This is a genomic window from Streptomyces sp. NPDC058246 (assembly GCF_042881985.1).
In the GTDB taxonomy this organism is placed as follows: Bacteria; Actinomycetota; Actinomycetes; order Streptomycetales; family Streptomycetaceae; genus Streptomyces.
On sequence record NZ_JBHVWZ010000011.1, the window covers coordinates 56,729 to 114,251 of the forward strand.

The 57,523-nt window shown below is 70.8% G+C and carries 45 protein-coding genes and 1 pseudogene (1 of these 46 only partly in view); 22 read left to right on the plus strand and 24 right to left on the minus strand.

What is annotated here, in order from left to right:
* Both ACFVXA_RS18360 and ACFVXA_RS18365 read left to right on the plus strand, forming a co-directional pair.
* Window positions 1–257, plus strand: partial view of a roadblock/LC7 domain-containing protein gene (locus ACFVXA_RS18360; RefSeq protein WP_383744894.1) — the 3' portion only. The gene continues 157 nt to the left of window position 1, outside the view; 257 of the gene's 414 nt are visible here — the last part of the coding sequence; its start codon lies off the left edge, out of view; it ends in the stop codon at window positions 255–257.
* 149 nt (window positions 258–406) lie between these two features.
* Entirely contained in the window at window positions 407–1,399 is a 993-nt protein-coding gene (locus ACFVXA_RS18365) for a DUF6397 family protein (protein WP_390025610.1), read from the plus strand.
* A gap of 67 nt (window positions 1,400–1,466) precedes the next feature.
* On the opposite strand, the gene ACFVXA_RS18370 is transcribed toward ACFVXA_RS18365, so the two are convergent.
* Window positions 1,467–2,333: an acyl-CoA thioesterase II gene (locus tag ACFVXA_RS18370; protein ID WP_362015219.1), complete on the minus strand. Its 867-nt coding sequence runs from the start codon at window positions 2,331–2,333 to the stop codon at window positions 1,467–1,469.
* 40 nt (window positions 2,334–2,373) lie between these two features.
* Entirely contained in the window at window positions 2,374–4,887 is a 2,514-nt protein-coding gene (locus ACFVXA_RS18375) for a DEAD/DEAH box helicase (protein ID WP_390025612.1), read from the minus strand.
* 145 nt (window positions 4,888–5,032) lie between these two features.
* Between ACFVXA_RS18375 and ACFVXA_RS18380 the strand changes: the two genes are divergently transcribed.
* A complete protein-coding gene (locus tag ACFVXA_RS18380) occupies window positions 5,033–5,827 on the plus strand; it encodes a metal-dependent hydrolase (protein ID WP_362015225.1) in 795 nt (264 codons plus the stop codon).
* Window positions 5,828–6,038: 211 nt separating this feature from the next.
* Here the strand turns inward: ACFVXA_RS18380 and ACFVXA_RS18385 are convergent, their stop codons facing one another.
* From ACFVXA_RS18385 to ACFVXA_RS18400, 4 genes are all read right to left on the minus strand, one after another.
* The gene (locus ACFVXA_RS18385) at window positions 6,039–6,311 is read right to left on the minus strand and encodes a type B 50S ribosomal protein L31 (RefSeq protein WP_362015228.1); all 273 of its coding nucleotides are present in this window, start codon (window positions 6,309–6,311) and stop codon (window positions 6,039–6,041) included.
* Window positions 6,312–6,344: 33 nt separating this feature from the next.
* Window positions 6,345–6,815: a DUF5709 domain-containing protein gene (locus tag ACFVXA_RS18390; protein WP_362015231.1), complete on the minus strand. Its 471-nt coding sequence runs from the start codon at window positions 6,813–6,815 to the stop codon at window positions 6,345–6,347.
* A gap of 304 nt (window positions 6,816–7,119) precedes the next feature.
* Window positions 7,120–8,901 carry an ABC transporter ATP-binding protein gene (locus tag ACFVXA_RS18395; protein ID WP_362015234.1) on the minus strand — a complete coding sequence of 594 codons (1,782 nt, stop codon included), beginning with the start codon at window positions 8,899–8,901 and terminating at the stop codon, window positions 7,120–7,122.
* Window positions 8,898–10,706 (minus strand): ABC transporter ATP-binding protein, encoded by a 1,809-nt coding sequence (locus ACFVXA_RS18400; RefSeq protein WP_362015237.1) that lies wholly within the window; start codon window positions 10,704–10,706, stop codon window positions 8,898–8,900. The genes ACFVXA_RS18395 and ACFVXA_RS18400 overlap by 4 nt, the downstream gene beginning before the upstream one ends.
* A 226-nt stretch (window positions 10,707–10,932) precedes the next feature.
* Here ACFVXA_RS18400 and ACFVXA_RS18405 point away from each other — a divergent pair, with 226 nt between their 5' ends.
* The 3 genes and pseudogenes from ACFVXA_RS18405 (at window position 10,933) to ACFVXA_RS18415 (ending at window position 15,354) form a co-directional block, all read left to right on the plus strand.
* Window positions 10,933–11,691 carry a L,D-transpeptidase family protein gene (locus tag ACFVXA_RS18405; RefSeq protein ID WP_390025614.1) on the plus strand — a complete coding sequence of 253 codons (759 nt, stop codon included), beginning with the start codon at window positions 10,933–10,935 and terminating at the stop codon, window positions 11,689–11,691.
* Between the two features lie 295 nt (window positions 11,692–11,986).
* Window positions 11,987–13,648 (plus strand): peptide-N4-asparagine amidase, encoded by a 1,662-nt coding sequence (locus tag ACFVXA_RS18410; protein ID WP_390025616.1) that lies wholly within the window; start codon window positions 11,987–11,989, stop codon window positions 13,646–13,648.
* Between the two features lie 160 nt (window positions 13,649–13,808).
* Window positions 13,809–15,354, plus strand: a pseudogene (locus ACFVXA_RS18415) (cation:dicarboxylate symporter family transporter).
* Here the strand turns inward: ACFVXA_RS18415 and ACFVXA_RS18420 are convergent.
* Together ACFVXA_RS18420 and ACFVXA_RS18425 are read right to left on the minus strand one after the other, a co-directional pair.
* Window positions 15,347–18,277, minus strand: a complete 2,931-nt coding sequence (locus ACFVXA_RS18420; RefSeq protein WP_390025618.1) for an FAD-binding and (Fe-S)-binding domain-containing protein — start codon at window positions 18,275–18,277, stop codon at window positions 15,347–15,349. The pseudogene ACFVXA_RS18415 and the gene ACFVXA_RS18420 overlap by 8 nt on opposite strands.
* A 65-nt stretch (window positions 18,278–18,342) precedes the next feature.
* Entirely contained in the window at window positions 18,343–18,834 is a 492-nt protein-coding gene (locus ACFVXA_RS18425; protein ID WP_362015251.1) for a MarR family transcriptional regulator, read from the minus strand.
* A gap of 112 nt (window positions 18,835–18,946) precedes the next feature.
* Here ACFVXA_RS18425 and ACFVXA_RS18430 point away from each other — a divergent pair, with 112 nt between their 5' ends.
* Window positions 18,947–20,746, plus strand: coding sequence for an ABC transporter ATP-binding protein (locus tag ACFVXA_RS18430; RefSeq protein WP_390025620.1), 1,800 nt, complete (start codon window positions 18,947–18,949; stop codon window positions 20,744–20,746).
* Between the two features lie 43 nt (window positions 20,747–20,789).
* Window positions 20,790–21,713: an endolytic transglycosylase MltG gene (mltG, locus tag ACFVXA_RS18435; protein ID WP_362015256.1), complete on the plus strand. Its 924-nt coding sequence runs from the start codon at window positions 20,790–20,792 to the stop codon at window positions 21,711–21,713.
* Between the two features lie 16 nt (window positions 21,714–21,729).
* Here mltG and ACFVXA_RS18440 read toward each other — a convergent pair whose 3' ends face one another.
* From ACFVXA_RS18440 to ACFVXA_RS18465, 6 genes are all read right to left on the minus strand, one after another.
* Window positions 21,730–22,818 carry an NAD(P)-binding domain-containing protein gene (locus tag ACFVXA_RS18440; protein WP_362015259.1) on the minus strand — a complete coding sequence of 363 codons (1,089 nt, stop codon included), beginning with the start codon at window positions 22,816–22,818 and terminating at the stop codon, window positions 21,730–21,732.
* A gap of 197 nt (window positions 22,819–23,015) precedes the next feature.
* Complete coding sequence (locus ACFVXA_RS18445) at window positions 23,016–24,170, minus strand: LLM class flavin-dependent oxidoreductase (RefSeq protein ID WP_390025623.1); 1,155 nt, start codon at window positions 24,168–24,170, stop codon at window positions 23,016–23,018.
* Window positions 24,167–25,195: an ABC transporter substrate-binding protein gene (locus ACFVXA_RS18450; protein WP_362015265.1), complete on the minus strand. Its 1,029-nt coding sequence runs from the start codon at window positions 25,193–25,195 to the stop codon at window positions 24,167–24,169. The genes ACFVXA_RS18445 and ACFVXA_RS18450 overlap by 4 nt, the downstream gene beginning before the upstream one ends.
* 270 nt (window positions 25,196–25,465) lie before the next feature.
* Window positions 25,466–26,227 (minus strand): ABC transporter ATP-binding protein, encoded by a 762-nt coding sequence (locus ACFVXA_RS18455; protein ID WP_384023686.1) that lies wholly within the window; start codon window positions 26,225–26,227, stop codon window positions 25,466–25,468.
* On the minus strand, window positions 26,200–27,087 hold the full coding sequence (locus ACFVXA_RS18460) for an ABC transporter permease (protein ID WP_362015271.1): 888 nt from the start codon (window positions 27,085–27,087) through the stop codon (window positions 26,200–26,202). Before ACFVXA_RS18460 ends, ACFVXA_RS18455 begins: the two co-directional genes overlap by 28 nt.
* 159 nt (window positions 27,088–27,246) lie before the next feature.
* The gene (locus tag ACFVXA_RS18465; protein ID WP_353963658.1) at window positions 27,247–27,330 is read right to left on the minus strand and encodes a putative leader peptide; all 84 of its coding nucleotides are present in this window, start codon (window positions 27,328–27,330) and stop codon (window positions 27,247–27,249) included.
* A 130-nt stretch (window positions 27,331–27,460) separates the two neighbouring features.
* Between ACFVXA_RS18465 and ACFVXA_RS18470 the strand changes: the two genes are divergently transcribed.
* Window positions 27,461–27,883, plus strand: a complete 423-nt coding sequence (locus tag ACFVXA_RS18470; protein ID WP_362015274.1) for a secondary thiamine-phosphate synthase enzyme YjbQ — start codon at window positions 27,461–27,463, stop codon at window positions 27,881–27,883.
* 150 nt (window positions 27,884–28,033) lie between these two features.
* Here ACFVXA_RS18470 and ACFVXA_RS18475 read toward each other — a convergent pair whose 3' ends face one another.
* Window positions 28,034–28,828: a DUF2993 domain-containing protein gene (locus ACFVXA_RS18475; protein ID WP_362015277.1), complete on the minus strand. Its 795-nt coding sequence runs from the start codon at window positions 28,826–28,828 to the stop codon at window positions 28,034–28,036.
* 470 nt (window positions 28,829–29,298) lie between these two features.
* On the minus strand, window positions 29,299–30,015 hold the full coding sequence (locus ACFVXA_RS18480) for a TetR/AcrR family transcriptional regulator (protein WP_383744842.1): 717 nt from the start codon (window positions 30,013–30,015) through the stop codon (window positions 29,299–29,301).
* Between the two features lie 175 nt (window positions 30,016–30,190).
* Between ACFVXA_RS18480 and ACFVXA_RS18485 the strand changes: the two genes are divergently transcribed.
* The 3 genes from ACFVXA_RS18485 (at window position 30,191) to ACFVXA_RS18495 (ending at window position 36,015) form a co-directional block, all read left to right on the plus strand.
* Window positions 30,191–31,813, plus strand: a complete 1,623-nt coding sequence (locus tag ACFVXA_RS18485; RefSeq protein ID WP_390025625.1) for an MFS transporter — start codon at window positions 30,191–30,193, stop codon at window positions 31,811–31,813.
* Between the two features lie 346 nt (window positions 31,814–32,159).
* Window positions 32,160–34,526 (plus strand): SpoIIE family protein phosphatase, encoded by a 2,367-nt coding sequence (locus ACFVXA_RS18490; RefSeq protein WP_390025627.1) that lies wholly within the window; start codon window positions 32,160–32,162, stop codon window positions 34,524–34,526.
* Window positions 34,527–34,563: 37 nt separating this feature from the next.
* Complete coding sequence (locus tag ACFVXA_RS18495) at window positions 34,564–36,015, plus strand: cytosine permease (RefSeq protein ID WP_362015289.1); 1,452 nt, start codon at window positions 34,564–34,566, stop codon at window positions 36,013–36,015.
* 57 nt (window positions 36,016–36,072) lie between these two features.
* Here the strand turns inward: ACFVXA_RS18495 and ACFVXA_RS18500 are convergent, their stop codons facing one another.
* The 5 genes from ACFVXA_RS18500 to ACFVXA_RS18520 form a co-directional block, all read right to left on the minus strand.
* Window positions 36,073–37,314 carry a VWA-like domain-containing protein gene (locus tag ACFVXA_RS18500; protein WP_389753266.1) on the minus strand — a complete coding sequence of 414 codons (1,242 nt, stop codon included), beginning with the start codon at window positions 37,312–37,314 and terminating at the stop codon, window positions 36,073–36,075.
* Complete coding sequence (locus ACFVXA_RS18505) at window positions 37,311–38,585, minus strand: AAA family ATPase (RefSeq protein WP_383904845.1); 1,275 nt, start codon at window positions 38,583–38,585, stop codon at window positions 37,311–37,313. The genes ACFVXA_RS18500 and ACFVXA_RS18505 overlap by 4 nt, the downstream gene beginning before the upstream one ends.
* Window positions 38,586–38,815: 230 nt before the next feature.
* Window positions 38,816–40,252 carry a hypothetical protein gene (locus ACFVXA_RS18510; RefSeq protein ID WP_390025629.1) on the minus strand — a complete coding sequence of 479 codons (1,437 nt, stop codon included), beginning with the start codon at window positions 40,250–40,252 and terminating at the stop codon, window positions 38,816–38,818.
* Window positions 40,253–40,455: 203 nt separating this feature from the next.
* Complete coding sequence (locus ACFVXA_RS18515) at window positions 40,456–41,613, minus strand: N(5)-(carboxyethyl)ornithine synthase (protein WP_362015300.1); 1,158 nt, start codon at window positions 41,611–41,613, stop codon at window positions 40,456–40,458.
* Window positions 41,614–41,733: 120 nt separating this feature from the next.
* Window positions 41,734–42,018: a hypothetical protein gene (locus ACFVXA_RS18520; RefSeq protein ID WP_389745330.1), complete on the minus strand. Its 285-nt coding sequence runs from the start codon at window positions 42,016–42,018 to the stop codon at window positions 41,734–41,736.
* Between the two features lie 461 nt (window positions 42,019–42,479).
* On the opposite strand from ACFVXA_RS18520, the gene ACFVXA_RS18525 reads away from it, so the two are divergent.
* From ACFVXA_RS18525 to ACFVXA_RS18545, 5 genes are all read left to right on the plus strand, one after another.
* A complete protein-coding gene (locus tag ACFVXA_RS18525; protein ID WP_383744820.1) occupies window positions 42,480–43,571 on the plus strand; it encodes a fatty acid desaturase family protein in 1,092 nt (363 codons plus the stop codon).
* Between the two features lie 92 nt (window positions 43,572–43,663).
* On the plus strand, window positions 43,664–44,557 hold the full coding sequence (locus tag ACFVXA_RS18530; protein ID WP_383744817.1) for a LysR family transcriptional regulator: 894 nt from the start codon (window positions 43,664–43,666) through the stop codon (window positions 44,555–44,557).
* Between the two features lie 339 nt (window positions 44,558–44,896).
* Window positions 44,897–45,631 (plus strand): YoaK family protein, encoded by a 735-nt coding sequence (locus ACFVXA_RS18535; RefSeq protein WP_390025632.1) that lies wholly within the window; start codon window positions 44,897–44,899, stop codon window positions 45,629–45,631.
* A 224-nt stretch (window positions 45,632–45,855) separates the two neighbouring features.
* A complete protein-coding gene (locus tag ACFVXA_RS18540) occupies window positions 45,856–47,220 on the plus strand; it encodes an FAD-dependent oxidoreductase (RefSeq protein WP_384020758.1) in 1,365 nt (454 codons plus the stop codon).
* A gap of 136 nt (window positions 47,221–47,356) precedes the next feature.
* Window positions 47,357–47,986 carry a dihydrofolate reductase family protein gene (locus ACFVXA_RS18545; RefSeq protein ID WP_390025634.1) on the plus strand — a complete coding sequence of 210 codons (630 nt, stop codon included), beginning with the start codon at window positions 47,357–47,359 and terminating at the stop codon, window positions 47,984–47,986.
* 19 nt (window positions 47,987–48,005) lie between these two features.
* Here ACFVXA_RS18545 and ACFVXA_RS18550 read toward each other — a convergent pair whose 3' ends face one another.
* A complete protein-coding gene (locus tag ACFVXA_RS18550) occupies window positions 48,006–48,644 on the minus strand; it encodes a TetR/AcrR family transcriptional regulator (RefSeq protein ID WP_390025636.1) in 639 nt (212 codons plus the stop codon).
* Between the two features lie 291 nt (window positions 48,645–48,935).
* Between ACFVXA_RS18550 and ACFVXA_RS18555 the strand changes: the two genes are divergently transcribed.
* Genes ACFVXA_RS18555 through ACFVXA_RS18570 form a run of 4 tightly spaced genes read left to right on the plus strand, consistent with a single transcriptional unit; the run spans window position 48,936 to window position 53,839 of the window.
* On the plus strand, window positions 48,936–49,520 hold the full coding sequence (locus ACFVXA_RS18555) for a (2Fe-2S)-binding protein (protein ID WP_383904829.1): 585 nt from the start codon (window positions 48,936–48,938) through the stop codon (window positions 49,518–49,520).
* Entirely contained in the window at window positions 49,517–50,509 is a 993-nt protein-coding gene (locus ACFVXA_RS18560) for an FAD binding domain-containing protein (RefSeq protein WP_390025638.1), read from the plus strand. The genes ACFVXA_RS18555 and ACFVXA_RS18560 overlap by 4 nt, the downstream gene beginning before the upstream one ends.
* Window positions 50,506–52,629, plus strand: a complete 2,124-nt coding sequence (locus tag ACFVXA_RS18565; RefSeq protein ID WP_362015327.1) for a xanthine dehydrogenase family protein molybdopterin-binding subunit — start codon at window positions 50,506–50,508, stop codon at window positions 52,627–52,629. The genes ACFVXA_RS18560 and ACFVXA_RS18565 overlap by 4 nt, the downstream gene beginning before the upstream one ends.
* Window positions 52,622–53,839 (plus strand): XdhC family protein, encoded by a 1,218-nt coding sequence (locus tag ACFVXA_RS18570; RefSeq protein ID WP_390025640.1) that lies wholly within the window; start codon window positions 52,622–52,624, stop codon window positions 53,837–53,839. Before ACFVXA_RS18565 ends, ACFVXA_RS18570 begins: the two co-directional genes overlap by 8 nt.
* 137 nt (window positions 53,840–53,976) lie before the next feature.
* Here the strand turns inward: ACFVXA_RS18570 and ACFVXA_RS18575 are convergent, their stop codons facing one another.
* Window positions 53,977–54,672: an HAD family hydrolase gene (locus ACFVXA_RS18575; RefSeq protein ID WP_384020749.1), complete on the minus strand. Its 696-nt coding sequence runs from the start codon at window positions 54,670–54,672 to the stop codon at window positions 53,977–53,979.
* 151 nt (window positions 54,673–54,823) lie between these two features.
* Window positions 54,824–55,300 carry an Lrp/AsnC family transcriptional regulator gene (locus ACFVXA_RS18580; RefSeq protein WP_362015336.1) on the minus strand — a complete coding sequence of 159 codons (477 nt, stop codon included), beginning with the start codon at window positions 55,298–55,300 and terminating at the stop codon, window positions 54,824–54,826.
* Window positions 55,301–55,525: 225 nt separating this feature from the next.
* Between ACFVXA_RS18580 and ACFVXA_RS18585 the strand changes: the two genes are divergently transcribed.
* Window positions 55,526–57,013, plus strand: a complete 1,488-nt coding sequence (locus tag ACFVXA_RS18585; RefSeq protein WP_362015339.1) for an FUSC family protein — start codon at window positions 55,526–55,528, stop codon at window positions 57,011–57,013.
* Window positions 57,014–57,523: the final 510 nt, after the last annotated feature.

Here is a 57,523-nt window from a genome sequence, read left to right on the forward strand (position 1 = left end):
CCGGCCTGCACAGTCTGGCCAAGGGCTCCGGCCGCCATTTCGGTGCCGGACAAGTGCGTCAGACGATGGTCGAGTTCGATGATGCGGTGCTCTTCGTCACGGCCGCGGGCGCCGGCAGCTGTCTGTGTGTCCTCAGCGCCGCGGAGGCCGACATCGGTCAGGTCGCGTATGAGATGACGCTGCTCGTGAACCGCGTCGGCGAGCACCTGCGCGTCGACACGCGGCAGCGGGAAGGTACGCCCACGGTAGACCTCTGACCTGCGCAACTGTACTTCTCTGACCTGCACATACGTCGCCGCGGTCAGAGTTATCCACAGGCTGGCCGCGATGTCCGCCGAGCCGGATACGGTTTTTCCCGAAGCGAGCGCACCCAGCGCGAGCACCTCACTCCACGGGGAGAGCCGCCATGTCCGGCAATACGATGACACCGTCCGCCACGACGTCGCTCAGCCGCGCCGCACGCGAAATGGAGCTCAAGCGCGGCGAGTTCGACCTCGCCCTCCACCTCGGGTGCGTCCGTAGCGTTCCCGACGAGGGAGGAGGCGGACGCCGGGTCACCCGCACGGAGATCGACCGGGTGCGCTCCGAGGACGGCTTTCCCGAGACGCTGCGTGAGCGGGTCAAGGCCGTCGGGACGACGGAGGGCGCCGCCCTCATGGGGGTGACGACCGCCAGGTTCACGCGCCTCGCGCGCCTGGGGGTGGTGGTGCCCGTGAAATTCTATCTGAACCGCTACAGGGCTGTGGTGTGGCTGTATCTCGCCGAAGAGCTGAGGGAGTTCGCGGCCGACAAGGAGAACGCGGCGCTGCTGAGCGGCCGTACCCCCGAGGGGCTGCGTAGCCAGCTGGAAGCCGGCCTGGACGTGCGCCCCCGCAACTGGCGGGGACGCTACATGGGATTCTTGCTGCGACAGACCGAGGACCCCTGGGCGCGGGCGGCGGTCGTGGCATCGTTGCTCCACCCCGTCCAGGTGGCGGAGGCCGTCAGGGATCCGTACGAGCGCGCCTACCTGAACCGCTTCCGGCCCGAGCGAGCCTCCCACCACGCGCCGGACTCGCCCGCCGCCCATCTTGCCGCGCGGCTCATGACGGCCGAGGATCCTGACGAGATCAGCTGGCTCCAGGCCGACTTGGGCCAGGCGCTTGCCGAAGCCCGTGTGCTACGCCCCGCACCCCGGCCGGTGCCGAAGGGCGTCACTCTGTCCGTGGCGTCAGCGCCCGCGTCATCCCCCCGGACAGCCCCACCCCGGACTGCATCACCCGGGACAGTCTCACCCCCGACGGCCTCACTACCGCTGTCCTCGCAGCCGGGGCCGGCCGCTCCGGAAGAGCGGCGCGCGACCGGGGAGCACGAGCAGTCACGGAGGCTGTTCCGGTGGTTGCGCCGCAGAAGCCCGTGACCACCCGACGCAGCTCCGGGCCGGCCCCGAAGGGCCTTGAAGGGTACCGCCCGAGGGGGCGGTCTCCCTACAACGTCCGGAACAGCCCCTCCTGGACGACCGAGACGAGCAGGCGTCCCTCCAGGTCGTAGATGCGCCCGCGGGCCAGCCCGCGTCCGCCCGTCGCGACCGGGGACTCCTGGTCGTACAGGAACCACTCGTCCGCGCGGAACGGCCGGTGGAACCACATGGCGTGATCCAGCGATGCCATGTCGAAGCCCCGTGGACCCCACAGTGGTTCGACCGGGATGCGGACGGCGTCCAGGAGCGTCATGTCACTCGCGTACGTGAGGGCGCAGGTATGGACGAGCGGGTCGTCGCCCAGCGGCCCGACGGCACGCATCCACACCGCGCTGCGCGGCTCGGCGTCCTTGATCTCCTCGGGGGTCCAGCGCAGCCGGTCCACGTAGCGGATGTCGAACGGCTGACGCCGTGCCATGCGCTCCAAGGTCTCGGGGAGCGCGCCCAGATGCTCCTCGATCTCCTGCGTCACCGTCGGCAGCGACTCCGGGTCCGGAACCTTCCGGGCCGGCGGCAGCTGGTGCTCGAAGGTCCCTTCCTCAGGCTTGTGAAAGGAGGCGGTCAAATTGAAGATCGTGCGGCCCTGCTGCACGGCGGTGACGCGGCGGGTGGTGAACGACCGCCCGTCCCGGACCCGTTCGACCTGGTACACGATCGGCACGCCCGGCCGGCCCGGGCGCAGGAAGTACGCGTGCAGCGAGTGCACCGGCCGGTCGCCCTCGGTGGTGCGCCCGGCGGCGACCAGTGCCTGGCCCGCCACCTGGCCTCCGAAGACCCGCTGCAGCGACTCCTGCGGGCTGCGGCCACGGAAGATGTTGACCTCGATCTGCTCCAGGTCGAGCAGGTCCACAAGCCTCTCGGCTGGGTTCGTCATGTGGGGGATTCTCCTGTGCTCACAGTCGGCCGGTGTCCGCTCACAGCTGGCCTACGTCCGTGACCCGGACGATGGCACGGCCCTCCGCGTCGGAGGCCGCGAGGTCGACCTCCGCGCTGATGCCCCAGTCGTGGTCGCCGTTGGGGTCGGCGAAGGTCTGCCGGACGCGCCACAGTCCGTTCTGCGGCTCCTCCACGATCGACAGCAGCTTGGGACCACGAGCGTCCGGCCCGGTGCCGAGATCCTCGTACTCGTCCCAGTACTTGTCCATCGCCTCGCCCCAGGCATCGGCGTCCCAGCCGGCGTCGGCATCCATTTCGCCGAGCTCGTCGACGTTGTCGAGCGCGGCGAGTTCGACCCGGCGGAACATGGCGTTGCGGACGAGGACGCGGAAGGCGCGGGCGTTCGAGGTGACCGGCTTGACCTGGTCGGCCTTCTCCTGGGCCTCCTCGGCCGTCATCACCTCGGGGTTGGCGAGCTGCTCCCACTCGTCCAGGAGGCTGGAGTCGACCTGGCGCACCATCTCACCCAGCCAGGCGATCAGATCCTCCAGGTCCTCGGACTTCAGGTCGTCCGGGACGGTGTGCTCAAGGGCCTTGTAGGCACTCGCGAGGTAGCGCAGGACAATGCCCTCGGTACGCGCGAGCTCGTAGAAGGAGACGAACTCCGTGAAGGACATGGCGCGTTCGTACATGTCACGGATCACGGACTTCGGGGACAGCGGATGGTCGCCGACCCACGGATGGCTCTTGCGGTAGGTGTCGTACGCGTGGAAGAGCAGCTCTTCCAGCGGCTTGGGGTACGACACGTCCTGGAGCCGCTCCATGCGCTCCTCGTACTCGACGCCGTCCGCCTTCATCGCGGCCACGGCCTCGCCGCGCGCCTTGTTCTGCTGGGCCGCGAGGATCTGCCGCGGATCGTCCAGCGTGGACTCGACGACGGACACCATGTCGAGGGCGTACGAGGGGGATTCGGGGTCCAGCAGCTCGAAGGCGGCGAGCGCGAAGGTCGACAGCGGCTGGTTGAGCGCGAAGTCCTGCTGGAGGTCGACGGTCAGCCGCACGATGCGGCCGCTGGCGTCCGGCTCGTCGAGCTTCTCGACGATGCCCCCGTCGAGCAGCGAGCGGTAGATGGCGATCGCGCGCCGGATGTGCCGCAGCTGCTGCTTGCGCGGCTCGTGGTTGTCCTCCAGCAGATGCCGCATCGCATCGAAGGCGTTGCCGGGCCGGGCGATCACAGACAGCAGCATCGTGTGCGTCACACGGAAGCGCGAGGTCAGCGGCTCGGGATCGGAGGAGATCAGCTTCTCGAAGGTGTTATCCGTCCAGCCGACGAAGCCCTCCGGAGCCTTCTTGCGCACCACTTTGCGGCGCTTCTTCGGGTCGTCGCCCGCCTTGGCGAGCGACTTCTCGTTCTCGATGACGTGCTCGGGCGCCTGCGCCACGACGTAACCCGCCGTGTCGAAGCCCGCGCGCCCGGCGCGGCCGGCGATCTGGTGGAACTCCCGGGCGCGCAGCGTCCGCACCCGAGTGCCGTCGTACTTCGTCAGCGCTGTGAACAGCACGGTGCGGATCGGGACGTTGACGCCGACGCCGAGGGTGTCCGTGCCGCAGATGACCTTGAGGAGACCGGCCTGGGCGAGTTTCTCCACCAGGCGGCGGTACTTGGGGAGCATGCCCGCGTGGTGCACGCCGATGCCGTGGCGCACGTAACGCGAGAGGTTGCGGCCGAACTTGGTGGTAAAGCGGAAATTGCCGATCAGCTCGGCGATCTGGTCCTTCTCCTCGCGCGTGCACATGTTGATGCTCATCAGCGCCTGTGCCCGCTCCACGGCCTGGGCCTGGGTGAAGTGCACGATGTAGACCGGAGCCTGCTTGGTCGCGAGCAGCTCGGTGAGCGTCTCGGTCAGTGGAGTCAGCACGTACTCGTAGGAGAGGGGCACGGGCCGGGTCGCCGAGCGCACCACGGAGGTGGGCCGGCCGGTGCGCCGGGTGAGGTCCTTCTCGAACATCGAGACATCGCCGAGCGTCGCCGACATCAGGATGAACTGCGCCTGCGGCAGCTCAAGGATCGGGATCTGCCACGCCCAGCCGCGGTCGCCCTCCGCGTAGAAGTGGAACTCGTCCATCACGACCTGGCCCACGTCGGCGTGCTTGCCGTCGCGCAGCGCGATGGAGGCCAGCACCTCGGCGGTGCAGCAGATCACGGGGGCGTCGGCGTTCACGGAGGCGTCGCCGGTGAGCATGCCGACGTTCTCGGTGCCGAAGATCTTGCACAGCTCGAAGAACTTCTCCGAGACGAGCGCTTTGATCGGCGCCGTGTAGAAGGTGACCTCGTCGCGGGCGAGCGCCGCGAAGTGCGCACCGGCGGCGATCATGCTCTTGCCCGAGCCGGTGGGCGTCGAGACGATCACGTTCGCACCGGAGACCACCTCGATCAGCGCCTCCTCCTGATGGGGATAGAGCGTGAGACCGCGTTCCCCGGCCCACGACTCGAAGGCTTCGTAGAGGGCGTCGGGGTCTGCGGTCTGCGGCAGCTGATCGATGAGGGTCACGCCCCCATCTTGCCTGTCAACCCGCTCGATGGGGGAATCGGATGCCGACCCGAAGATCACGAACGCTACGCTGTGGCGCCGACGAAGCGTCAGCGCACTCGGGTAACTGGACAGCGGCACAAGAGGAATGGGGCGGGGAACGGCCATGATGGGACCAGCACACTCACTGTCGGGAGCCGCGGCCTGGCTCGGCGTCGGAGCGGCGGCCGCCGCGGCCGGCCACACCATGCCCTGGCCGGTCCTCCTGGTCGGCGCGCTGATCTGCGCCGGCGCCGCGCTCGCCCCCGACCTGGACCACAAGGCGGCCACCATCTCGCGTGCCTTCGGACCCCTCTCGCGGGGCCTGTGCGAGATCGTCGACAAACTCTCGTACGCCGTCTACAAGGGCACCAGGAAGCCGGGCGATCCCCGGCGCTCCGGGGGTCACCGCACGCTGACGCACACCTGGCTGTGGGCGGTGCTGATCGGTGCGGGCACCTCGGTCCTGGCGATCACCGGTGGACGCTGGGCGGTCTTGGCGATCCTCTTCGTGCACATGGTGCTCGCCATCGAAGGGCTGCTGTGGCGGGCCGCCCGCGGCTCCAGCAGCGACATACTCGTCTGGCTGCTGGCCGCGACGAGCGCGTGGATCCTCGCGGGAGTCCTGGACAAACCGGGCAACGGCTCGGACTGGCTGTTCACCGCCCCGGGACAGCAGTACCTGTGGCTCGGACTCCCGATCGTCCTGGGCGCCCTGGTGCACGACATCGGCGACGCGCTGACGGTGTCCGGCTGCCCGATCCTGTGGCCCATCCCCCTCGGACGCAAGCGCTGGTACCCGATCGGACCGCCGAAGGTGATGCGCTTCCGTGCCGGCAGCTGGGTCGAGCTCAAGGTCCTGATGCCGGTGTTCATGCTGCTGGGCGGGGTGGGCTGCGCGGCGGCGCTCAACGTCATCTGAGGCCGGACGCCCGAGGGCGAGAGGGGGCTCGGGGGCGCGCCGCGGACGAAGAGGCGGGGCAGCAGTCCGCTCGTCGTGGCCACATTGCGCAGCAGGTCGATCGGACAGTGGTGCGCGATCTTGATCCCCGCGCGGCTGGTGCACTCCCATCATCCCGCCCTTGCCGCAGCGCGGTTGGGCTCGCGTGCGGCTCCTCAGGTGGTGCTGCCGCTCAGGTGGTGCTGCCGCCTGCTGCCTGGCCGCCACCCCCGTACCGCCGCTCGAACTGAGCGATGCGGCCCTCCGTGTCCACGGTGCGGGCCTTGCCCGTGTAGAAGGGGTGGCTTTCGGAGGAGATCTCGACGTCGACGACGGGGTAGGTCTCACCGTCGTCCCATTCGATGGTCCGGTCGCTCGTCGCCGTGGAGCGGGTGAGGAAGGCGTAGCCGGCGGCGCGGTCGCGGAAGACGACGGGGTGGTAGTCGGGCTGCTTGTCCTGCTGCATGGATGCTCCTCGGGGGAGGGACGGGTGTGTCGGTCAGCCGGACAGGGACTCCTCGTCCACGATGTGCATCGCGGCCTCCTCGGCCGAGGCCGCGGCGCCGTCGATGCCCACGTCCGTGGCGATGAGGCCGCTCTCCTCGTCCTCGTGCGCGCCCTCGTCGGGGGCGACGAGACGGCCGGAGCGCAGGTCGCCCACCTCGTTGTCGAGGGGTTCGCCGTCGGTGCCCTGGCAGTCGCCGATACCGTCACCGTCAGGGGTGGCGATGTCGGGCATCTCCTCGTCGAGGCGCTGTTCCAGGGTCTCGCCCTCCCGGCGCTCCGCGGCGGTCACGCCCGAGTGCTCCACCGCCCACGGCCGCTCCGGCGGCGACCAGCCCCGGTCGAGGGGGTCATCGACACCGTCCGTGAGCAGCGTGTCCTCGGCGTCGAGCAGTCCCGCGTCGTCCTGTACCTCGGATCCGTCGGGCTGGTAGACGTCGTCTCCCCATCCGTCGGCGCTGGTCACGGCTACCTCCAGGGGGTGCGGGCGAGGTCTGGTGCCACCGCACTCGACGGCGGGCGCGCGGGCCTCTGGACACAGGCCTCGCCACGGGCGAACCGGGTGGTTGCCGGGCGTCCCCGAGCCGGTGTCCACATCCAGCCTTCCACTCCCTTTCGACCCTGCGCAACGCCACACGGTCCGACCAGCGATGCCGCACGGTGCGGCGGGTCCGGCCGCAGCACCGTGGAGGCGGTCCGCCCATGGAACCGGCCGCCCCCTGAAAGGGGCGGGCCGGATGGATCGGACCGCGCATCGCGACGGCTCGGGCTCAGCCGTGCCAGGACCGCCACAGCGCCGCGTACGCGCCCTCCGCCGCGACCAGCTGGTCGTGGCTGCCCAGCTCGCTGATCCGGCCGCTCTCGACGACGGCGATGACGTCCGCGTCGTGCGCGGTGTGCAGCCGGTGGGCGATGGCGACGACGGTGCGGCCGTCGAGGACGCGGGCCAGGGAGCGTTCCAGATGGCGGGCCGCACGCGGGTCGAGGAGCGAGGTCGCCTCGTCCAGGACCAGCGTGTGCGGATCGGCCAGTACCAGTCGGGCCAGCGCGATCTGCTGGGCCTGGGCCGGAGTGAGCGCCAGCCCGCCCGAGCCGACCTCGGTGTCCAGGCCGTCGTCCAGGGCCCGCGCCCAGCCGTCGGCGTCGACCGCGCCGAGCGCCGCCCACAGCTCGGCGTCGTCGGCGCCGGTCCGGGCGAGCAGCAGGTTGTCACGCAGGGAGCCCACGAAGACGTGGTGCTCCTGGTTGACCAGGGCCACGTGGCTGCGGATCTCCTCGGCGGGCATCCGGGACAGTTCGGCGCCGCCGAGTGTGATCCGGCCGTCCCGGGGCGCGTAGATCCCGGCGAGCAGCCTGCCCAGCGTGGACTTGCCCGCGCCCGAGGGGCCGACCAGCGCGAGCCGGGTGCCGGGCGCGACCTCCAGGGAGACCTTGCGGAGCACGTCCACGCCGGCCCGGTAGCCGAAGTGCACCCGGTCCGCGTGCACGTCACGCCCGTCCGGGGACACCGACGGGTCGCCCGCGTCCGGCTCGATCTCCCGGACGCCGACCAGCCGGGCCAGCGATACCTGGGCGACCTGTAGTTCGTCGTACCAGCGCAGGATCAGCCCCACCGGGTCGACGAGCATCTGCGCGATGAGCGCGCCCGTGGTGAGCTGACCCACTCCGATCCAGCCCTGGAGGACGAAAACCCCGCCGACCATGAGGACCGAGCACAGCACCGTCACATGCGTGGCGCTGACGACCGGGAACAGGACCGACCGCAGCCAGAGCGTGTACCGCTCCCACGACGTCCACTCCTTCACGCGGCGGTCCGACAGCTCGACGCGGCGCTCGCTCAGGCGATGTGCCTCGACGGTGTGCCCGGCGTCGACCGTCTCGGCGAGGGCGGCGGCGACGGCCGCGTACCCGGCGGCCTCCGAGCGGTACGCCGACGGAGCCCGCTTGAAGTACCAGCGGCAGCCGACCACCAGCAGCGGCACGGCGATCAGCACGGCGGGGGCGAGCGGTGGCGCGGTCACGGCGAGTCCGCCGAGCAGCAGCGCCGCCCACACCACACCGATGGCCAGCTGCGGCACGGCCTCGCGCATCGCGTTTGCGAGCCGGTCGATGTCCGTCGTGATGCGGGACAGCAGATCGCCCGTCCCGGCCCGCTCCAGGACGCCGGGCGGCAGGCCCACCGACCGGACGAGGAAGTCCTCGCGCAGATCGGCCAGCATCCGCTCGCCGAGCATGGCGCCGCGCAGTCGTACCTCGCGTACGAACACGGCCTGGACGACGAGCGCGACGACGAACAGTGCGGCGGTGAGCCCCAGATGGAGCTCGTGCGCGTGGTCCGAGACCCGCTCGACGATCGAGCCCAGCAGATAGGGCCCTGCCATCGAGGCGACGACGGCCACGGTGTTGACGGTGATCAGGAGCAGGAAGGCGCCGCGGTGCCGTCGGAACAGTTCGGCCACGTAGGCGCGTACGGTCGAGGGCGCGCCGACGGGCAGGGTGTTCGCCGTCGTCGGGGCGGCAGGGTCGTACGCCGGTGGCGCCACGCCGATCATGCGGTCTCCTCGATTTCTTCCAGTACGCCGTCCAGAGCGGCGGCGTCGTCCCGTACGCCGCTCAGCGCGGCCTCTTCGTCGGTCTCCCGGGTCACCACGGCCCGGTAGCGCGGTTCGCTGTGCACCAGTTCGCGGTGTACGCCGACCGCCGCCACCTCGCCCTCGTGGATCAGTACGACCCGGTCCGCGTGGTCCAGGAGCAGCGGCGAGGAGGTGAAGACCACGGTGGTGCGCCCGGCGCGCAGGGCGCGCACGCCGTCGGCGATCCGCGCCTCGGTGTGCGAGTCGACGGCCGATGTCGGCTCGTCCAGGACGAGCACCTCGGGGTCCGTGATCAGCGACCGGGCCAGCGCCAGACGCTGGCGCTGGCCACCCGACAGGGAGCGTCCGCGTTCGGTGATACGGGCGCTCATCGGGTCCTCGGTGTCCACAGACCCCTGGGCGAGTGCGTCCAGCACGTCGCCGCACTGCGCGGCGGACAATGCGGCCTCGGCGCTGACGAGACCGGAGGCGGGCACGTCGAGCAGCTCGTGCAGCGATCCGGACAGCAGCACCGGGTCCTTGTCCTGGACGAGGACGGCGGTCCGGGCGGAGTCCAGCGGGAGTTCGTCGAGCGGGACACCCCCGAGGAGCGCCGAGGTGCCCTCTTCGGAAGGGTGTCCGCCGAGCCGCTCGGCCAGCAGTCCCGCCGCGTCCGGGTCGCCGCACACCACTGCGGTGAGCCGCCCGGCGGGCGCGAGCAGCCCGGTCGTGGGGTCGTAGAGCTCGCCGCCCGGCACTTCCGCCGCGCGTGATCCGTCGCTGTCCATGGCTCGTTCCAGGGACAGCACCCGGGCGGCCCGCTTGGCGGACGGGCGCGAGAAGGAGTACGCCATGGCGATCTCCTCGAAGTGCCGCAGTGGATAGGTGAGCAGCATGACCGCGCTGTACACGGTGACCAGTTCACCGACCGCGATCCGGCCGTCGCGGGCCAGCCGCACGCCGTGCCAGACGACGGCGATCAGCAGCAGACCGGGCAGCAGCACCTGGATGGCCGAGATCAGCGACCACATCCGGGCATTGTGGACGGCCGCCCGGCGGACCTCCTGAGAGGCCCGGCGGTAGCGGTCGAGGAACAGTTCCTCGCCGCCGATGCCGCGCAGCACGCGCAGGCCCGCGACGGTGTCCGAGGCCAGTTCGGTGGCGCGGCCGGCCTTCTCGCGCTGGACGTCGGCGCGCCGGGTGGCGCGGGGCAGCAGCGGCAGTACGGCGAGCGCCAGCACGGGCACGCCCACGGCGACGAGCACGCCGAGCGCCGGCTGGTAGACGACGAGGCCCACGCAGACCAGCACCACGGTGAGCGCGGCGGCGAGGAACCGCGACACGGCCTCCACGAACCAGCCGATCTTCTCCACGTCGCCGGTGGAGACCGCGACGACCTCACCGGCCGCGACGCGCCGCGTCAGCGCGGAACCCAGTTGGGCGGTCTTGCGGGCCAGTAGTTGCTGGACGCGCGCGGCGGCGGTGATCCAGTTGGTGACCGCGGAGCGGTGCAGCATGGTGTCGCCCAGCGCGATGCAGGCGCCGCAGAGCACCATCAGCCCACCCGTCAGAGCGAGCCGGGTGCCGGAACGGTCGACGACGGCCTGGATGGCGAGGCCGACGCAGAACGGCAGCCCGGAGACGGCCACGAAGTGCAGCAGACCCCAGGCGAGGGCCTTGAACTGCCCGCCGAGCTGGTTCCGGAAGAGCCACCGCAGGAATCGGGGACCCGAGCGCGCGTCCGGCACACCCGGGTCGGGATACGGAAGGTCTTGAATCTGCATGACGTCCCAGTGGCTCGTGTCAGGGGGTGGAGGGAGCCGCCGATTCCGGCAGCCCACGACCGGCCGTGCGGGCCGGCAACAAACCGTGAAAGGTTCGCCTCGGAGCGTGGTCGGAGGCAAACGGTTTTTCGCCCCGGCGCAAGGAATCGGCCCCAACCGGCCGGGCGTTGCCGGTTGACAGGGGGCCGGGGCAATTCGTGCGATAAGCGGTGCGACGATGGACCGCATGCTGAAGAACGGTGCGATGCGTGCGGGGCTCGCCGCGGCGGCCTGTGGTGTCCTCGCCGTCACCCTGTCGGCCTGTGGTGACGCGGGCGGCGCGAGTGGAAGCGGGAATGGGAGTGGCACGAAGGGAAGGGCAGGAAAGGCAGGGCCCGGCGATTCCCGGGCGCGCACGGTCGACCTGAAACGCGTCCCCGACGTCGGCGACCGGCTGCGGAAGCAGATCCCGTCCGACTCCCGTCAGGTGGTTGCGGTCTACGGCGCGGGCAAGGACTCGGCGGACTCCACGGTCGTCCTGTACACGAAGTCCGGTTCCACCTGGGACGAGACCCGCAGCTGGCCGGCCCACAACGGGACCAGGGGCTGGACCACCGACCACCACGAGGGCGACAAGCGCAGCCCCGTCGGCGTGTTCACGCTCAGCGACGCGGGCGGTGTACTCCCCGACCCGGGCGCCCGCCTCCCCTACACCCGGTCGGCGTCCTTCCAGGCCCCGCACTTCTGGGGCAAGTCGTACTGGCACGACTTCGACTACGTCATCGCCATCGACTACAACCGCGTCAAGGGCACGGCGCCGAACGACCCGACCCGCCCCCAGGGGCAGTCCAAGGGCGGCGGCATCTGGCTGCACATGGACCACGGCAGCGGTACGTCGGCCTGCGTGAGCCTGTCCAAGTCGGCCATGGAGTATCTGCTGCGCACGCTCGACAGGCATCAGCACCCTGTCGTGGTGATGGGCGACAAGGCGGATCTGAACGCCTAAGGCCGGTCCGGCGGATCATGCCGCAGACGCGGGGCTTGGCACGCCCATCTGCGGCGTTGTCGTCACTCGCCGACGCTCCGCGTCGACTCCCTCCTCCGCCTTGCAGCTGCACGCACCAAGCCCCGCTCACCGGCGGCAAGGAGGCACCGCCCGTTTCCTGCGACCTGATCCGCCGGACCGGCCCTCTGGTCCTCGTGGTGGACGAGGCGGCACGAGGTGGGGTCCCCGGTGGTCGGTGTCACCGTCGGCGGTGCCCCATTGCGGGGCGGCCCAACTGCCCCGTAGAACACCGCACATGAGAAGACGGCTCATCATGTCCATGCTCGCCGGGGCAACCCTCGTGGCGAGCGCCTTCCTCGGGGTGAACCCGGTCTCGGCCGCCCAGCTCGCGGATCCGCCCGCCGAGTTCGGTACCGACTGGAACGATCCGCTGACCGCCGCTCCGCCGGTGACCAAGCCCGCCACCACGTCCTGCGAGGTGACGGTCGCCGAGGCGCAGTTCCGTGACTTCACGCCGTACAAGGGCAGGTACGCGCCCCCGAGCGGCTGCGGTGACCGCTGGAGCAAGGTCGTGCTGCGGCTCGACGGCAAGGTCAAGGGGCGGCAGTTCGACCGACTCGGCTATCTGCACATCGGCGGTGTCGAGATCTTCCGTACGTCCACTCCAGAGCCCTCGCCCGACGGCATCGCGTGGTCCGTCGAGAAGGATGTGACGCGCTACAGCGACACGTTCCGGCAGAGCCACGACGTCGAGATGCTCATCGGGAACGTCGTCGACGACACGTACACCGGAGTCCTCGATGTGCGGGCCACGCTCACCTTCTACGCCGCCGAGAAGCCGGGTGGGCAGTCGGGTTCGAAGCCGGGTGAGAAAGGGGCAGGGAAGCCTGCCGCGGGAGCCGAGGCCGCCCCCGACCGCGTCCTCACCCTTCAGAACGGCACCCTCACCACACCGCGCAACAGCGAACGCGTCGTCGCCGAGGTGTACGCGACCGGGTCCGGCGGAGGCTGCGAGGAGTACTGGTACCTGACGGTGCCCGACTCGGCGCCGTACTCCTGCAAGGCGTCCGGCGGCCCCTACCGCGAGGTGCAGATCAAGGTCGACGGCCGGCTCGCGGGCATCGCCGAACCGTTCCCGACCGTGTGGACGGGCGGCTGGTCCAACCCCTTCCTCTGGTACGTGATTCCGGGTCCGCGCGCCTTCGACATCAAGCCCATCGAGTACGACCTGACACCCTTCGCCGGTCTCCTCAACGACGGCCGCCCGCACCAGGTCGACGTCTCCGTCGTGGGCGTCCCCGAAGGGCAGACCGGCTGGAGCACTCCGGTCAACGTCCTCGTCTGGCAGGACGCGAAGCGTGCGCAGGTGCGCGGGGCGCTCACCGAGGCCGAGGCGGGCGATCTCGCCAACTCGTCGGCGTACACGCCCGGTTCGGAGAACCGCCTGGACACCGAGGGCGCGCACCGGCTGACGGTCGCCGGATACGTCGACACCTCGCACGGCCGGGTGCGGACCACCATCACGCGCACGCTCGCCAACACCTCCCTGCACCGCTGGACGGACGGCGAGAACACGGACGGACTCAAGGCCACCTGGACCGACGACCAGACGGTCACCGTCGACGGACGCGGACCCGCCAGGACGACGCGCACACAACACACGTACACGATGGACGGCACCACGACGCTCGGCGCGGACGACCGGCTGCGGGCCGTCCTGGCACTCGGCGACCGGGCGGCGGTCGTGGAGACGCGCGACGGACGACGCACCACGTGGTCACGGCTCGACGACACCTACACGGGTGACGCGACGTATACGGCGAACGTGCCGCGGGACCAGCGCCATGCGGTCGCGACGACGAGTGAGCGCTACCGGCTGTACGGCTCGGCCGGGTGCTACGACAGGACGCTGACCGCCGTACAAGGAGTGCTGACGGTGGACCGCAGGGGCTGTTGAGCCTTCTGTGAGCTCCTCGTGAGGCTCTTGAGATCAGCGTCGCTGTTCCATGATTTACGTGGACGTGACACGGAAGTATCCGGCGGCATCGGGAACTCCTCAATAGTGATCAACGCGGAAGAACTTTTCCGCATACCAGAAGTCCCTTCGGAGGAGTCCCGTGCCGCCGTCTGTACCGTCCCCGCGACGCGTCGCACGCACACTGCGTACCTCATTGTTCGCGCAGGTCGCCTGCGCGCTCGTGCTCGGAATCGTCGTCGGAAGGTTGTGGCCCGACACGGCCACGGCCTTCCAGCCGCTCGGCGACGGCTTCGTGCGGCTCATCAAGACCGTGATCGCACCGCTCGTGTTCTGCGTGGTCGTCGTCGGCATCGCCAAGGCCGGCAACCTGAAGGCCTTCGGGCGGATCGGCCTCAAGGCCCTGGTCTGGTTCGAGGTCGCGTCCACGGTCGCGCTGCTCATCGGCCTGATCGCGGCCAACGTGGTCGGCCCGGGCTCGGGCATGAACGTGGACCCGTCGAAGCTCGACGCCTCGGCGATCGACGGCAAGACCGCCGGCGGTTCGCTGCCCTCGACCACCGAGTTCATCTTGGACGCGCTGCCCCAGAGCGCAGTCGGCGCCTTCGCCGAGAACTCGCTGCTCCAAGTCCTGGTCCTGGCCTGTCTGACGGGCGCCGCGCTGCTGCACCTCGGCACCACCAAGGTGCCCAAGATCCTGCCCGCTATCGAGCAGGCCCAGGACGTCATCTTCGCCATCGTCGGGTTCGTCATGAAGCTGGCCCCGCTCGCGGTCTTCGGCGCCATGGTCCACCTGGTCGGCGAATACGGCCTCGGCGTCATGAAGACGTACGGCAAACTGATCATCCTGTGCTACGCGGTCGCGCTGGTGTTCCTCGCGCTGCTCGCCGTCGCGCTGAAGCTGGTCACCGGGCTGAGCCTGTGGAAGTTCGTCCGCTACACCCGCGAGGAACTGCTGCTCGCGCTCGGCACCGCGTCCAGCGAGACCGTCATGCCGCGCATGATGCAGAAGCTGCGCCAAGCGGGCGCCCGGGACGACGCGGTGGGGCTGGTCCTGCCCACCGGGTACTCCTTCAACCTCGACGGTGCCTCGATCTACCTCCATCGGCACGCTGTTCATCGCCCAGGCCGTCGGGGTCGACCTCTCCCTGAGCCGGCAGATCACCGTGGTCCTGGTGCTCATGCTGACCAGCAAGGGCATGGCGGGCGTGCCGGGTTCGGCCTTCCTCGCCCTGTCCGCGACCGCGTCCTCCCTCGGCGTCATCCCCGCCGGAGCCGTCGCGCTCCTCCTCGGCGTCGACCGGATCATGGACTCGATGCGCGTCGTCACCAACCTGCTCGGCAACTGCGTCGCCGTCTTCGCGGTGTCCCGCTGGGAGGGTGCGCTCGACGCGGAGCGGGCCAAGAAGGTGCTGGACGGCGAGATCACGTTTGTGGAGGAGGACGGGCCCTTCGTGGTGGAGGGCGGGCCGTCCGTTGTGGAGGCGGACGGGCCGTCCGTGGCGCAGGGCGGGCCGTCCGTGGAGCGGGACGGGCCGCTGGAATCGGCCCTCGCTGAGCCCGAGTCGGCCGAGGCCCCCGTAACGGCTCAGCCCGGGGTGACCGCTCAGGCTGCCCGGGTCGACGTACCCGCACAAGTCGACGTACCCGCACAGATGGTCAAGGAGCCTGCCTCCGAGGTCAGTTGAGAGACCCGGGACGGGTCGCGCGCTCCAACTCCAGCAGTACGGAGTGGTAGCCGCGGCCCGTCGCGTGGTCCATGCCCACCTCGCACATGCGGCTCGCCGAGAGATGCGCGTCGAAGGGGCGCGAGCCCACGAAGGCCGCCTCCTTGCGCGTGGCCGACTCGGTGAGCTCCTTGTGGAGCATGCCGCGGTCTCCCGCGAAGGCGCAGCACCCGGCGTCGTCCGGGACGACCACCTCGTCCGCGCAGGCCTCGGCCACGGCGCGCAGCCGCGCCTCGTCGCCCAAGTGGCGCATGGAGCAGGTGGGGTGGAGCACCGCGGAACCGACGGTGCGGCGCACGGTGAGGTGCGGGAGGAGCTCGTCGGCGGCCCACACCAGGGAGTCGACCACCGTCAACTCCGCGTGCAGGGCACGGTTGTCGGCGCTCAGATACGGCACGACCTCCCGCGCGAGGCCGAGCGTGCAGGACGACGCGTCCACCACCAGCGGTAGCTTGCCGCCCGCCGTCCAGCCCCAGGCGGCCTCGACGATGCGATTGGCCATGACGGCGTTCCCCGCGTCATATCCCTTGGAGTGCCAGATCGTCGCGCAGCACGTCCCCGCCACATCGTCCGGAATCCAAACTGGCTTCCCCGCGCGCGTGGAGACCGCGACGACGGCCTGGGCCAGCGACACATCGCCGGGACTGCCGAAGATGCGGTTGACGCAAGCCGGGTAGTAGACGGCGGTGGCGCCCACACGCGCGGTGTCGGGCATCTTCCTGGGGGCCGCCCCAGGGATTCCCGACAGCCACTCCGGAACCAGATCCGGTCGCACCCCCTTGCGTGCGGCGCGCGTCACGGCGGTCATCCACCGGTCACCGATCCGGTCCGCGGCGGCGACGGCCAGGCGTGCCGCCGCCTCGACCGCCCGGAAGTCACGCGCGGCCAGCGCCGCCGCCCGCTCCTCGCGCGGCGAGTGCCGGGTGTGCCGAAAGCCCTTCATCAGCGCGCCCGTGTCGATGCCGACCGGGCAGGCGAGCTTGCACGTCGAGTCCCCGGCGCAGCTGTCCACGGCGTCATAGCCGTACGCCTCCAGGAGGCCGTCCTCGACCCGGGAACCGGCGGGCTGGCGCATCATCTCCCGGCGCAGCACGATCCGTTGGCGCGGTGTGGTCGTCAGGTCCTGGCTGGGGCAGGTCGGTTCGCAGAAGCCGCACTCGATACAGGGGTCGGCGATCGCCTCCACCCGTGGGATCGTCTTCAGCCCCCGTAGATGCGCGCGCGGATCACGGTCCAGCACGATGCGCGGCGCGAGCACCCCGTCCGGGTCGATCAACCGCTTCGTCCGCCACATCAACTCCGTCGCCCTGGGGCCCCATTCGAGCTCCAGGAACGGCGCGATGTTCCGTCCCGTGGCGTGCTCGGCCTTCAGGGAGCCGTCGAAACGCTCCACCGTCAGCCGGCAGAAGTCGTCCATGAAGGCGGCGTACCGCTCGACGTCGGCCGCCCGGGACGCGTCGAAGGCGAGCAGGAAGTGCAGATTGCCGTGCGCGGCATGACCCGCGACGGCCGCGTCGAAGCCGTGCCGTGTCTGGAGCTCCAGCAGCGTCTCGCAGGCCTCGGCGAGCCGCGTCGGAGGCACCGCGAAATCCTCGGTGATCAGGGTGGTCCCGGAGGGGCGCGCACCGCCGACCGCCGTCACGAACGCCTTGCGGGCCTTCCAGTAGCCCGTGATCGTCTTGGCGTCGCGGGTGAAGGTGTTCGTCACGGAGGCGACGGGCGAGACCAGTTCGAGCCCCTCCAGGACTCCACGGGCCGCCTCCTCGTACGCCTCCTGTCCGGACTCGTCCGGTGCGCGGAACTCGACGAGCAGTGCCGTCGTCGCCTTGGGCAGTCCGGCCCAGTCCGCCGGTACGCCCTCGACGCTCACCGAGGCGCGCAGCGAGTTGCCGTCCATCAGCTCGACGGCCAGTGCGCCCGCCTCGGTGAACAGGGGCACCGCGCCGGCCGCGGCCGGCAGTGAGGGGAAGAAGAGCAGCCCTGCGGTGACACGGCGATCCAGCGGCAGCGTCTCGAAGACGACCTCCGAGATGAAGCCGAAGGTGCCCTCGGAGCCGACCATCAGGCCGCGCAGGATCTCGACGGGTGTCGCGCCGTCGAGGAACGCGTCCAGGCGGTATCCGTTCGTGTTCTTGATCGCGTACTTCGCGCGGATGCGGGCGACGAGCTCGCGGTCGGACTCGATCTCCGCCTTGATCTCCATCAGTCCGGCGCACAGGGCCGGTTCGGCGTGCGCCAGTCGGTCGTCGGCGTCCGGCTCCGCCGTGTCCACGACCGTGCCGGTCGGCAGCACGAAGGTGAGAGAGGCGAGCGTGCGGTACGCGTTGCGGGTGGTGCCCGCCGTCATACCGGAGGCGTTGTTCGCGACGACTCCGCCCACGGTGCAGGCGATCGCGCTCGCCGGGTCGGGGCCGAGCACCCGCCCGTGCCGGGCGAGTGCGGCATTGGCGCGGGCGACGGTCGTACCGGGCCCGATGCGCGCCCGCTCCCCGTCGTCGAGGACCTCGACGCCGGTCCAGTGCCTGCGGACGTCCACGAGGATGTCCTCGCCCTGGGCCTGGCCGTTGAGCGAGGTCCCGGCCGCGCGGAACACCACCTCGCGGTTCCTGCCGTGCGCGTACGACAGCACGGCCGACACGTCGTCGAGGTCCTCGGGGACCACGACGACCCGGGGGACGAAGCGATAGGGGCTGGCGTCGGAGGCGTACCGGACGAGGTCGGAGATCTTGGTGAGCACCTTGTCGGCGCCGAGCAGGGCGATCAGATCGCCGCGCAACGGCTCCGGTGTGCCGTCGGCGCGGTCTTCGGTGACCCGGTCGGGGGACGGGGTCCCGGGGCGCCCGGCGGGGCGCAGGGCGCTCGGCTCGGGTTCCAGCAAGGGCATCGCGCGCTCCTCACGTGTGGGGGCGGCCGCGTCGTCACGGGCCGCCACTGCGCGGGCGGGGCGACTCAGCAGCTGTGTACCCGTCCGGGCAGGCCGCCCAGTGCGGGCATGCCGTCCACTGCGGGCACGCCGTCCACCAGCGTGTCCAGCAGTCCGCCGAGCACGTCACGCTGCTCGTCCGTCAACGGAGCCAGGATCTCCTCCGCGGCGGACCGGCGCGCGCCGCGCAGCTCCCTGAGCGCCTTGCGCCCCTCGTCCGTGACCTCTATACGGATCACGCGCCGATTGGTGGGGTCGGGGACCCGGCGCACCTTGCCACTCGCCTCCAGGCCGTCGACCAGGGTGGTCACGGCGCGGGGGACCACTTCCAGGCGCTCGGCGAGATCGGCCATGCGAGGCGGCGCGCTGTAGTGCGCGAGGGTGCGCAGCAGCCGGGACTGGGCCGGCGTGATGCCCAGCTCGCGCTGCTCGAGATGGCGCTTCTGGATGCGGTGCACGCGGCGGGTCAGCCGCAGCAGCTGCTCAGCCAGCAGGCCGTCGGCATCGGGGGTGGTCATGGGGGAACAATATCAGGACCTCGTTCATTGTGAGTATAGGTAACTATGAGCTATGCTCCGTCAGTCTTCGTCGCCTCTCACCCGAGGGGCGCCTCATAACCCGTAGGAGCCCATGCGTCCCGACCAACCCACCTGGACCCCGCCACCGGCCGACGCCGAACAGCCACGGCAGGTGCGCCGCATCCTGAAACTCTTCCGGCCCTACCGCGGCCGCCTCGCGATCGTCGGCCTGCTGGTCGGCGCCGCCTCCCTCGTCTCCGTCGCCACGCCCTTCCTGCTCAAGGCGATCCTGGACACCGCGATCCCTCAGGGGCGTACGGGCCTGCTGAGCCTCCTCGCGCTCGGCATGATCCTCAGCGCCGTCCTGACCGGCGTCTTCGGCGTCCTGCAGACCCTGATCTCCACCACGGTCGGCCAGCGCGTCATGCACGACCTGCGCACCGCCGTCTACGGCCGGCTCCAGCGCATGTCGCTCGCCTTCTTCACCAGAACGCGCACGGGTGAGGTCCAGTCGCGCATCGCCAACGACATCGGCGGAATGCAGGCGACCGTCACCTCCACCGCCACCTCGCTGGTCTCCAACCTCACCAGCGTGGTCGCCACCATCGTCGCGATGGTGGCCCTGGACTGGCGCCTCACCGTCGTCTCGCTGCTCCTGCTGCCGGCGTTCGTGTGGATCAGCCGCCGCGTGGGCAACGAACGCAAGAAGATCACCACCCAGCGCCAGAAGCAGATGGCCGCGATGGCCGCCACGGTCACCGAGTCGCTCTCGGTCAGCGGCATCCTGCTCGGCCGCACCATGGGCCGCGCCGACTCGCTCACGAAGTCCTTCGCCGAGGAGTCCGAGAGCCTGGTCGACCTCGAGGTGAAGTCGAACATGGCGGGGCGCTGGCGGATGTCCGTCATCGGCATCGTCATGGCCGCCATGCCGGCCGTCATCTACTGGACCGCGGGCATCGCCTTCCAGTTCGACGGCTCCGCCATCTCGATCGGCACGCTCGTCGCCTTCGTTTCGCTCCAGCAGGGCCTGTTCCGGCCGACGGTGAGCCTGCTGTCCACCGGCGTACAGATACAGACCTCGCTCGCCCTCTTCCAGCGCATCTTCGAGTACCTCGACCTGCCCATCGACATCACCGAGCCCGAGCGGCCGGTCCACCTCGACCAGGTCAAGGGCGAGATCCGCTTCGAGGACGTCGAGTTCCAGTACGACGACAAGAGCGGCCCGATCCTCGACGGCATCGACATCAGCGTCCCCGCGGGCGGCAGCCTCGCCGTCGTCGGCCCGACCGGCTCCGGCAAGTCGACGCTCAGCTATCTGGTCCCGCGGCTGTACGACGTCACCGGCGGCCGCGTCACGCTGGACGGGATCGACGTACGGGACCTGGACTTCGACACCCTCGCGCGCGCGGTCGGCGTCGTCTCCCAGGAGACGTACCTCTTCCACGCCTCGGTCGCCGAGAATCTGCGCTTCGCCAAGCCCGACGCCACCGACGAGGAGCTGTACGCGGCGGCGCGGGCGGCCCAGATCCACGACCACATCGCGTCCCTGCCCGACGGGTACGACACGATCGTCGGCGAGCGCGGCCACCGCTTCTCCGGCGGCGAGAAGCAGCGCCTGGCCATCGCCCGCACCGTCCTGCGCGACCCGCCGGTGCTCATTCTCGACGAGGCGACGAGCGCTCTGGACACCCGCACGGAGCACGCCGTCCAGCAGGCCATCGACGCTCTGTCGGCGAACCGCACCACCCTCACCATCGCGCACCGGCTGTCCACCATTCGCGGTGCCGACCAGATCGTGGTCCTCGACTCCGGCCGCACGGTCGAACGCGGCACCCACGAGGAGCTCTTGGAGCAGGACGGCCGCTACGCCGCGCTCGTCCGCCGGGACGCCCAACTGGAGCCGACAAGATGATGATATGCCGGGTTTATAGGCATTGACGGGTTACCGTGCCCGCATGCAGATGAACACTCCGCCACGGAGCACGATTCGACTGACGCGCCGGGGCCGGGGCGCCCTCATCGCGACCGGAGCCGTCGTGGCGGCCGCCGCTGTGGCGGTGCCGCTGCTGACCATGGGAGGCGGCGAGGACGCGCGGCCGAGGTCCCTCGTCATCCCGGAGGGCTGGCGCTCCGGGCAGGTCTACGAGGCCATCGACAAGGCTCTCCGGGTACCCCTGGGCACCACCAAGAAGTCCCTCGGGAAGGCCAACCTGAAGCTGCCGAACGACGCGGAGGGCAACCCCGAGGGTTACCTCTTCCCGGCGACGTATCCGATCGCCGACAAGGCGACCCCGGAGTCGCTGCTGACGTTCATGGTCAACACCGCGAACCAGAAGTTCAACGGAGCGCCGGTCGCGGCGGGGGCGCAGCACAACGCGATGAACGTCTATCAGGCGGTCACCATCGCCAGCATCATCCAGGCCGAGGCGGCGACCAAGGCGGACATGAGCAAGGTGGCCAGGGTCATCTTCAACCGCCTGGAGCGGGGCATGCCGCTGCAGATGGACTCCACCATCAACTACGTGCTGAACCGCTCCACGCTGAACACCAGCCAGAGCGACACGGAGCTCAACAGCCCCTACAACTCCTACCAGCGCATGGGCCTGCCGCCGACGCCGATCGCCAACCCCGGCGAGGAGGCCATGCGCGCCGCGATCAACCCGGCGCCGGGCGACTGGCTGTACTTCGTGACGGTCAAGCCGGGTGACACCCGCTTCACGGCCAGCTACGAGGAACACCTGAGGAACGTCACCGAGTTCAACCGGAACCGCAGCAGCGCGTCCCCCACCGCTGCCGCCACTGGTTCCTCCACGGTCCCTCCGACGATCACCGCCACCGGCTCTCCCGCCGGCACCCCCACGGTCGTCCCCACCCGCTGAGCCGTCGTACGGGGCATCAGACCGTGACCGGAACCCCGGCCAGCAGCCGCCTGATGTCCCGTACCGCCGCGCGTCCGGCCCGGTTGGCGCCGATGGTGCTGGCCGAGGGCCCGTACCCGACCAGATGGATCCGCGGATCGGCGACCGCGCGCGTCCCCTCGACACGGATGCCGCCGCCCGGCTCGCGCAGCCGCAGCGGCGCAAGATGGTCGATGGCGGCCCGGAAGCCGGTCGCCCACAGGATGACGTCGGCGTCCACGCGACGCCCGTCGGCCCACTCGACGCCGTCGGGAGTGATCCGGTCGAACATCGGCCGCCGGTCCAGCACACCGTCGGCCAGGGCCTGCCGGATCGCGTCGTTGAGCGGCAGCCCGGTCACCGAGACGACACTCTTCGGCGGCAGCCCCCGGCGGACTCGTTCCTCGACGAGCGCGACGGCGGCCCGGCCGAATTCCTCGTCGAAGGGCCCCTCGCGGAAGACCGGCGGACGTCGCGTCACCCAGGTCGTCTCCGCCGCGAACGGAGCGATCTCCATCAGATGCTGAGTGCCGGACGCGCCGCCGCCCACGACGACCACGCGCTGTCCGGCGAACTGCTCGGGACCGGGGTACTGCGCCGTGTGCAACTGCCGCCCGCGGAAGGTCTCCTGACCCGGACAGCGCGGCCAGAAGGGACGGTCCCAGGTACCCGTGGCATTGATCAGGGCGCGCGTCGACCAGTTCCCGTCCGAGGTCTCCACGAGCAGCCGCCCCTGGGAGCCCTCACGCACGGCACGCACGTCGACCGGCCGCCGTACCCGCAGGTCGAAGGTCCGCTCGTACGCGTCGAAGTACTCGGTGATGACCTCGGAGGACGGACGCGCCGGGTCCGCGTCCGTGAGTTCCATGCCGGGCAGGGAGTGCATCCCGTGCACCTTGCCGTACGTCAGCGACGGCCAGCGGAACTGCCAGGCGCCGCCGGGACGCGGCGCGTGGTCCAGGACCACGAAGTCCCGCTCCGGCTCGAATCCGGTGCGCCGCAGGTGATAGGCGCTGGACAGGCCGGCCTGTCCAGCGCCTGTCACCACGACGTCGACCTCACGCGTGCGTACCCCGGCGCTGTTCACGCATCTGCTAACCGGACCGGGGTCCGGGATCTTCCCGCGGATGTCCGTGCCGGTGCGCCACGCGACGTGACGTGAGTCACCCGAGGTGACGTGAGCCCTCGAGGTGACGTGAGCCCCCGACGGGCCGTGAGCCATCCGACTGGCCGTGGGGGCACCCTGCGCCCCCGCGTCGGCGGCCGCTCGCGGCCTCGCCTGTGTCAGCGGCCGCTCGCGACGAGGAGGGGCGTGCCACCTCCCGCCCGCGCACGCGGCAGCAGCCCCCGCGCCGCCAGGTCCGGGATCACGCCCTCCCCGAACCAGTACGCCTCCTCCAGGTGCGGATACCCGGAGAGCACGAAGTGCTCGATGCCCAGCGCGTGATACTCCTCGATCCGGTCGGCCACCTCCGCGTGGCTGCCCACGAGTGCGGTGCCCGCGCCCCCTCGTACGAGACCCACGCCCGCCCACAGGTTCGGTGAGATCTCCAGCGCGTCGCGAGACCCGCCGTGCAGCGCCAGCATGCGCTGCTGGCCCACCGACTCGCTGCGCCCGAGCGCCGACTGCGCGGCCGCGATCGTGTCGGCGTCGAGGTCGTCGAGCAGCCGGTTCGCGGTCGACCAGGCCTCGGCCGACGAGTCGCGCGAGATGGTGTGCAGCCGGATGCCGAAGCGAACCGTCCGCCCCTCGCGCTCGGCGAGCCCGCGAATCCAGTCGATCTTCTCCTTGACCTGCGCCGGAGGCTCGCCCCACGTCAGATAGACGTCCGCCTGCCGGGCCGCGACCGGCCCCGCCGCGGCCGAGGAGCCCCCGAAGAAGATCTCCGGCAGCGGATCCGGCGGCAGTGCCGTCAACCCGCCCTCGACCTGGTAGTGGACGCCGTCGAAGTCGTACGGCTGTCCGCTCCACACCCCTCGGACGACCGACAGGAACTCGTCCGTTCGGGCGTACCGCTGGTCGTGGCCGAGATGGTCGCCGAAGCGCCGCTGTTCCGCCGAGTCGCCACCGGTGACGACGTTCAGCAGCAGTCGCCCCCGGGTGATCCGCTGGTACGTCGCCGCCATCTGCGCCGCGAGCGTCGGCGAGATGACGCCCGGCCGGAACGCCACCAGGAACTTCAGCCGCTCGGTGTGCTGGGCCAGCGCCACCGTCGTCAGCCAGGCGTCCTCGCACCAGGTGCCGGTCGGAGTGAGCACCGCCTCGAAGCCCAACTGCTCTGCGGCTTTGGCGATTTGGGCCAGATATTCGATGTCGGGGGCGCGCACCCCGCTGACCGGCCGGGCGCGATCGACGGGGTTGGCCGCGTACGCGTGCCGGTCCACGAGGGTGCGGCCGTCGCCGCCGGTCGGCAGGAACCAGTGGAGATGGACGGTCATGAGGATTCCTTGAAGACGCGGGGCGCGGTCGTGGACGCCGGCAGGCTGCCGTTGAACCGGTTGTCGACGAAGTCGGCGAAGTCGACTTTGCGGGGGATGAGCTTCAGTCCGGTGAAGGTGTCCGCGATCGCCTGCTCGGAGGCGATGAGCGGCTTGTCGACCGCGACCGCGATACGACTGGCGTTCGTCCGCTTCACCGACGCCAGCGCCACCTCGTACGGCAGTCCGGTGTCCTTCGCCCACACCTTGGCCCAGGCCTCCGGGTGGTCGTAGACCCAGTCCTGGGCGCGTCGCAGCCGCTCCAGATAGTCCTTGACGGCCGCGGCCTTCTTCTTGTCCTGGAGTGCGCTCGGCGCCGCCACCTGGAAGCTGAGCCCGTTGACCACGCCGTCGCCGTCGGCCAGGATCCGTCCCTGCTTGGACTGCAACACCTGCGAGGTGTACGGGTCCCACACCGCCCATGCGTCGACCTTGCCGCTGGTGAACGCGGCCAGCGCGTCGGCGGGCTGGAGGTACTTGACCTTGACGTCGCTCGGCGTGAGCCCGGCCTCCTTGAGCGAGGCGATCAGCTGGTAGTGCGCGGACGAACCCTGCGCCACAGCGATGGACTTGCCCTTCAGCTCCTCGGGCTTCTGCAACGACGAGTTCTTCGGTACGAGGATGGCCTCGCCCTTGGACGTGCCGTGCCAGGCGGCGACGACGGAGATCTTGGAGTTGGCGCCGGCTGCGAAGACGGGCGGAGTGTTGCCGACGCCGCCGATGTCGACGGCCTTGGCGTTGACAGCCTCCAGAAGCGGTGGTCCGGACGTGAACGTCGACCACTTGATCTTGTAGTCGAGGTTCTTGAGCTCTCCGGCGGCACGCAGCACCGCTTCGGAACCACCCTTCTGGTCACCGACGTTGAGCGTGAGGGACCCCTTGCCGTCGGTGCCCGTCGAGGTGTCGGCCGCCGAGTTCCCGCCGCAGGCGGCGAGCAGCATGGCCAGCGGGAGGAGCAGGGCGGCGGGGGCGAGGCGTCGTCGCATGGTGGTTCCGTTCGTTCGGGTCGAGCTGAGGGTTGGGGAGGGGACGTGCGGTCTGCGGTCTGCGGTCTGCGGTCTGCGGTCTGCGGTCCGCGGTGCGCGGTGCGCGGTCCGCGGTCCGCGGTCCGCGGTCTTCAGGTCTCGGGCTTCAGGTCTCGGTCTTCAGGGCTCAGGTCACCGCTTCAGGTCTCAGTCCTTCGGCCTCAGAGTTCCGGCCTCAGACTTCTGGTCTCGGACTTCCGGCTCGAGATGTCAGGCTCGAGATGTCAGGCTTCACGCGGCTTCGGCGGCGGTGTCGACGCCGAGCCGTTCCAGCAGTCCGGCGCGCAGCACGGCGAACCGGGGGTCGGTGATGTCGCGCGGGCGACCCAGCTCGACCTTCGTCTCGTACGCGATGGCACCGTCGTCCATCACCAGAACACGGTCGGCGAGGAGCACCGCTTCTTCGACGTCGTGCGTCACCAACAGGACGGCGCAGCCCCGTCGTTGCCAGAGCTCGCCGACGAGCCTCTGGGCCTTGATACGGGTGAGGGCGTCGAGCGCGCCGAACGGCTCGTCGAGCAGCAGCAGATCGGGCTCGCGGACCAACGCGCGGGCCAGCGAGGCACGTTGGGCCTCACCGCCGGAGAGCGTCTTGGGCCAGGCGTGCGAACGGTGGGTGAGGCCGACCTCGGTCAACGCCTGTTCGGCGACGGCGCGTTCGGGCTTGCCGGGCAGACCGAGCAGGACGTTGCGCCAGACCTTCTTCCACGGCATCAGCCGGGGCGCCTGGAACGCGACGGCCTTGCGCCGGGGGACGAGGACGGTGCCCTCGATGTCGCGGTCCAGCCCCGCGAGGATCCGCAGCAGTGTGGACTTGCCGCAGCCGCTGCGTCCGAGCAGGGCCACGAACTCTCCCGGCCGGACATCCAGTTGGAGGTTGTCGATGACGGCGCGGCCGTCGAAGGAGCGGGTGAGCCCTTCCACCCGTACGGCTGAGGTCGGGGCCGTCACGACCTTCTCGGTGGTCACCGGCCCGTGAACGTCGGTCGCCATTGCAGCAGGAGCCTTTCGAGGGTGCGGACGATGAAGTCGGCGAGCAGACCGAGGAAGGCGTAGACGATCAGGCAGACCACGATCACGTCGGTCCGCAGGAAGTCCCGTGCCTGGACCATGAGGAAGCCGATCCCGGCGTCCGCGTTGATCTGCTCGGCGAAGACGAGGGCCAGCCAGGCGATGCCGAGGGAGTAACGAAGCCCCGTCATGGCCCCGGGCAACGCTCCGGGCAGCACCACATGCCGTACGAGCCCCCATCGCGACAGGCCCAGCGACTCGCCGGCCTCGATCAGTTGGGAATCGACGCCGCGGATACCGGCGTACACATTCAGATAGAGCGGAAACGACACGCCGAGCGTGATGATCGCGATCTTCGGAGCCTCGCCGATGCCGAACCAGATGATGAACAGCGGTATCAGCCCGACGAACGGCACCGTCCGCAACATCTGGACGCTCGCGTCCACGAGGTCCTCGCCGATTCGGAACAGCCCGGAGACCAGGGCGAGTCCGGTTCCCACGACACTCCCGAGCAACAGCCCGACCGCGACGCGCTGCAATGAGACGCCCATCGCATGGGGCAGCGACCCGTCCGCGACCAGATCACTGCCGACCCGCGCGATGGTGCCCGGCGAGGCGAGGACGTCGGAGCTCAACACACCCGTACTGCTGAGAAGTTGCCACAGGATGAGCAGCAGGACGGGGCCGGAGGTGCGACGCAGCCAGCGGGGGACCCGGGTGCGGCGCGTGGAGGCGGGGACGATGGGTTCGAGCTCGGGAGGCGCCGAATCCTGCGTACTGGTCCTGGATATATCCGATATATCAGGCCCGGATGAGCCCGGCGGGGCATGACTGATGCTCATGAGTGCTCCACGGGAGGAGGGCGGGCGGAGACGGGCGCGCGAGTTGCGCCGGGTACGCCGTGGCGCCGCGATGTCATGAGCTCAGCGTGAGATCACGCGAGTCCTGACGTGCGGGAAGGGCGACGCGCAGGCGAAGCGAAGGAGATGAGGTGAAAGGCGTCAGTGGCCGCGACGACACGCGGCGGAGGCCACCCGCAGCAGGTCGATGTGACCGCGCGTGGTGAGCATGACTGAACGCAACATGCGGCAGAAAGTAGCCAGCTGGTGCGCGTACGGTCAATGGCGTCTCGCGGAGTGGACCCCTCGTATCACCGTACGGGCGGCGTGTGGCTGTCGGTGCGGCGGAAGTCGACGTATGCGGGAGGATTGGGGCATGTCCGATGCCTTCACCACGCGTGTTCTGAACGTCGCCACCGGTTCGTCGGAGAGGGTCGTCGACCTCACCCGCGACTGTGAGGCCTTCCTCCGGGAGGCGGCGGCCGGCCGTGACGGTCTCCTGAATATTTTTGTGCCCCATGCGACGGCCGGCGTGGCGATCATCGAAACCGGCGCCGGCAGTGACGACGACCTCCTCACCGCCCTGCACTCCCTGCTCCCCGCGGACGACCGGTGGCAACACCGCCACGGCAGTCCCGGCCACGGTCGCGACCACGTACTCCCCGCCGTCGTCCCCCCTCACGCGACGCTTCCGGTGCTGGGCGGAAGGCTGGAGTTGGGGACCTGGCAGTCCGTGTGCCTGGTGGATACGAATCGGGACAATCCCAACCGTCAGGTGCGGCTGAGCTTCCTGGGGTGAGGTGCCTGGCCCCGCGAGGACGCGGGTGCGCGTCCTCGGGCCTCGGCAAGCCGCTCCCGCGCACCAACGGCCGCCGCGCCTATGTGAAGGTCTGCGGTATGACGCCGTCCGCGTCAACGTCACTTGGCGGACGGACCGTTGACCGTTGCGCTACGCCGAGGTCTCCTGTCGCGAGTCGCTCTGTGAGGCGTCGGCGGGCTGGAAGGTGACCGACTTGCCCGAGAAGCGGGCGGTGAGACCGTCGGCCCGCGTGGTGAGCGAGCGCAGGTGCAGGCCCTCGGGCATGTTCTGCAGCTGGATCGGCTTGTCGAACACCTGGTTGAGCACCGCTCGCCCGGCGTCGGGCAGCGCGCCCTCGCCCGCCACCTGGAAGTCCTTGAAGGCGATGCGGTTGCCGGAGACCGCGGAGGCAGTCGCCGTCACGGTGAAATCGCCGGCGAAAGGCACCGAGACCTTGGCGCTGATCTGGCCGGGGCCGGTGCCCTGGGACACCTCCAGGCCCAGGGCGTTGGATACGTCCGTGTACGACAGGAAGGCGGTCCCCTCCGCCGAGCCCGCGTGCGCCTCGCCGTCGTCGTCGGACTTTCGCAAGTCGTCGAGCGTGAGGTCGAGTTCGGTCACCGGCAGCGGACGGCTGGACTCGTCGGCGGGTATGTCGTGTGCGGTGATGTCCACGTGTCGCAGGGTGCCGGCGGCCATCTGGGTCAGGACGGGGAAGCCGCGCACGTGGACGTCGGGCCGCTCGGGAGTGTCCATGCCCTCCTGGAACGCCTTGGCCGTACGAGACTCCACCTGTGCCGCCGCGACGCGGTCGACGACCACGGGGACGAGGAGCAGCGCGCCCAGGGCGGCCAGGGCGATGACGACAGGTCGCCGGTGTTTCCGGGAAGTGTGGGGCTGCGACGTGGCGTCACCGGCGCCGTATGCGCGTCGAGGGCGGTACATGAGTTCTCCTGCTCTCTTCTTGTTCTTGAGGCTGCTTGGCACCTGCGCTGCTTGGCACCTGCGCTGCTCGGCACCTGCGCTGCTTGGCACCTGCGCTGCTCGGCACCTGCGCTGCTTGGCACCTGCGCTGCTTGGCACCTGCGTTGCTTGGCACCTGCGCTGCTTGGCACCTGCGCTGCTCGGCGCCCGCGCTGCCTGGCGCCGGAGCTGTCAGCTGCCACAGCCCAGGGCCTGAGGGGGTCCCCCATCGAAATATTTGCACATTGATGAGTAATAAAATAGCCTGCACATCGATGGGCAACTAGCTCGTCCCCGGAGGCGGGCCGCGCTTGAGCGGCGTGCGGCCCTGGGTGGTGCCGGTAGGGGATATCCGGCACCACCCCACGCGGTGCCGGGAGGGGACGCCCGGCACCGCACGTAATCGCCCCGCGCCACCCGGCGGGAGCTCGCCCGGAACACCGACGTGACGGCTATGCGGTCGCCGGCGGCCCGGAGAGTGACCGCTGATCACTGTCCCCAGCTGCGGGAGCGGACCGTGCGCGGAGCCTCGGGGAGCTGCTCATGAGTTCGGGAGGGCCGAGCCTGCGGATCTGTGTGGCGGCGAGGTCCCGGTCCACCCCTACGGCGATCAGGGCGGCGGTCGCGCTGCGCGTGCCGTCGTCGGTCCAGGTACCGGCGTTCACGCACTCCAGAAGCGCCAGCAGCTGCCCTTCGATCGCCCGGCTGAGCGGGCCGGGCGGAACGCTGGCCTGGAACACGCCCTGCCGCTGGCCCTGGGCGATGATCGACGCCGCCGTGTCGCGTGCGGGGCCGAGGATTTCGTTCACGCGTTCCGCCCCCAGGTCCTGGGGCGCGAGTCTCAGCAGGATGCGATAGCGGTCGCCCACCGGCCACAGGGTGAGGACGAAGTGCGCCAGGGCTGTGAGGGCGCCCGATGAGGGAGTCACGGACGTCGCCAGCGCGTGTCGCAGTGCCTTGGCGGCGTCCTCCGCCAGCCCCTCCACCAGTGCCGAGCGGCCGGCGAAGTGATCGTAAACCGTACGGCGCACCACGCCGGCCGCCTCGGCGATGTCACCGAGGCTGCTGTCGGGATCACGGCCGAGTTCCTGCCGTGCCGCTTCCAGGATGCGAGCCCGTGTGCGATGTGTGCGGCGGCTCCCACCGCCGGTGACGTGCGGGCCGGTCATGTCGGACCTCCGGTCGACGGTGGGTGGACGCCTCCGGTACTTGCACAGTGATGGGCAATAAACTAACCTGCACATCAGTGGGCAAATAAGTGCCCTCAGTGCCGTGGCCGCGCCCACGCCGCCCCTGCCGATCCCTGAACCCCCGAAGCTGCCGCTTCGCCCTGAGGAGCTTCCGATGCCGCTCTTTGCCCACACACCCGTCGAGAAGATGACCGGGCCGTATCCGCGGCGCTGGTTCGCTCTGCTCGTGCTCTGCCTGAGCCTGCTGATCGTCGTCATGGCCAACACGTCGCTGATCGTGGCCGCGCCGGACATGACGCAGGACCTGGGCCTGAGCAGCAGTGATCTGCAGTGGGTCGTCGACGGCTACACCGTCCCGTACGCCGCGCTGATGCTCGTACTGGGCTCGATAGGCGACAAGTACAGCCGCCGCGGCGCGCTCGTCGCGGGCCTGGTGATCTTCGCGGGCGGCTCGGTCATGGGCAGCCAGGTCGACCAGACCGGCCTGGTCATCACCGCCCGCGCGATCATGGGCGTCGGCGCCGCCGTCGTCATGCCGGCCACCCTGTCCCTGCTGGTCGCGATGTTCCCCCAGCGTGAGCGCGCCCGGGCCATCACGGCCTGGACCGCCACCTCGGGCCTCGCCATCGCCGTGGGTCCACTGGTCGCCGGCTGGCTGCTGGAGGACCACTCCTGGGGCTCGACCTTCCTGATCAACGTCCCCATCGCCGTCGTCGCCGTCATCGGCGCCCTCGCCCTCGTCCCGCCGTCGAAGGCGGAGAAGATGGGCCGCATCGACTACGTGGGCGGTCTGCTCTCGATCGTCTCGGTCGGCAGCCTGGTCTACGCGATCATCGAGGGCCCGCACTTCGGCTGGGGCGTCGGTCCGGTCACCGCGGCCGTCGTCGCCGGCGTCGGCCTGCTCGCCTTCGTGGCCTGGGAACTGCGCCACCCGCACCCCATGCTCGACGTCCGCAAGTTCGCCCAGCGCCCCTTCAGCGGTTCGATGATGGCCGTGCTGTTCTTCTTCTTCGGCACCTTCGGCGCGATCTACTACTCCACCCAGTTCCTCCAGTTCGTCCTCGGCTACGACGCGCTGGCGACCGGCGTACGACTGCTGCCGCTGGCCGGTGCCGTCTTCGTCGGCGCCGCCGTGACCGGACAGCTGACCCCGAGGCTCGGCATGAAGCCGATGGTGGTGGCCGGCATGCTGATCGGGACCGCGGGCGTCTTCCTGCTCACGCAGATCGACAAGGGCTCCACGTACACCGACTTCCTGACGCCGATGATGATGCTGGGCTTCGCGATCGGCCTGAGCGTGTCCCCGGCCACGGACACGATCATGAGCTCCTTCCCCGAGTCCGAGCTGGGCGTCGGCGGCGGGGCCAACGACACCGCTCTGGAACTCGGCGGCTCCCTCGGCATCGCGCTGCTGGGCTCGCTGCTGGGCACCGCCTACAAGGACAAGCTGACCGACCTGGTCGGCGGCCACCTCCCGGCCGCCGCGATGGAGACGGCCAAGGACTCGGTCGGCGGTGGTCTCGCGGTCGCCGAGCAGATCGCCAAGACCCCTTCCGCCGGACCCCAGCAGGCCCAGGCCCTGGCCGACGCCGTGCAGGAGGCCTTCGCCCACGGCATCGCCCAGACCAGCCTCGTCGGGGGGATCATCATGGCCGGCGGAACCCTGATCGTCCTCGCGGTGCTGCCCGGCCGCCGGAGCACCGGGAAGCACGGACAGGATGGGCCGGTCGCAGCGGAAGCCGACCGGGGCGAGGAGTACGCCGACTCCGTTCATTGACCCAGTCCAGCTGAGCCGAGCCGAGCCCAGCCCAGCCCAGCCGAGACTTCTGGCCCCTGGCTCGTGGCTGCGGCCTCGGAACTCCGCAAAACGCCGCCCGGCCTTGTCTCGTCGAGGCCGGGCAGCGGGCATGGGGCGACCTCGTGGGCGTCGTACGGCGGGACGGTTGCCGTTGGTCGTACGGCGGGACCGTTGCCGTCGGGCCGAACGAGCAGGGCGGTCGCCGTCGGGCCGGATGAGCAGGACGGTCACGGTCGCGCCGGATGATCAGCACGATCGCGCGGGGCGCCGGCGCGCCGTCCGCCCCGACGGTGCGTAGCGGCCCGTTCGGCGTAACGTCGTACTTGTGGACGCCGCTGCTGACGGTCTCGTGTCCCGTGCCGCGCGTGAGCTCAGCCCGAGCGTGGACCGGCTGATCGCTGACGTCGAGCGGTCCCTGCGGCGCCAAGTCCCGGAACTGTGGGAAGACCCGGACATCGCCCGTATGTCATCGGAGAACATCGCCGAGCACATCAGTGCCGCTCTGTTCGGCCTTGAGCGCGGTATCGACCCGAGCCGGATCGAACCGCCCGCCGCGGAAATGGAACGCGCACGCCGGCTGGCCCGGCACGGGACGCCCATCAGCGCGATGCTGCGGGCGCAGCGGCTCGCACAAGCCATCGTTCTGGACCGGCTGTTCGACGTGCTGCCCCGGCTGACGAGCGATGTCGAGCAGATCAGCGCGGTGGCGCGCGAGCTGATCGCGACGGCCACAGGGTACGTGGACCGCACGGCCGAGGCGGGCGTCATGGCGTTCCAGGAGGAGCGGGACCGCCGACTGCAGTGGCGGCTGTCGATGGTGAACGAGACGAGCATGCGCGTCGGGGCCACCTTGGACATCTCCCGGACCGCCCAGGAATTGGCGGACCTCGGCACCGAACACTTCGCCGACTGCGTCACCGTCGACCTGCTCGACTCCGTGCTCCGTGGACACGACGCCCTGGGGGAGGGCCCGTTCGTGCTGCGCCGGCTCGCCCAGCGGTCGGTGGGCGGCGCCCAGCAGTCAGTGGCCCCCGCCCAGCCGTCAGTCGAGGACGACTGCCCGGAATGGACGATTGCGCCGCAGCAGCTCCACACCTATCCGGACGGGACGCCCGCGGCTCGCGCCCTGGCCAGCGGGCAGCCCTCCCGGCACCGCCTCGACGGTACCGGCCGGCCGAGCGGTTCGGCGCCGCATCCCGACCCCGGCCGCGCCTTCGACGGCCATCGCATCCACTCGACGCTGGTGGTGCCGCTGCGCGCCCGTGGCACCACCCTGGGCGTCGCGCAGTTCTTCCGTCACCGCGGCTCGGACCTCTTCGACGACGAGGATCTGCTTCTCGCCCAGGAGATCGCCGCGAGGGCGGCGGTGGCCGTCGACAACGCCCGCCGCTACACGCACGCACGCGCCACCGCCCTCACCCTGCAGCGCAGTCTGCTCCCGCGCCGTCTGCCGGAGCAGTCCGCCGTGGAGGTCGCCTGGCGCTACCTGCCCGCCGGCGCCCAGGTCGGCGTGGGCGGCGACTGGTACGACGTCATCCCGCTGTCCGGAGCCCGGGTCGCCCTCGTCGTGGGAGACGTGGTCGGCCACGGCATCCACGCCGCCGCCACCATGGGCCGACTGCGGACCGCCGTACGCACCCTGGCCGACATCGACCTGCCGCCCGACGAACTCCTCACGCACCTGGACGACGTCGTCATCCGCCTCGCCGCCGAAGCCTCCAGCGATCCCGCCGGGTACTCCTCCACCATCACGGACACGGGTGCCTCGGCCGTCACGGATACGGGCGGCGCCTCAGCCGTCACGGATACGGCCGCCCCTGCCGCCCCTGCCGCCCCGGACGTCGAAGCCGTCGACCCCGTCGACCTCTCCAGCGATCCGGACGCCGAAGCCGAAGGGGACATCGGCGCCACATGCCTGTACGCCGTCTACGATCCCGTCTCCCGCCGCTGCACCTTCGCCCGCGCGGGGCACGTACTGCCCGCCGTGATGACCCCGGACGGCGCCGTCGACATCCTCGACCTGCCCCCGGGACCGCCGTTGGGCCTGGGGGGTCTGCCTTTCGAAGCGGCGGAGTTCGAACTGCCCGAAGGCAGTCTCATCGCGCTCTACACCGACGGCCTGATCGAAGCCCACGACCACGACGTCGAGGCGGGCCTCACTCTGCTCCGCAAAGCCCTCACCCAGTCGGCTCCCTCTCTGGAGGCCACCTGCGACACCGTGCTCAAGGCCCTGCTGCCCGCCCGTCCGGACGACGACGTCGCCCTGCTCGTGGCGCGCACCCACGCCCTCGGGGCCCGCCAGGTCGTCACCTGGGACCTGGACGCCGACCCCATCGCCGTCTCCGAGGCCCGGGCACGTGTCTCCCGGCAACTGAGCACCTGGGGACTGGAAGACCTGGACTTCACCACCGAACTCGTGGTCAGCGAGCTGGTCACCAACGCCATCCGCTACGGCCGGCCCCCCATCCGGTTGCGCCTGATCCACGACCGCGCCCTGATCTGCGAGGTTTCCGACGCCAGCGGCACCACCCCACACTTGCGCCGGGCCCGCCTCCTCGACGAGGGCGGACGCGGCCTGCTCCTGGTCGCCCAACTCGCCGAGCGCTGGGGCACACGCCACGCCCGCCACGGCAAGACGGTCTGGGCCGAGCTGAACGAGTCCGCCGGGTTCCCGGCACTGGCCGCCGTGTAGCCCTGGGCACATGGCGAACCCCCTCAAGGAGGCGCTTGTGACCACGACATCACAGCCACGAGTATCGGGTCTGGAAATCCGCTCCATCGACTACGTCCCCCTGGACGAGCGGCACGGAAAGCTGTGGCACCTGGGGCCTCTGTGGTTCATGTCCAACGCGCAGATCGCCACCCTCGCGGTCGGGCTGATCAGCATCACCGAGGGCGGCAACCTCGTCTGGTCGCTGATCGCGATCGCCACGGGGACCATCCTCGGCACGTTCTTCATGGCCTTCCACTCCGCGCAGGGCCCGCAACTGGGACTGCCGCAGATGATTCAGTCACGGCCGCAGTTCGGCTATGTCGGAGCCCTGCTGGTGTGGCTGTTCGCGTATGTGCAGTACGCCGGATTCAACGTCTTCAACACGATCCTGGCCGGCGAAGCCCTGCACACCACCGTCCACGGCGGCGTCAAGCTGTGGGTCGTCGTGGTCACGCTCATCGCGTTCGTCATCGCGCTGGTGGGCTACGACGTCATCCACCGGGCCGAGCGGGTCCTCACCTACGCCTTCCTGGTCATCTTCGGGATCTTCACCGTGGGTGTACTGGTCACCCTGCACTATCCCGCCGGCTCCTTCGACCTCGGCGGTTTCCAGTGGACGCCGTTCCTCGCACAGTTCGGCGTGGTCGCCGGTTACCAGATCAGCTGGGCCATCTACGTCTCGGACTACTCCCGCTACCTCCCTCCGGACGTGACCGTCCGCAAGACGTTCTACTGGACGTACTTCGGCTCGGCACTCGGCGGTATCTGGCTGATGACGCTCGGGGCGCTGCTCGCCGCATGGGCGGGCCAGGACTTCGAGACGGTCCGCTCGATCAACCTCGCGGGTGACAAGGTCTTCAGCGGGTTCGGCGCGATCGTGCTGCTGTTCGCCGCGCTGGGTCTGATCTCGGTGACCGCGCTGAACATGTACGGCGGGTCCCTCACCCTGATCAGCGCGATCGACTCGTTCAAGAGAGTGCGGCCGACCCTGGCCGTACGGCTGGTGACGATCGGCCTCACCGCGGCGCTCTCCGTGCTGGGTGCGCTGGCCGCCACCGCCCACTTCCTGGAGAACTTCAACAACTTCCTGCTGCTGGTGCTCTACCTGTTCATCCCGTGGACCGCGGTCAACCTCATGGACTACTACGTGGTGCGCCGCGGCCACTACGCGGTCGCCGAGATCTTCAATCCGCACGGAATCTACGGCCGTTGGGGCTGGCACGGCATCATCGCGTACGTGATCGGCTTCGCCGTCATGGTGCCGTTCTTCTCCGTCGGCACGCTCTATGTCGGACCTGCCGCTCGTGCGCTCGGTGGCGCGGACATCTCCTTGTTCATCGGGCTGCCCGTCGCCGCGGCGCTCTACTGGCTGCTCACCAGGTCGATCGACGTCGATGCCGAGGCACGCCTCGCCGAGGCGGAGGCCGCGGCGCTGGAGTCGGCGGCGCACGAGCACCGGGAGCCGTGACCTTCCCGGCGCCGCGGCGCGAGGCCTGTCCGAGTCCGGTTCAGCCGGTGGCCCGTCCTACTCGATGACCACCACGCGTGCCCAGTCGGGCGGCGAGTCCGGCACGTAGTCGGGATCGTCCTCGTCCGACGACTCGTCCGCGTGCCGCCGAGGAAACAGACCCACCACCGTCCGGCACGGTGGCCGCGTGTCCGGCCACGGCGTTTGCCCGTCGGTCAGGACCACGATGACATCGGGGCCCGGCCGCGCCCGGAGCGCCTTGGCGAAGCCGGTACGCAGATCTGTCCCCCCGCCGCCCACCAGCGGAATTCCCTCGGCGCGGCACAGCGGGTGCGCGATCGGGGCCGCCGCGTCGCACGGCACCACGGTGACGAGGTCGCGACGGCCGCCCACGGCGCGGGAGATCGCGGTGACTTCGAGGAGCGCGCTGCCCAGTTCGGTGTCGCTGACCGATCCTGAGGTGTCGATGACCACGGAGACCCGGGGTGGCCTGCGCCGCAGGCTCGGCAGCACGACGCCGGGCACCCCGGCCGAGCGCCGCGACGGCCGGCCGTAGGTGTAGTCCTCGCCCGCACCGGGGCCACAGGCCGCCGAGCGGACCGCGGCACCCAGCAACTCCCGCCAGGGCTGCGGCGGATGGAACGCCTCCTCCGCCCATCGCTGCCACCCCTGCGGGGCGTGCCCCGGACGGGCGGAGATGCCCTGCGCCACTCGGAACCGGACCGCGTCCCGCTCCCGCTCGCTGAGGCCGTGCGCGCCGTCCGGGCCCAGCTCCCACTCCCGCTCCATTCCGTCGGCGCCGCTGCCGCAGTCCAGCCAGATCATGGTCTGGGTACGCGGGCCGAGCCGGAACTGGCGCAGATAGTCCTCCATCAGCTCCCCCTCGGACAGCAGCAAGGACGCCGGCCGGACAGCGCCTTCGGGCCGGAGCAACCCGTCACCGAACACGTCGTCGTTGATCTCGAGGTCGGCGGCGATGTTCATCCGCAGCCGTTCTCCCGGGCCGGTCAGCCCGCGCTCCCGCGCGACCCGGTCGCTGCGCCCGTGGTGGTCGCGCAGCAGGTGGGACACCTCGTGCACCCAGACTCCGGCCAGTTCCTCCACCGGCGTCCGGTCCACGAACGCCGGCGAGACGTAGCACCGCCAGTACCGGTCGACGGCCATCGTCGGTACCCGCCGCGATTCCACGGTGTGCAGGGCGAACAGCGCGGTCGCCAAGTAGGGCCGCACCCGGGCGGCGTGCAGCCGGGCGGCGAAGAGCTTGTCGAGGTCCAGTGTTCCCGGCGCGTCCTGGGTCATCGGCGGCCCTGTGCGGTGAGCCCGGCCCGGGCCGCCGCGCGGTTCGCCGCCTGGTCCGCTCGCCGGGACAGGGACACCACTCCGGCGAGCTGCTCGATCGACGCCGGAACGTCCCAGTCCTCCTGACGCAGCGTGGCGAGTGTGGTCGCGGGGACGACCACCAGGTCCGGGGCTCCGGTCTCCACCGCTGTGACCAGGAGCGCCCATGCCGCGTCCCAGCGGGTCTTCTCCGGGCGATTGCGCACCGCGTCCACGACACCCTCGAGCACGGCTTGGCGCAGGTCACCCCGCTCGGGCAGGGTGGCGCCCGCCGGGTCGGCGAGCAGCACCTCGGGATCCGGGAGGTCCATCCGGTCCAGGCACGCCAGCAGCTCCAGCCCCGGGCCGTCCCCCACGGTGCCCCTGACCAGCAGGGAGAGCACCTCCCGGGAGGAGCCCGCCGCGGTCGCGAAGGCGATCAGGCACAGGGCCATCTCCCAGCTCCGGGGTGACGGCCAGGGGCCGCCCCGGCGCGTTTCGTTGCTGGGTAGCTGGTGGACGAGTTTGGGGCGGCGGGTGAGGAGCCCGCACACCGCGCGGCGGGCGAAGTCCACGGCCTCCGGCAACTTCTTCTGGTCGAGCCGTGGCAGCGTTGCGCGGGGCCAGGTACCGCCGAGGCCGCGCACCACGACATCGTGGTCATGGGTCCACCGAAGATGCACGAACCGGTTGGCCAGCGGCGGGCTCAGCTCCCAGCCGTCAGCCGCCGAGGAACGCGGATTGGCGGCAGCCACGATCCGTACACCGGGCGGCAGTCGCAGGGCGCCGATGCGCCGCTCGAGCACGAGGCGGAGCAGGGCGGCCTGAACGGCTGGTGGCGCGGTGGACAGTTCGTCGAGGAACAGCAGTCCGCGGCCGGCCCGTACCAGTCGTACCGCCCAGTCCGGCGGGGCCATCGGGACGCCGTGTTCCGCGGGATCGTCTCCGACGACCGGCAGCCCCGAGAAGTCGGACGGCTCGTGGACACTGGCGATCACTGTGGTCAGCGGGAGGTCCAGGGCCGCGGCCAGCTGTGTCAGGGCGGCGGTCTTGCCGATCCCCGGTTCACCCCACAGGAGTACGGGGAGGTCGGCGGCGACGGCCAGCGTCAGGGCCTCCAGTTGTGTGTCGGGGCGCGGTTCGGTGGTGGCGTCGCGCAGCAGGGTCAACAACTCGCCGGCGACGTCGAGTTGGGAGGCGGCAGCCGGGTCGGAAGAGGCGTCGGTGGCAGCGAACGGGGTGCATGTGGGCATGTGTGATCACCTGTGGGTTCGTGGTGGGGCGAACAAGGGTGCGAGACGGAGGTCCCCGGCTCAGCCAGGGCGTGGTGCGGGTGCGAGACGGAGGTCCCCGGCGTCAGCCAGGAGTGGTGCGGGTGCGTGCGGAGGGTCCCCGAGTGAGCCAGGGCGTGGTGCGGGTCAATACAGCTAGGCCGTGGAGCGGGTGCGGGTGCGGGTGCCTGTGCGAAACGAGGGTCCCCGGGTCAGCGAGAGGTCTTGTGGCGCGGGTGTGAGCGGCGGCCACGGGGACGGGCGCGATCCGGGTGGACATGGACGCGGCCAGGCGCGGGATCGAGCATGTCTGCCCTGAACAGTCCGTACTTGATCCGCCGTTGCGCGGCCGCCTCCAGTTCGTCCCGCAACGCGCCGCCGCGCAGCAGGGCGTCGGGTCCCAGCAGGCCCTCGACGACGGCCAGCGCACCGGCGATGTCGCCGTGGACCAGGCGTTCGCGGACGCCGTCGAGGCAGTCCGGACGACGGTGCGCCTCGTCGATGGCCTGGAGGCAGGGCAGCGGAACACCGGTCAGTGCGACCAGCAGTTCCTCCCGCCGGATCTCGGCCGGGTCGTGGTCGAGCGGGGCCAACACCCCGTCGACGAGGCCGATCCGGTGCTGGGCTCCCCGACACTCCACGAGGCGTGTTCGTCCTGCCCGGTCCGGGACCCGAGGCCTGTCGGTCGGCGCGTGGTCCGGTACGAGTGCCGAGGCGACCAGCGGGTGCAGGCGATCGGCCTCGATGGAACCGGTACGGAGCAGCTCCAGGTCGGGGAGCACCCAGGTCGCCGCGTCGGGCAGCACCGGCAGCGCGGTGGGGCCGTGCTCCCTGGACGCCGGCGCGATGCGGAAGAGGGGCGGCTCGGCGCCGTCCGCGTCCGCGGTCACTTCGAGGAGCAGCCGATGTCGGGCCCCGAAGCGCACGACGACGGTACCGGTGGCCCGCCCCTCGGCGTGGAGCAGAATCCCGGCCTCGGCCGCCCATCGGTCAACGGCGCAGGGGCGCCCTTGCCGGACCGTCCCCAACTGGTCTGGGCCGGCTGGGACTTGGTCCGGCGCAGGCCGGGCGGCGGCGGACAGCCGGTCGGCACCGGACCGGATCCGCAGCTCGTCGGTCCTGCGCGCGTCCCACAGGTGGCGGTGCAGGTCGAGGCGGAACCGACGGCTGGGGTGGGGATGGGGATGGGGATGGGGAGGACCGGGGAAGCCGGCCCCGGAATGGGATCCGTCCCACAGCGTCAGGTTGATGCGCTGACCGGCATCCGCCCAAGCCGGTGGAGTCCGGACCACGAGGTGCAGGCGGCACGCGCCGTTGGGCCCCGCGGTCTCGTACCGTGCCAGAGCGATGGTCAGGCCTGGGCGCAGCAGTCCGTCAGGAGCGATCCTCGGCATGTGCCAGCGCAGCAGGTCGGGTGCCAGAAGGCGGAGGTCGGCCCGGACGTGGGCCGCGAGTTCCCGGCCATGGGTACGTGCCAGAGAACGTAGGTTGAGATCGACATCGATGCCCGCGGCGGCGCATGCCCCAGCCCAGTCGCCGACATGGCGGCGAGCGGTCGCGGTCTCGATCATGGAGGGCGGCACGGCGAACTCGCGCACGCGCGGCCAGAAGGAAGGGCGGGAATCCCTGTTCGCGATCTGAGTGAGCATCAGCACTCACCTTGCGCGGACGGGGCCCCCAATCTGTCACTCGATTGAGTCGTCATCGCGGCGATCATAGCGTCCCTCAACTCCGGCTGCCAGGTGCGGTCCACGTCTTCCGCGCCGCCGACCGCCGCGCGTCGGCGCCGCGGACCGCCCCGAGACGGCGCCGCCGCCGCTCGGTCCGGCGCCCGGCGGGGCGCCGGACTCGGTCAGGCGGACGCCGGCGGCTCGGGGGTGTGGGGATAGGCGGCTGTCCGGTGCTGGAAGGAGAGGATCTTCGGGTTCTGGACGACGCCGTCACGGATCTCGATGGCGTTCTTGACGGTGGTGTCGGCGTCCCACGCCGCCGGGCCACTCATGACCTTGCGCAGGTAGGGGAGGAGTGCCTCGCTGATCTCCCATGTGGCCGAGTTCCACAGATGGGACGGGCTGTGGTCCACCGCGTAGTAGTGACAGCCCGGCCCGACCGTGGGCATCGGGTCGCTGAAGGAGGTCGGACGGGCCCAGGCGAAGCCCATGCCCTCGTCGCAGGAGACGTCGATGAAGAAGGTTCCCGGCCGGAACAAGGAGAGTTCCTCGTCGGTGACGAAGACGAGCGGCGCGTCGGTGTCCTGCCGGATGCAGTTGACGATGATGTCGAATCCGGCCAGGTACTCCGCGAACGGGACGGGGCCCGCCGCGGTGAGGGCCCGCAGGCGCGACGGATCGTCTTCCTCCTCCTCGAAGTGGCCCATCACGACCGACGGCATCGGCGACGCCACGGCCGCCGCGGCACGTTGGGTGAGCACCGTGACGTCGGAGACCCCCATGGCGCCCAGGCCCGTGACCGCTCCGCGCGCCGTGGCGCCGAAGCTGATGACCACCGCGCGCAGACGGCGCCCGTAACTGCCGGTGAGCCCGCCGAGCTGCAGGGCGTGCAACACCGAGCAGTACCCGGCGAGTTCGTTGTTCTTGTGGAACACATGGACGCTGAAGGCGCCCGTGGAGGTCCAGTGGTTCATGGCCTCCCAGGCGACGAGCGTCAGCCGTCGGTCGATGGCGATCTGGGTCATCTTCTCGTCCTGCACACAGTGCGGCCATCCCCAGAGCACTTGGCCCTCGCGCAGTTCGGCGATGTCCTCGTGCATCGGCTTCGGCAGCAACAGGACCTCGCACTCCGCGAGGAGTTGCGCGCGGGAGCGCAGGCCCGCGACGAACGGTCGCAGTGCGGCGTCGCCGACGCCGAACCGTTCGCCGTAGCCCTCTTCGAGGAAGATCCGCTCGCGGACGTCCGGGGCGATCCGGTGGAGGTGGCCGGGGTGCAACGGCAGCCGGAACTCGTTCTCCTTGTGGGAGGAGGCGAGCACTCCCAGACTCATCAGACTCATGCGCTTCTGTCTCTTTTCAGTTTTGTCGTACGTGTCGTCGGCGCAGAGGTCTGCGCCGACGATGTCGCGCCATGCGTCGGGGCGGCGTCGGCCGCCGGACGCCCGATCCGGGTAGCCGGGTCAGGAGCGGTCGGCGGCCTGGTGTCTGCGCATCCGTTCGTCCAGCGGAAGGGGCGTCTCGTCCAGACCCGTGGGTGAGCCGCTCGCCAGCCGGGCGCATGTCCCGCGGCAGGCGAGCAGTTGCGCGTCGTCGCGGTGGGACACCACCATCACGTCGGCGTCCGGGGCGTTCCGGTAGTCGGTGCCGCAGATGAGGCAGGCCAGACCGGAGATCATCTCGGGGGTCGGTTCGGGGCGGCCACCGCCGCTGCGGCGGCGGCCGGAGATCGCGTCCTGTGAATACATGCGTTCCACGTCCTCTTGATCGATCCAGGGTGCGCGCGCTGCCGAATACGTCGGAAACGCCTCGGGAAGGCGCGGAAACACCTCAGGAAGAGTCGGAAGCACCTCAGGGGACTGGGGAAATCCGCTACCGCGGGGCGCGGGGACGGGATGCGGTACGGCAACCGTACTCCCGTCCGGACCTCGCAGCTTGCAGCAACCGTGCTCGCAGCCGCGGTCACACACCGCCAATGGGATACCGAGGGAGAGACCGTGGGAGACCGGGGGAGAGGCAGGGAACGTTCCCACTGACCCGCTCGTTGGAGCCACAGGTTGTAGTTGAGGTTTGCGAACGTGGAAGCGCCCGCGGAGTTCCCGCGCGGACGCTTCGCTCCTTTCGGGGTCATCTTCGACGGCGAATGACCAGCAGCCCGCAGCGCACGAGCGTGCGATCAGCACGGCCTGTGCACTCCGAAAGGAAGACTGTGACCACTGACATCATCACGGGCGCCGATCCGGCGGATCACGCCGAGACGACGAATCCCCCGCCCGGCGGTGGCCGGGGCAGCGACTACGCAGCGCTGTCCCGCGCGGTGAAGCGGAGCGGGCTGCTGGCGAGGCGACCCGGCTACTACTCCGTGAAGGTCGGGGCGAACCTGCTCCTGCTGGTTGCCGGATGGGCCGCGTTCGCCCTGCTCGGGCCGTCCTGGTGGCAGCTGCTGACCGCCGCCTTCCTCGCGGTGATGTTCACCCAGACCGCGTTCCTCGGGCACGACGCCGGCCACCAGCAGATCGCGGCCACCAAGCGCGTCAACAACCTGCTGGGCCGCTTGCACGGCAACCTGCTGGTCGGTCTCAGCTACGGCTGGTGGATCTCCAAGCACACTCGGCACCACGCCCACCCCAACCACGTCGACCGCGACCCCGACATCGCCAACGGCGCGATCACCTTCACCCTGGACGACACCCGCTCCCGCCGCGGACCGTACGCCTGGCTGACGCGTCACCAGGCCTGGCTGTTCTTCCCCATGCTGCTCCTGGAAGGACTCAATCTGCACGTCGCGGGCGTGCAGGCGCTGTTCGACCGCACCGGTTCTCCTGCGTCGCGGACGACCAGACTGGTCGAGGGGGGCCTGCTGGCGGCGCATCTCGGCGGCTATCTCGCCGCCGTGTTCTGGGTGCTGTCTCCCGTCCAGGCCGTGTGCTTCCTCGTCGTGCATCAAGGGTTGTTCGGGCTGTACATGGGGTGCTCGTTCGCCCCCAATCACAAGGGCATGCCCATATTCGCCAAGGACGACAAGATCGATTTCCTACGGCGGCAGGTGCTGACGTCGCGCAACATCCGAGGTCGCCGCTTCACCGACTTCGCGTTGGGCGGGCTGAACTACCAGATCGAACACCATCTGTTCCCCTCCATGCCGCGGCCCAGCCTGCGCCATGCCCAAGAACTCGTCCGCACCTTCTGCGCCCGGCACGGCATCGCCTACTACGAGACCGGGCTCGTCCGCTCCTACGGCCAAGTGCTGCGGCACCTGCACGAGGTCGGCGGTCCGCTGCGGCCCGAACTGGAGTACTGACCACCCGCTTGCCTCGGGAGCCCGACGGCCGACCGGGGTGACAATAGATCGGTCCAGCATGTGCTCCTCGCCTGAATCGATCGGTACGAGAGATGGATCTGCGCCATCTGAAGTACTTCCTCGCCGTCGCCGAGACCCGCAACTTCACCCAGGCCGCCGCGAGCTGCTACGTCGCCCAGTCCGCGCTCAGCCAGCAGATCGCCCGGCTGGAGAAGGACGTCGGAACCGCGCTGTTCAGCCGCACCAGCCGCGCGGTGCGTCTGACGGCCGCCGGTGAACTGCTCGAACCGCTGGCCCGGCGCATCCTGGCCGATGTCGACAACGCACAGGCCGCCCTCGACGACCTGGCGGGACTGCGCCGGGGGCGACTGCGGCTGGGACTGGTCCAGACGCTCGCCGGTGCGATCGACATGGTCGAGGTGATGGCCGAGTACCACGCCCTTCACCCCGGCATCGACTTCCACTTGGTCAACGGGCCGAGCTCCGAGATGGCCGCCGCCGTTCTCTCCGGCGGCCTGGACGTCGCCGTGGTGGGCCTTGCGTCGCCGCAGGTGCCGGGGGGCCTCGATCACCTGGTCCTCGGCCGTGATCCTCTCGTGGTGATCGTGCCGTCGGATCACGCCCTGGCGGACCGCGAGGTGATCGACCTCGCCGAGCTGCCGCAGAGTCACCAGCTCATCCAGTTCACGGAGGGCACCGGACTGCGCCGCCAGGTCGAGGCCGCCTTCGCGCGCGCCGGCGTGGAACCGGGCCGGCACTTCGAGGTGGGCCAGCTGCACGACATGATCAGGCTGGCCGCGCGCGGAGTCGGCGTCACCGTCGTGCCGCGCTGGGCCGTCCGCGGGGTCGGACTCGGTGTTCTGCCCGCCCGCGCCCGGGTGCTGCGCCTGGCGGACGAGGCCGCGGTGCACCACGTATCGGTGGTCTACGACAGCAAGCGTCTGGCCCCCGCCGCCGCCGCGTTCCTCGACATCGTCGGGCGGTAGCCCAGGACCGATCGTCATGACCGTTCGCTGAGCTCGTCGATCGCTATGAGCGATCGCTGAGCTCAGATCCATATGTTGGACAGAACGCCGAGACGGCCGGAGGCTGTAGGAGAAGGCCGGGACACAGCGGCGACTGCCGGGACGTGCCTGGCCGGCGCCGGGACCCAAGCCGGCGACCGCCGGGAGGCAACTCGGCGACTGCCGGGACACGCCGGCGACAGTCGGAAGGCAACCACGACCGCCGGGGCACGCGGCGACAGTCGGAAGGCAACCGGCGACGCCGGAACAACTCCGCTCCCCGGGCCTCGCGAATCGTGAATCGTGAATCGGAGTACCGCCATGTTCGTCGCACTGCAGGACGCCTGGACCACCGTGGTCCCCGACAGGAGGGACCGGCACGGCCCGCTCCCGCCGTTGCTGCTCGCGCTGACGGTGGTGACCGGCCTGGTGGACGCCTTCAGCTATCTGCTGCTGGGGCACGTATTCGTCGCCAACATGACCGGCAACGTCGTCTTCTCCGGATTCGCCATCGCCGGCGCGGCCGGATTCTCGCTGGCGGCCTCGCTCGCGGCACTCGGCGCGTTCGCCGTCGGGGCCCTGCTGGGCGGCCGCATCGCCCACCGGGCTCGCGCGCACCGCGGGCGGGTCCTGCATCTGGCGCTCGTCCTCGAGACCGTCCTCGTCCTGGCGTCCTACGTCGTCGCCCAGACCGCCGCCGCCCCCTACGCCGGCGTCGTCCGGTATGCGCTGATCGCCTTCCTCGGACTCGGACTGGGTGTCCAGAACGCCGCCTCGCGTGCGTTGGCCGTACCCGACCTGACCACGACCGTACTGACGCTCACGATCACCGGTATCGCGTCCGACAGCCGCGCCGCCGGGGGCAACGGCGGTAAGCCCGGACGACGCGTGCTGTCCGTCGCGGCGATGTTCCTCGGGGCTCTCGTCGGCGCCGTCACCGTCCTGCACGGCAGCCCCGCTCTGCCGCTGCTGTTCGCCGGCGTACTCCTCGTGGCGGCCACCGCGGCCGCGTTCGCGATGACCCGCTCCGACGGCAGCTGGACCGCTCCGCTGTGAGCAAGGTGGCCGAGGCGAACACCGAGGGCCTGGCCTCCTTCGTCGCGCGCCGCTGACGCGCGCAGGCCGACGACGGGCGGGGCCCGCCACCTCATAAGGCAGGGTCAGTTACCCCATAAGGCAGCCTTATGAGGTCATAGATCCACCCTGGCTACTAACTTAGGCTTGCCTTAGCTTAGGCTTCCCGGCGAGTACGCCTGTCACCGCTCGAAGGGAACCTGATCATGCCTCGCCCCCTGCGGGTAGCCATTGTCGGAGCCGGCCCCGCCGGGATCTACGCCGCCGACGCGTTGCTGAAGTCCGTGGCGGCGGTCGAGCCGGGTGTGTCGATCGACCTCTTCGAGCGGATGCCGGCCCCCTTCGGGCTGATCCGTTACGGCGTCGCCCCCGACCATCCCCGGATCAAGGGCATCGTCACGGCCCTGCACCAGGTGCTCGACAAGCCGCAGATCCGTCTCTTCGGCAACGTCGACTACCCGCGGGACATCAACCTCGACGACCTGCGCGCCTTCTACGACGCGGTGGTCTTCTCCACGGGTGCGACGGCCGACCGGGCCCTCGACATACCCGGCATCGACCTCGACGGCTCGTACGGCGCCGCGGACTTCGTCTCCTGGTACGACGGGCACCCCGACGTGCCGCGCACCTGGCCGCTCAAGGCGGAGAAGGTCGCCGTCCTCGGCGTCGGCAATGTCGCCCTCGACGTCGCGCGCATCCTCGCCAAGACGGCGCAGGAGCTGCTGCCGACCGAGATCCCGCCGAACGTGCACGACGGCCTCCAGGCCAACAAGGCCCTGGAAGTCCACGTCTTCGGCCGCCGGGGCCCGGCACAGGCCAAGTTCAGCCCCATGGAGCTGCGCGAGCTGGACCACTCCCCGAACATCGAGGTCATCGTCGACCCCGAGGACATCGACTACGACGAGGGCTCGATCGCCACCCGGCGGGGCAACAAGCAGGCCGACATGGTCGCCAAGACCCTGGAGAACTGGGCCATCCGCGACGTCGGCGACCGCCCCCACAAGCTGTTCCTGCACTTCTTCGAGTCGCCCTCGGAGATCCTCGGCGAGGACGGCGAGGTCGTCGGCCTGCGCACCGAGCGCACCGCCCTCGACGGCACCGGCAACGTCAAGGGCACCGGCACGTTCAAGGACTGGGACGTCACGGCGGTCTACCGTGCCGTGGGCTACCTCTCCGACGAACTGCCCAAGCTGCCCTGGGACGTCGAGTCGGGCACGGTCCCGGACGAGGGCGGCCGGGTGATCGAGGAGAACGGCGCTCACCTGCAGTCGACGTACGTCACCGGCTGGATCCGGCGCGGCCCCGTGGGTCTGATCGGTCACACCAAGGGCGACGCCAACGAGACGGTCGCCAACCTCCTGGACGACCACGCGAACGGCCGGCTGCACACCCCCGCCTCGCCCGCCCCCGAGGCCGTGGACGCCTTCCTCGCCGAGCGGGACGTCCGCTTCACCACGTGGGAGGGCTGGCACCGGCTGGACGCCGCCGAGAAGGCGCTGGGCGAACCGCAGGGCCGCGCGCGCGTGAAGATCGTCGAGCGCGAGGAGATGCTCGACGCCAGCGGCGCGTAGCCGGGCCCACTCCTCCCGGAAGCGGGGCCGTGCGGCCCAGGGTGTATCGCGGAATTTCCGGGAGGAGTGTCGATTCCGGGTCGTCCTGTTCGACGCATGGTTGAGAACAGGGACAACGACCCCAAGGAGCACGGCCATGCCCAAGCTGCGCGTACACAACCTCACCGTCTCGCTGGACGGTTTCGCCGCCGGTCCCCGTCAGCGTCTGGAGTACCCACTCGGCGAGGGCTTCGAGAGCATGCACGAGTGGATGTTCGCCGCGATGCGGGATCGCGCCGACGGCAAGGGCGGGATCGACGTCGAGTACGTCGAGCGCAGTGAGGAGAACATCGGCGCCACCATCATGGGCCGCAACATGTTCGGGCCCCTGCGCGGACCGTGGCAGGACGAGTCCTGGAAGGGCTGGTGGGGCGACAACCCGCCGTACCACAACGACGTGTTCGTGCACACGCACCACCCGCGGCCCTCGCTGACCATGGACGGCGGGACCACGTTCCACTTCACCGACGAGCCTGTCGAGACGGTGCTGGGGCGGGCGTTCGAGGCCGCCGCGGGCCAGGACGTCCGCATCGGCGGAGGTGCGGCCACCGTGCAGCAGTATCTGCGCGCCGGGCTGATCGACGAGCTGCACCTGGCCGTAGTCCCGCAGCTCCTCGGCAGCGGTGAGCGCCTCTTCGACCAGCTGGGGGACGGGGTCGAGGGCTACCGGGTCGCCGAACTGGTCGGCTCGCCCTCCGTCGCGCACGCCCGGCTGGTGCGTCGCTGAGAGCCCCGGCCCGGGGGACTCAGTACTCGTCCCGGGCGGGACCCTTCCGTGTCCCGCCCGACGTGGGCGCGCCCTCCCGGCCCGACGCGGGCGCCTCGCTCCGGTCCGGTCCGGGTGCGCCCGCGCGCAGCCCGTCCATCACGAGGTCCAGCAGCCGCGCGGCGCGCGGCTGCCAGTCGCCATGCGGATCGAGTTGCCAGAGCCCCGCGATGGCGAGCATGAAGTCGTCCTGGGTCACCCCGGGGCGGATCGTGCCCGCCTCCTCGTTCGCCTGGAGGAGGAGCGTGACCGCCGCGCGCACCGATCCGTGCCCCAGCCTTGTCAGGGTGCCGCGCGTGACGGTGGACGAGCGCAACGCGTCGGCGAGACCGGCCTTGGCCATGCCGTACTGGGCGAGCCGGTCCATCCACTCCCGCAGCGCCCGGTCCGGCGTGCGGGTCCGGAGCAGCTGGGCCGCCGTGTCGGCGAGTCGCTGCACCTCGTGGCGGTAGACCTCCAGGACAAGCGCCTCACGGTTGGGGAAGTTGCGGTAGAACGTGCCCTGCCCGACACCCGCCTTCTTCGCGATCACGCTGAGCGGGGCGTCCGCCGAGTTCGTCAGCTCGACCAGTGCCACTTCGAGGATGCGCTCGCGATTCCGTTGCGCGTCCGAGCGCATCGGTGCGTCCTTCTCGGGGCCCACTCGTCCTCCCTCCGGAACCACGGCCCAGCCGCCCTTGCTAAGCGGACACCTGTCCGCTAGGTTTCATTGATAGCGGACAGGTGTCCGCTTAGAGTTCACTTTAGTGGCAGTCCCGCTCAGTGTGCAGGGCCGGCACCGATCGCCGACCGGCATTCTCGCGCACCGGGCAGCTTTACAAGCCGCGACGGTCTCCCCGTCTGCATCGACATGTGTCTCTACCTCTACATCGACTTCGACGCGCACCGCGAACGCGAAAGAAGGCTGATCATGGCCCCATCGACGTCCAGCGCCATCACTTTGAACATCAACGGCGAGAAGTACACGTTGCCCGTCGACCACCGCACCACCCTGCTCGACGCGCTGCGTGAGCGACTCGATATGACCGGCACCAAGAAGGGCTGTGACCAGGGGCAATGCGGCGCCTGTACGGTGCTGCTGGACGGCCGCAGGGCGGTGTCCTGTCTGCAACTCGCGGTCGCCGCCGAGGGGCGCGCGATCACCACCATCGAAGGGGTCGCCGACGGTGAGCGGCTGCACCCGGTGCAGCAGGCCTTCCTCGACCTCGACGGCTACCAGTGCGGCTACTGCACGCCCGGGCAGATCTGTTCGGCTCTCGGCGTCATCGAGGAGCACGCGCAGGGCTGGCCGAGCGCCGTGACCGCCGATGTCCGGCCCGAGGCGGGCGCTCCACCGCTCACCCCCGAGGAGATCCGTGAGCGGATGAGCGGCAACCTGTGCCGCTGCGGCGCCTATGTGTCCATAGTCCAGGCGGTGGCGCGCGCCGCCGAGGCCCAGGCGACCGAGGCCGGGGCCATCGACTCCGTGGCCGACACCAAGGAGGCTGCGGCATGAGGGAATTCGGCTACGAACGCGTTCTCGACGTCTCCGGCGCGGTCGCCCTGCTCGGCGACGACCCCGAAGCGCGCTTCCTCGGCGGCGGCACCAACCTCGTCGACCTGATGAAGGCCGGCGTGGAACGGTCGACCAGGCTCATCGACGTACGCGAACTACCCCTCGATCGCGTCGAGTTCACTCCGGACGGCGGTCTTCGTATCGGCGCGACCGTCACCAACAGCGATCTCGCCGCGCACCCCGAAGTACGGCGCCATTACCCGGCGTTGGCGCAGGCGGTGCTGGCCGGAGCCTCGGGACAGCTGCGCAACATGGCCACGGTCGGCGGCAATCTGCTCCAGCGCACCCGCTGCGCCTACTTCACCGATCTGACCAAGCCCTGCAACAAGCGTGCGCCCGGCAGCGGTTGTCCCGCCATCGAGGGCGAGCACCACAACCACGCCATCCTCGGGGCCTCCGAGCACTGCGTGGCCACTCACCCCTCCGACATGGCGGTCGCGCTCACCGCGTTCGACGCGATCGTGTCGTACGAAACGGTCGACGGGCCGGGCGAGTTGGCGCTCACCGACTTCTATCTCCCGGTGGGCGACACCCCGCACCGGGAGACCGCGCTGCCGCCCGGTGCGCTGATCACCGGCGTCACGCTGCCGCCGGCTCCGGTCGCCGCCCGCTCCCGGTACCGCAAGGTGCGCGAGCGTGCCTCGTACGCGTTCGCGATCGGCTCGATCGCCGCCGCGCTCGACGTCCAGGACGGAGTCGTACGCGAAGTGCGGCTCGCCTTCGGGGCGGTGGCGTCCCGGCCGTGGCGGGCCCGGGAGGCCGAGCGGGTGGTGACCGGGGGACCGGCGGCCGCCGAGGCGTTCGCCGCCGCCGCGGACGCCGAACTGGCGGCGGCGAATCCGCTGCCCCACAACGCCTACAAGGTGACGTTGATGCGCAACCTCGTCGTCGCCGAGCTGACCCGACTCGCCGAGGAGGCCGCCCGATGACCACGACCACCGGAACCACCGCGGTGACGAGGGCCGTCGGCACCGCGCGCACCCGCGTGGAGGGCCTCGCCAAGGTCACCGGCGCGGCTCGCTACGCGGGAGAGGTCCCCCACCCCGAACTCGCCCACGGCTGGCTGGTGTTGTCCACCGTGGCCCGCGGCCGGATCCGCTCGGTGCAGGACGCCCCCGTGCTGGGCATGCCCGGCGTTCTCACCGTCCTGCACCACGGCAACGCCCCGCGCCTCGAGGGGAATTACACCAACCCGCTCGGACAGCCCGACCCCGCTCTTCAGCTCTTCCAGCTCGACCGGATCCCGTACGTCGGCTGGCCGGTCGCGCTGGTCGTCGCGGAAACACCGGAGCAGGCCAGGGAAGCGGCCGAAGCGCTCGTGGTCGAGTACGACGCCGAGCCGCACGACGTCGCGTTCTTCGCCGGACGCCCCGGGATGTACACACCCGAGGGCGCGGACGCGCGCAAGGGCGACCTGGAGGCAGAACTCGCGGCGTCCGCGGTCGTCGTGGACGCCGAGTACACCACGCCGGAAGAGCACCACAGCCCGATGGAGCCGCACGCGGCGACGGCGCGCTGGGACGGCGGCCGGCTCGAGGTCATCGACTCCAACCAGGGCAGCAAGTTCGTGGCGGACGAGCTCGCGAAGCTGTTCTCGCTCGACCCGGAGTCGGTGCGCGTGCGCTCCGAACACGTCGGTGGCGGCTTCGGATCCAAGGCGACCCGTCCGCCCGCCGTCCTCGCGGCGATGGCGGCGACCGTCCTGCACCGCCCGGTCAGGGTCGTACTGACCCGCCGTCAGATGTTCTCGCTCGTCGGCTACCGAAGCCCCACCGCACAGCGCGTCCGGCTCGGCGCCGACGCCGACGGGCGGCTGCGCGCGCTCGACCACCGCGCGGACTGCCTGACCTCGACCGTCTTCGAGTTCGTCGAGCGCAGCGCCGACTTCGGGCGGCCGGTGTACGACGCGGACGCGCACCACACCGTCACCCGTGCCGTACGGCTCGACGTGCCGACGCCGACCTGGATGCGCGCCCCTGGGGAGGCACCGGGTTCGTTCGCGCTGGAGTCGGCGCTCGACGAACTCGCCGAGAAGTGCGGCATCGACCCGATCGAGCTGCGCCTGCGCAACGAACCGACCGTGGGACCCCTGTCCGGACTGCCGTTCACCAGCCGCAACCTCCGTGCCTGCTTCGACGAGGGCGCCCGCAGGTTCGGCTGGGCGGACCGCGATCCGCGGCCCGGCCTGCGCCGTGACGGGCGCTGGCTGCTCGGCACCGGCGTGGCCGCGGCCGCGTTCCCCACGCTGTCCGCTCCCTCCACGGCGGCCGTGACGGCGGAGGCGGACGGCACGTTCACCGTGCGGGTCACCGCCATGGACATCGGCACCGGCGCGCGGACGGCGCTGACCCAGGTCGCCGCCGACGCGCTGGAGGTGGCGCCGGAGCGCATCCGGATGCGGATCGCGGACAGCGACTTCGGTGCGGCGATGATCGCCGGCGGCTCGATGGGCACCCGCTCCTGGAGCTGGGCGATCATCGTCGCGGCGCGCGAACTGCGGGAGCGGCTGGTCCCGGGAAGCGCCATTCCGCCCGAGGGGATCACCGTACGCTCGGACACCTCCGCGGCCGTCGGCGCGCTGGCGCAGAAGGAACGGCACACATTCGGTGCACAGTTCGCCGAGGTCGCCGTGGACGTCACCACCGGTGAGGTACGCGTCCGGCGCATGCTCGGCATCTTCGCCGCCGGCCGGATCGTCAACCCGCTCACCGCGCGCGGCCAGTTCGTCGGCGGCATGATCTGGGGGCTCTCCATGGCCCTGCACGAGGAGGCGGTCAGGGACCAGGCCTCCGGTGGCCACGTCGGCGCCGACCTCGCGAACTACCACTTCGCCGCGCACGCCGACGTACCCGCCATCGAGGCGGACTGGGTCGACGACCCCGATCCGGACGACCCGGTCGGGATCAAGGGCATCGGCGAGATCGGTGTCGTGGGCGCCGCGGCGGCCGTCGCCAACGCGGTCTGGCACGCGACCGGCGTACGTCAACGCACCCTGCCGATCCGGCCCGATCGCGTCCTGCGGGCCGCGGAGGGAGCCCGGGGTGCTTGACATCGCCGACGAGCTCCACCGGTGGGTCGAGGAGGGCCGGGACTTCGCCGTCGCCACGGTCGTGGCCGTCGGCGGCAGCGCGCCGCGCGGTCCCGGCGCCGCCCTCGCCGTCGACAGTGACGGCACGGCCATCGGCTCGGTCTCCGGCGGCTGCGTGGAAGGTGCCGTGTACGACCTGTGCGTCCAGGCGCTCCAGGACGGCACCACGGTCCGCGAACGCTTCGGGTACAGCGACGAGGACGCCTTCGCGGTGGGGCTGACCTGCGGCGGGGTGATCGAGGTGCTGGTCACGCCGGTACGTGCGGCCTCCCCCACACGCGGCGACGTGCCCGTGTTCGCGGCATGGCTGGCTGCCGCCGCCCAGGGCGAGACAGTTGCTCTCGCCCGGGTGGCCCGGGGCCCGGCCGAGCTGCTGGGCAGAGCGCTGCTGGTTCACGGCGACGGGTCGTACACGACGTACGAGGGGAGCCTCGACGGCTCGTACGACGGCGACGGCTCGTACGACGGTGCTCTCGGCGACAGTGGTCCGGAGCTGGACCGGACCGCCGCCGCCGAGGCCCGCGCGATGCTGGACGTCGGCCGCACCGGCACCGTCGAGATCTCCGAGGACGGATCGCACTGCCCGGGCGGCGTGACGCTGTTCGTCGAATCGAGCGTGCCGCCGCCCCGGATGATCGTCTTCGGGGCCGTGGACTTCGCGGCGGCGCTGGTGCGGGCGGGCAAGTTCCTCGGCTATCACGTGACCGTGTGCGACGCCCGCCCCGTCTTCGCCACGCGCGCCCGCTTCCCCGACGCCGACGACCTCGTGGTCGACTGGCCGGACCGCTATCTGCGGGGTACCGGGACCGATCACCGCACGGTCCTGTGCGTGCTCACGCACGACGCCAAGTTCGACGTTCCCCTCCTGGAGACGGCGCTGCGCCTGCCGGTCGCGTTCGTCGGCGCGATGGGCTCCCGCCGCACCCACGAGGACCGCAACCGCCGACTGCGCGAAGTCGGCGTCACGGAGCGGGAGCTGGCGCGCCTCAGGTCCCCGATCGGCCTCGATCTGGGTGCCCGTACGCCCGAGGAGACGGCCCTGTCGATCGCCGCCGAGATCGTCGCGGCCGGGCGAGGCGGGACGGGCGTTCCGCTCACCGGCGCGCGGACGCCGATCCACCACGACCGGGACCACGAGAGGGTGACGGTGTCGGCGACCGCGGCCGGATGACCACCCGACGGGGCGGAGGGGAGCGGCCGGGCGGAGGGGAGCGGCCGGGCCGGGCCGGGAAGATCGTGCTCCGGGTGTCGTGAACGAGGGGGCGTGGTGAGCCGGGGGCGTGAGCCGGTGGTCGGCGGTGCGGAGGTTCAGGACGCCGGAGCCGAGCCCGCGAGCCATGCGTAGGCGGACTGCGCCGTGAACTCGGCCTGGCCGCCGCGCAGCAGCAGCCCGGCCGTCGCGAAGGCCGCGTCGTCGGCCTGCGCGGCGACGTACGGGATGGCGATGCAGCGCATCCCGGCCGCGTGCGCGGCGGCGGCGCCCGGTGCTGCGTCCTCCAGGACCACGCAGTCCGCCGGGGCGGCCCCCAGCCGGCGGGCCGCCTCCAGGAAGACGTCGGGGGCGGGCTTGCCGTGTGCCACCTCGTCCGCCGAGACGACGGTCCTCAGGTGGGTGGAGAGCCCCGTACCCGCGAGGATCGCCTCGATGGCCTCCGGCGAGGAACCCGAGGCCACGGCCATCGGGACGCCCTCGGCGGCCAGCAGCTCCACGAACTTCCGCATCTCCGGATACACGGGCGTGGCGGCGCGGGCCAGTTCCAGATAGCGGCGGTTGGTGTCGGCGAGCAGGCTGTCGAGCGGTACGGCCAGGCCGTACCGCTCCTTCAGGAGCGCGAGCGTCTCCTGGGTGCTGATGCCGACGTACCCCTCGTGGTCGGACCAGGTGAAGTCCGTGATGCCCTGCTCGGCGAGCGTCTGCCGTCCCGCCTCGAAGTAGTTGGGCTCGCTGTCCACCAGCGTTCCGTCGAGATCGAAGATGACCGCGATGCCGCCGAGAGTGCTCATGGGGTCAAGGATGCCAAGGAGCGCTCGCTCGATGCACCGACGGTCAGCTCTACGCGGTGCGGTTTCCCGATGCGTCTTCGGCGCGGCGTGGTTTCCCGAAGCGTCTTCGGCGCGGTGCGCGTTCCCGAAGCGTCTCCCGAAGTCCCGCCGGTCAGCTCCTCGTGGCGCGTCCGATCGACGTCACCAGCGGCAGCACCCGGTGCGGGACGCGCTCGCGCAGGGCCACCTCGGTGCGGGTGCGGACGACGCCCGGCAGGCTGATCAGCGCCTGGATCACATCCTCCAGGTGCGCGTTGTCGCGCGCCACTACCCGGGTGATCAGATCGCCGCCGCCGGTGATCGAGAACGCCTCGATGATCTCCGGCACGGCGGCGAGCGCGTCGCCCACGTCGTCGAGATGGCCCTGGGTGACCTCGATGTGCACGAAGGCGAGGACGGGGTGGCCGAGGGCCGCGGGGGACAGGGACGGGCCCGTCCCGGTGATCACGCCGTCCCGCTCCAACCGGTCCAGGCGCGCCTGGAGCGTGCCGCGGGCGACGCCGAGGATACGGGCGTACTCGCGCACGCTGGTGCGCGGCTGCTCCAGGAGCAGCCGCAGGATGCGGGTGTCGAGTTCGTCCACGGCCATGGTCCGTTGGCCTCCCTGTCGTCTGAGGCGATCACCTCCGACTGTACCAATGGCTCACCCGGGTCTGAGCCTGTTGAGCCAACTCCCTTCTGCTGCTTACCTTGTCTGTATTGATGGCGCTGCGCAGCGCCGGACGGCAAGGGCGCCGTACCGGACCCGCGGCGCCATTCCCATGTCCTGAGGGTGTCGATGCGAAGTGGGGGCGGGCCGCCGACGGTGAAGAAGATGTTCATGGCTCCGGATCCGGGACTGTTCCGGTTGCGGGTCTCGGTGCGGGCGGTCCTCGGCGTCGGCCTGGCGGTGGCCGTGTGCGAGCTGGCCGGGCTCTCGCTTCCCGCGTCCATCACCGGCGGGCTCGCGGCGCTCCTCGCGCTGTTCACGGTCGGCGACCCGACCGTGCGCGGCCAGGCCCTCACCACCGCGCTGCTGCCGGTGGCCGGCCTCCCGGTCCTCGCGCTCGCGACCGCGCTGCACGGGACGCCGCCGCTGCGCGACGCGACCTGGCTCGCGGTGATCTTCTGCGGGGTGTACGCCCGCCGCTGGGGCCCGCGCGGGCACGCGCTCGGCATCTTCGCGTTCATGATGTTCTTCACCACGCAGTTCCTGCACGCCGTCCCCGACCGGCTCCCGCAGCTCTACGCGGCGGTCGCGCTCTCGCTGGCGGCGTCCTCGGTGGTGCGCTTCGGCGCGTGGTGCGTCGAACGGCGCAGTCCGCTGCCCGCCGCGCCGGCGCCGCTGGACGGGCGCGGGCTCGCGCGCCCCGCCACGCGCCAGGCCTTCCAGGCGACCGCCGCCTGCGCCTTCGCCCTCACCGCGGGCCAATTGCTCTCGCACGACCGCTGGTACTGGGCCGTCGGCACGGCCTGGTGGATCTTCGTCAACACGGCCTCGCGCGGTGAGACGCTCATCCGCGGCTTCCGGCGCGTCCTCGGCACGGTCACCGGGATCGTCGCGGGCCTCCTCGTCGCGGTACCGCTGCACGGCGCCCCCGCGCCCACGGCCGCGCTGGTCGCGGTCTGCGTCTTCGGGATCTTCTACACGGCCGCGCCCTCGTACAGCTGGATGATGTTCTTCGTCACGGTCATGGCCGGCCTGCTGTACGGGCTGCTCGGCGTGCTGCACCCCGGGCTGCTCGGACTCCGCCTCGCCGAGACCGGCGTCGGCGCGCTCGGTGCCGCGCTCGCCGTCGCACTGATCCTGCCCATCACCACGCACGCGGTCACCGACCGGTGGGTCGAGCGCGCGCTCCACGCGGTGCACGGCTGCACCGCGGCGGCGGCCAGGAGGCTCGCGGGCGACGCCCAGGCCGACCCCGCGCCGCGCGCGGCGGAGCTCGAAGCACTTCTGGGGCGCGTACGTATGGCGCTCGCGCCCCTGGTGCATCCGCTCAACCCGGTGCGGGCGCGCAAGGCCCGGGCGCGCCAGGTGCTCGCCCTGCTCGACGACTGCGCCCGTGAGGTACGCGGTCTCGCGGCCGTCGCCGCCGACCCGGACGCCTCGCACGACGCCCGCCTCACCGCCGCCTGCCGACGTGTCGAGACGGCGGTGGAGACGCTGGTCGGCGCCGTCCCGGAGCGCGCCCTGGCGGCCCATCCGGCGGACCCCGGGCACCACCCCGGCGCCGAGCAGGCGTTGGCCCACCTGCATGGCCTGGAGCGCGCCCTCGTCGCGCTGGCCGCGCCCCTGCGCCGCTCGCGGCTCGCGGGCGTCTGACGCTTCCCCTTCCCACGCCGAGCGTCAGACGCATCGCCCCCGGGCGGCTGACGCTTCCCGCCCCGGGGGCAGACGCATCGCGCCCCGGGCGGTCGACGCTTCCCACGCCGGGCGTCTGACCCTGCCCGCACCGGGGGCAGATGCGTGGCACGCCGGGCTCTTGACCCTGCCCGCACCGGGGGCACATGCATGGCACGCCGGGCGGCTGGCGTTTCCCGCACCAGAGGTCTGGCGTTTCCCGCGCCAGGGGTCTGGCGTTTCCCGCGCCAGGGGTCTGGCGTTTCCCGCGCCAGGGGTCTGGCGTTTCCCGCGCCAGGGGTCTGGGGCTTCCCGCGCCGGACGCCTGGCGGTGGCCCCTGGACACCGGCCCCCGGAATGCGGCACTTTTTCCGGCCACCCAGCGGTTTGTCGAGCACCTGGAGGGTGGATCACCGGACCGGGCGGGTAACCCCGCGGCTATCAGACGCACGGAACACGCGGACCGTGCGGGAGCGGCCCGCGGGCCGAGCC

Coding starts and splice junctions, on each gene's coding strand:
- ACFVXA_RS18365 (WP_390025610.1), top strand. CDS start 407: ATGTCCGGCAATACGATGACACCGTCCGCCACGACGTCGCTCAGCCGC.
- ACFVXA_RS18370 (WP_362015219.1), bottom strand. CDS start 2,333: ATGACGAACCCAGCCGAGAGGCTTGTGGACCTGCTCGACCTGGAGCAG.
- ACFVXA_RS18380 (WP_362015225.1), top strand. CDS start 5,033: ATGATGGGACCAGCACACTCACTGTCGGGAGCCGCGGCCTGGCTCGGC.
- ACFVXA_RS18385 (WP_362015228.1), bottom strand. CDS start 6,311: ATGCAGCAGGACAAGCAGCCCGACTACCACCCCGTCGTCTTCCGCGAC.
- ACFVXA_RS18395 (WP_362015234.1), bottom strand. CDS start 8,901: ATGATCGGCGTGGCGCCACCGGCGTACGACCCTGCCGCCCCGACGACG.
- ACFVXA_RS18400 (WP_362015237.1), bottom strand. CDS start 10,706: ATGCAGATTCAAGACCTTCCGTATCCCGACCCGGGTGTGCCGGACGCG.
- ACFVXA_RS18405 (WP_390025614.1), top strand. CDS start 10,933: ATGCTGAAGAACGGTGCGATGCGTGCGGGGCTCGCCGCGGCGGCCTGT.
- ACFVXA_RS18410 (WP_390025616.1), top strand. CDS start 11,987: ATGAGAAGACGGCTCATCATGTCCATGCTCGCCGGGGCAACCCTCGTG.
- ACFVXA_RS18420 (WP_390025618.1), bottom strand. CDS start 18,277: ATGCCCTTGCTGGAACCCGAGCCGAGCGCCCTGCGCCCCGCCGGGCGC.
- ACFVXA_RS18425 (WP_362015251.1), bottom strand. CDS start 18,834: ATGACCACCCCCGATGCCGACGGCCTGCTGGCTGAGCAGCTGCTGCGG.
- ACFVXA_RS18430 (WP_390025620.1), top strand. CDS start 18,947: ATGCGTCCCGACCAACCCACCTGGACCCCGCCACCGGCCGACGCCGAA.
- mltG (WP_362015256.1), top strand. CDS start 20,790: ATGCAGATGAACACTCCGCCACGGAGCACGATTCGACTGACGCGCCGG.
- ACFVXA_RS18445 (WP_390025623.1), bottom strand. CDS start 24,170: ATGACCGTCCATCTCCACTGGTTCCTGCCGACCGGCGGCGACGGCCGC.
- ACFVXA_RS18450 (WP_362015265.1), bottom strand. CDS start 25,195: ATGCGACGACGCCTCGCCCCCGCCGCCCTGCTCCTCCCGCTGGCCATG.
- ACFVXA_RS18455 (WP_384023686.1), bottom strand. CDS start 26,227: ATGGCGACCGACGTTCACGGGCCGGTGACCACCGAGAAGGTCGTGACG.
- ACFVXA_RS18460 (WP_362015271.1), bottom strand. CDS start 27,087: ATGAGCATCAGTCATGCCCCGCCGGGCTCATCCGGGCCTGATATATCG.
- ACFVXA_RS18465 (WP_353963658.1), bottom strand. CDS start 27,330: ATGTTGCGTTCAGTCATGCTCACCACGCGCGGTCACATCGACCTGCTG.
- ACFVXA_RS18470 (WP_362015274.1), top strand. CDS start 27,461: ATGTCCGATGCCTTCACCACGCGTGTTCTGAACGTCGCCACCGGTTCG.
- ACFVXA_RS18475 (WP_362015277.1), bottom strand. CDS start 28,828: ATGTACCGCCCTCGACGCGCATACGGCGCCGGTGACGCCACGTCGCAG.
- ACFVXA_RS18480 (WP_383744842.1), bottom strand. CDS start 30,015: ATGACCGGCCCGCACGTCACCGGCGGTGGGAGCCGCCGCACACATCGC.
- ACFVXA_RS18485 (WP_390025625.1), top strand. CDS start 30,191: ATGCCGCTCTTTGCCCACACACCCGTCGAGAAGATGACCGGGCCGTAT.
- ACFVXA_RS18500 (WP_389753266.1), bottom strand. CDS start 37,314: ATGACCCAGGACGCGCCGGGAACACTGGACCTCGACAAGCTCTTCGCC.
- ACFVXA_RS18505 (WP_383904845.1), bottom strand. CDS start 38,585: ATGCCCACATGCACCCCGTTCGCTGCCACCGACGCCTCTTCCGACCCG.
- ACFVXA_RS18510 (WP_390025629.1), bottom strand. CDS start 40,252: ATGCTCACTCAGATCGCGAACAGGGATTCCCGCCCTTCCTTCTGGCCG.
- ACFVXA_RS18515 (WP_362015300.1), bottom strand. CDS start 41,613: ATGAGTCTGATGAGTCTGGGAGTGCTCGCCTCCTCCCACAAGGAGAAC.
- ACFVXA_RS18520 (WP_389745330.1), bottom strand. CDS start 42,018: ATGTATTCACAGGACGCGATCTCCGGCCGCCGCCGCAGCGGCGGTGGC.
- ACFVXA_RS18530 (WP_383744817.1), top strand. CDS start 43,664: ATGGATCTGCGCCATCTGAAGTACTTCCTCGCCGTCGCCGAGACCCGC.
- ACFVXA_RS18535 (WP_390025632.1), top strand. CDS start 44,897: ATGTTCGTCGCACTGCAGGACGCCTGGACCACCGTGGTCCCCGACAGG.
- ACFVXA_RS18540 (WP_384020758.1), top strand. CDS start 45,856: ATGCCTCGCCCCCTGCGGGTAGCCATTGTCGGAGCCGGCCCCGCCGGG.
- ACFVXA_RS18545 (WP_390025634.1), top strand. CDS start 47,357: ATGCCCAAGCTGCGCGTACACAACCTCACCGTCTCGCTGGACGGTTTC.
- ACFVXA_RS18550 (WP_390025636.1), bottom strand. CDS start 48,644: ATGCGCTCGGACGCGCAACGGAATCGCGAGCGCATCCTCGAAGTGGCA.
- ACFVXA_RS18555 (WP_383904829.1), top strand. CDS start 48,936: ATGGCCCCATCGACGTCCAGCGCCATCACTTTGAACATCAACGGCGAG.
- ACFVXA_RS18560 (WP_390025638.1), top strand. CDS start 49,517: ATGAGGGAATTCGGCTACGAACGCGTTCTCGACGTCTCCGGCGCGGTC.
- ACFVXA_RS18565 (WP_362015327.1), top strand. CDS start 50,506: ATGACCACGACCACCGGAACCACCGCGGTGACGAGGGCCGTCGGCACC.
- ACFVXA_RS18575 (WP_384020749.1), bottom strand. CDS start 54,672: ATGAGCACTCTCGGCGGCATCGCGGTCATCTTCGATCTCGACGGAACG.
- ACFVXA_RS18580 (WP_362015336.1), bottom strand. CDS start 55,300: ATGGCCGTGGACGAACTCGACACCCGCATCCTGCGGCTGCTCCTGGAG.
- ACFVXA_RS18585 (WP_362015339.1), top strand. CDS start 55,526: ATGTTCATGGCTCCGGATCCGGGACTGTTCCGGTTGCGGGTCTCGGTG.